50 protein-coding genes and 1 pseudogene (1 of these 51 only partly in view) are annotated in these 57671 nt (G+C 37.0%); 30 read left to right on the plus strand and 21 right to left on the minus strand.

What is annotated here, in order from left to right; translation table 11 throughout:
- On the minus strand, positions 1 to 174 hold the 5' end (the start) of the coding sequence (locus ANA_RS10780; RefSeq protein ID WP_041457959.1) for an alpha-amylase family glycosyl hydrolase. Its footprint begins 222 nt before the window's first position; 174 of the gene's 396 nt are visible here — the first part of the coding sequence; it begins with the start codon at positions 172 to 174; its stop codon lies beyond the left edge, outside the window.
- 217 nt (positions 175 to 391) lie between these two features.
- Here ANA_RS10780 and smc point away from each other — a divergent pair, with 217 nt between their 5' ends.
- Both smc and ANA_RS10790 read left to right on the plus strand, forming a co-directional pair.
- Positions 392 to 4210, plus strand: a complete 3819-nt coding sequence (gene smc / locus ANA_RS10785; protein WP_015080095.1) for a chromosome segregation protein SMC — start codon at positions 392 to 394, stop codon at positions 4208 to 4210.
- A 334-nt stretch (positions 4211 to 4544) separates the two neighbouring features.
- On the plus strand, positions 4545 to 4940 hold the full coding sequence (locus tag ANA_RS10790; protein ID WP_041457961.1) for a hypothetical protein: 396 nt from the start codon (positions 4545 to 4547) through the stop codon (positions 4938 to 4940).
- Positions 4941 to 5178: 238 nt separating this feature from the next.
- Here the strand turns inward: ANA_RS10790 and ANA_RS10795 are convergent, their stop codons facing one another.
- Together ANA_RS10795 and ANA_RS10800 are read right to left on the minus strand one after the other, a co-directional pair.
- Positions 5179 to 5583 carry a type II toxin-antitoxin system VapC family toxin gene (locus ANA_RS10795; RefSeq protein ID WP_015080096.1) on the minus strand — a complete coding sequence of 135 codons (405 nt, stop codon included), beginning with the start codon at positions 5581 to 5583 and terminating at the stop codon, positions 5179 to 5181.
- Between the two features lie 7 nt (positions 5584 to 5590).
- Complete coding sequence (locus ANA_RS10800) at positions 5591 to 5872, minus strand: hypothetical protein (protein ID WP_015080097.1); 282 nt, start codon at positions 5870 to 5872, stop codon at positions 5591 to 5593.
- Between the two features lie 961 nt (positions 5873 to 6833).
- On the opposite strand from ANA_RS10800, the gene ANA_RS10805 reads away from it, so the two are divergent.
- From ANA_RS10805 to ANA_RS10835, 8 genes are all read left to right on the plus strand, one after another.
- The gene (locus ANA_RS10805) at positions 6834 to 8042 is read left to right on the plus strand and encodes an AAA family ATPase (protein ID WP_015080098.1); all 1209 of its coding nucleotides are present in this window, start codon (positions 6834 to 6836) and stop codon (positions 8040 to 8042) included.
- Positions 8036 to 8671 (plus strand): DUF4276 family protein, encoded by a 636-nt coding sequence (locus ANA_RS10810; RefSeq protein WP_015080099.1) that lies wholly within the window; start codon positions 8036 to 8038, stop codon positions 8669 to 8671. The genes ANA_RS10805 and ANA_RS10810 overlap by 7 nt, the downstream gene beginning before the upstream one ends.
- 245 nt (positions 8672 to 8916) lie before the next feature.
- Positions 8917 to 9153 (plus strand): DUF433 domain-containing protein, encoded by a 237-nt coding sequence (locus ANA_RS10815; protein WP_015080100.1) that lies wholly within the window; start codon positions 8917 to 8919, stop codon positions 9151 to 9153.
- Between the two features lie 270 nt (positions 9154 to 9423).
- Entirely contained in the window at positions 9424 to 9654 is a 231-nt protein-coding gene (locus ANA_RS10820; RefSeq protein ID WP_235082031.1) for a DUF5615 family PIN-like protein, read from the plus strand.
- 324 nt (positions 9655 to 9978) lie between these two features.
- Positions 9979 to 10200 carry a hypothetical protein gene (locus ANA_RS10825; RefSeq protein WP_015080101.1) on the plus strand — a complete coding sequence of 74 codons (222 nt, stop codon included), beginning with the start codon at positions 9979 to 9981 and terminating at the stop codon, positions 10198 to 10200.
- Positions 10200 to 10610, plus strand: a complete 411-nt coding sequence (locus ANA_RS10830; RefSeq protein WP_015080102.1) for a type II toxin-antitoxin system tRNA(fMet)-specific endonuclease VapC — start codon at positions 10200 to 10202, stop codon at positions 10608 to 10610. Before ANA_RS10825 ends, ANA_RS10830 begins: the two co-directional genes overlap by 1 nt.
- 85 nt (positions 10611 to 10695) lie before the next feature.
- The gene (locus ANA_RS24530) at positions 10696 to 10851 is read left to right on the plus strand and encodes a type II toxin-antitoxin system PrlF family antitoxin (RefSeq protein WP_083881508.1); all 156 of its coding nucleotides are present in this window, start codon (positions 10696 to 10698) and stop codon (positions 10849 to 10851) included.
- 2 nt (positions 10852 to 10853) lie between these two features.
- Positions 10854 to 11351: a type II toxin-antitoxin system YhaV family toxin gene (locus ANA_RS10835; RefSeq protein WP_015080103.1), complete on the plus strand. Its 498-nt coding sequence runs from the start codon at positions 10854 to 10856 to the stop codon at positions 11349 to 11351.
- A 193-nt stretch (positions 11352 to 11544) separates the two neighbouring features.
- Here the strand turns inward: ANA_RS10835 and ANA_RS10840 are convergent, their stop codons facing one another.
- Entirely contained in the window at positions 11545 to 12411 is an 867-nt protein-coding gene (locus ANA_RS10840) for a DUF2382 domain-containing protein (protein WP_015080104.1), read from the minus strand.
- Positions 12412 to 12551: 140 nt separating this feature from the next.
- On the opposite strand from ANA_RS10840, the pseudogene ANA_RS28540 reads away from it, so the two are divergent.
- The 4 genes and pseudogenes from ANA_RS28540 to ANA_RS10855 all read left to right on the plus strand — a co-directional run.
- Positions 12552 to 12742: pseudogene (locus tag ANA_RS28540) on the plus strand (hypothetical protein); the annotation flags it as partial.
- Between the two features lie 162 nt (positions 12743 to 12904).
- Entirely contained in the window at positions 12905 to 13894 is a 990-nt protein-coding gene (locus ANA_RS10845; protein ID WP_015080105.1) for a PRC-barrel domain-containing protein, read from the plus strand.
- A 180-nt stretch (positions 13895 to 14074) separates the two neighbouring features.
- Positions 14075 to 15136, plus strand: a complete 1062-nt coding sequence (locus ANA_RS10850; protein WP_015080106.1) for a hypothetical protein — start codon at positions 14075 to 14077, stop codon at positions 15134 to 15136.
- Positions 15137 to 15215: 79 nt separating this feature from the next.
- A complete protein-coding gene (locus tag ANA_RS10855) occupies positions 15216 to 15701 on the plus strand; it encodes a hypothetical protein (protein ID WP_015080107.1) in 486 nt (161 codons plus the stop codon).
- Between the two features lie 434 nt (positions 15702 to 16135).
- On the opposite strand, the gene ANA_RS10865 is transcribed toward ANA_RS10855, so the two are convergent.
- Both ANA_RS10865 and ANA_RS10870 read right to left on the minus strand, forming a co-directional pair.
- Entirely contained in the window at positions 16136 to 16396 is a 261-nt protein-coding gene (locus ANA_RS10865) for a hypothetical protein (protein ID WP_041457967.1), read from the minus strand.
- Positions 16397 to 16480: 84 nt separating this feature from the next.
- Complete coding sequence (locus ANA_RS10870) at positions 16481 to 17791, minus strand: hemolysin family protein (protein ID WP_015080109.1); 1311 nt, start codon at positions 17789 to 17791, stop codon at positions 16481 to 16483.
- A gap of 281 nt (positions 17792 to 18072) precedes the next feature.
- On the opposite strand from ANA_RS10870, the gene mfd reads away from it, so the two are divergent.
- From mfd to ANA_RS10895, 5 genes are all read left to right on the plus strand, one after another.
- On the plus strand, positions 18073 to 21588 hold the full coding sequence (gene mfd, locus ANA_RS10875; RefSeq protein WP_015080110.1) for a transcription-repair coupling factor: 3516 nt from the start codon (positions 18073 to 18075) through the stop codon (positions 21586 to 21588).
- Positions 21589 to 21694: 106 nt separating this feature from the next.
- The gene (locus ANA_RS10880; RefSeq protein ID WP_015080111.1) at positions 21695 to 22963 is read left to right on the plus strand and encodes an AAA family ATPase; all 1269 of its coding nucleotides are present in this window, start codon (positions 21695 to 21697) and stop codon (positions 22961 to 22963) included.
- Between the two features lie 6 nt (positions 22964 to 22969).
- Positions 22970 to 23416: a hypothetical protein gene (locus ANA_RS10885; protein ID WP_015080112.1), complete on the plus strand. Its 447-nt coding sequence runs from the start codon at positions 22970 to 22972 to the stop codon at positions 23414 to 23416.
- Positions 23417 to 23497: 81 nt separating this feature from the next.
- Positions 23498 to 24055: a Uma2 family endonuclease gene (locus ANA_RS10890; RefSeq protein WP_015080113.1), complete on the plus strand. Its 558-nt coding sequence runs from the start codon at positions 23498 to 23500 to the stop codon at positions 24053 to 24055.
- Between the two features lie 57 nt (positions 24056 to 24112).
- Complete coding sequence (locus tag ANA_RS10895) at positions 24113 to 27946, plus strand: hypothetical protein (protein WP_015080114.1); 3834 nt, start codon at positions 24113 to 24115, stop codon at positions 27944 to 27946.
- 70 nt (positions 27947 to 28016) lie between these two features.
- On the opposite strand, the gene ANA_RS10900 is transcribed toward ANA_RS10895, so the two are convergent.
- From ANA_RS10900 to ANA_RS10915, 4 genes are all read right to left on the minus strand, one after another.
- The gene (locus ANA_RS10900; protein ID WP_371260404.1) at positions 28017 to 28847 is read right to left on the minus strand and encodes a Uma2 family endonuclease; all 831 of its coding nucleotides are present in this window, start codon (positions 28845 to 28847) and stop codon (positions 28017 to 28019) included.
- Positions 28848 to 29069: 222 nt separating this feature from the next.
- Entirely contained in the window at positions 29070 to 30161 is a 1092-nt protein-coding gene (locus ANA_RS10905) for a glycosyltransferase (protein WP_015080116.1), read from the minus strand.
- Between the two features lie 424 nt (positions 30162 to 30585).
- Positions 30586 to 31230 (minus strand): pyridoxamine 5'-phosphate oxidase, encoded by a 645-nt coding sequence (gene pdxH, locus ANA_RS10910; RefSeq protein WP_015080117.1) that lies wholly within the window; start codon positions 31228 to 31230, stop codon positions 30586 to 30588.
- 215 nt (positions 31231 to 31445) lie between these two features.
- On the minus strand, positions 31446 to 34799 hold the full coding sequence (locus tag ANA_RS10915) for a type ISP restriction/modification enzyme (protein ID WP_015080118.1): 3354 nt from the start codon (positions 34797 to 34799) through the stop codon (positions 31446 to 31448).
- Between the two features lie 379 nt (positions 34800 to 35178).
- On the opposite strand from ANA_RS10915, the gene ANA_RS10920 reads away from it, so the two are divergent.
- Complete coding sequence (locus tag ANA_RS10920) at positions 35179 to 36273, plus strand: AI-2E family transporter (RefSeq protein ID WP_015080119.1); 1095 nt, start codon at positions 35179 to 35181, stop codon at positions 36271 to 36273.
- Between the two features lie 120 nt (positions 36274 to 36393).
- The gene (locus ANA_RS10925) at positions 36394 to 37185 is read left to right on the plus strand and encodes a segregation/condensation protein A (protein ID WP_015080120.1); all 792 of its coding nucleotides are present in this window, start codon (positions 36394 to 36396) and stop codon (positions 37183 to 37185) included.
- On the opposite strand, the gene ANA_RS27635 is transcribed toward ANA_RS10925, so the two are convergent.
- Entirely contained in the window at positions 37182 to 37337 is a 156-nt protein-coding gene (locus ANA_RS27635) for a hypothetical protein (protein ID WP_235081805.1), read from the minus strand. The genes ANA_RS10925 and ANA_RS27635 overlap by 4 nt on opposite strands.
- Complete coding sequence (locus tag ANA_RS27640) at positions 37282 to 37482, minus strand: hypothetical protein (protein ID WP_041457972.1); 201 nt, start codon at positions 37480 to 37482, stop codon at positions 37282 to 37284. The genes ANA_RS27635 and ANA_RS27640 overlap by 56 nt, the downstream gene beginning before the upstream one ends.
- Before the next feature lie 116 nt (positions 37483 to 37598).
- On the opposite strand from ANA_RS27640, the gene ANA_RS10935 reads away from it, so the two are divergent.
- Both ANA_RS10935 and ANA_RS27070 read left to right on the plus strand, forming a co-directional pair.
- Positions 37599 to 38768: a sugar phosphate nucleotidyltransferase gene (locus ANA_RS10935; RefSeq protein WP_015080121.1), complete on the plus strand. Its 1170-nt coding sequence runs from the start codon at positions 37599 to 37601 to the stop codon at positions 38766 to 38768.
- 11 nt (positions 38769 to 38779) lie between these two features.
- A complete protein-coding gene (locus ANA_RS27070; protein ID WP_168653994.1) occupies positions 38780 to 38929 on the plus strand; it encodes a hypothetical protein in 150 nt (49 codons plus the stop codon).
- A gap of 17 nt (positions 38930 to 38946) precedes the next feature.
- On the opposite strand, the gene speA is transcribed toward ANA_RS27070, so the two are convergent.
- Complete coding sequence (speA, locus tag ANA_RS10940) at positions 38947 to 40959, minus strand: biosynthetic arginine decarboxylase (protein WP_015080122.1); 2013 nt, start codon at positions 40957 to 40959, stop codon at positions 38947 to 38949.
- Positions 40960 to 41486: 527 nt separating this feature from the next.
- Here speA and ndk point away from each other — a divergent pair.
- On the plus strand, positions 41487 to 41936 hold the full coding sequence (gene ndk / locus ANA_RS10945) for a nucleoside-diphosphate kinase (protein ID WP_015080124.1): 450 nt from the start codon (positions 41487 to 41489) through the stop codon (positions 41934 to 41936).
- 69 nt (positions 41937 to 42005) lie between these two features.
- Here the strand turns inward: ndk and ANA_RS10950 are convergent, their stop codons facing one another.
- Entirely contained in the window at positions 42006 to 42728 is a 723-nt protein-coding gene (locus ANA_RS10950; RefSeq protein ID WP_015080125.1) for a TerC family protein, read from the minus strand.
- A 663-nt stretch (positions 42729 to 43391) separates the two neighbouring features.
- Here ANA_RS10950 and ANA_RS10955 point away from each other — a divergent pair.
- Complete coding sequence (locus tag ANA_RS10955; protein WP_015080126.1) at positions 43392 to 43586, plus strand: DUF2811 domain-containing protein; 195 nt, start codon at positions 43392 to 43394, stop codon at positions 43584 to 43586.
- Between the two features lie 142 nt (positions 43587 to 43728).
- Here ANA_RS10955 and ANA_RS10960 read toward each other — a convergent pair whose 3' ends face one another.
- Positions 43729 to 44427 carry a response regulator transcription factor gene (locus tag ANA_RS10960; RefSeq protein WP_015080127.1) on the minus strand — a complete coding sequence of 233 codons (699 nt, stop codon included), beginning with the start codon at positions 44425 to 44427 and terminating at the stop codon, positions 43729 to 43731.
- A 189-nt stretch (positions 44428 to 44616) separates the two neighbouring features.
- Between ANA_RS10960 and ANA_RS28195 the strand changes: the two genes are divergently transcribed.
- Positions 44617 to 44739: a hypothetical protein gene (locus ANA_RS28195; RefSeq protein WP_256369498.1), complete on the plus strand. Its 123-nt coding sequence runs from the start codon at positions 44617 to 44619 to the stop codon at positions 44737 to 44739.
- Positions 44740 to 44865: 126 nt separating this feature from the next.
- Complete coding sequence (locus ANA_RS10965) at positions 44866 to 45489, plus strand: CPP1-like family protein (RefSeq protein WP_015080128.1); 624 nt, start codon at positions 44866 to 44868, stop codon at positions 45487 to 45489.
- A gap of 41 nt (positions 45490 to 45530) precedes the next feature.
- Here the strand turns inward: ANA_RS10965 and ANA_RS10970 are convergent, their stop codons facing one another.
- The 6 genes from ANA_RS10970 to ANA_RS10995 form a co-directional block, all read right to left on the minus strand.
- Positions 45531 to 46211, minus strand: a complete 681-nt coding sequence (locus ANA_RS10970; RefSeq protein WP_015080129.1) for an HAD family hydrolase — start codon at positions 46209 to 46211, stop codon at positions 45531 to 45533.
- 56 nt (positions 46212 to 46267) lie between these two features.
- Positions 46268 to 49294: an exonuclease subunit SbcC gene (gene sbcC, locus ANA_RS10975; protein WP_015080130.1), complete on the minus strand. Its 3027-nt coding sequence runs from the start codon at positions 49292 to 49294 to the stop codon at positions 46268 to 46270.
- A 245-nt stretch (positions 49295 to 49539) separates the two neighbouring features.
- Positions 49540 to 50094 (minus strand): hypothetical protein, encoded by a 555-nt coding sequence (locus tag ANA_RS10980; RefSeq protein WP_015080131.1) that lies wholly within the window; start codon positions 50092 to 50094, stop codon positions 49540 to 49542.
- A 15-nt stretch (positions 50095 to 50109) separates the two neighbouring features.
- Complete coding sequence (locus ANA_RS10985) at positions 50110 to 50487, minus strand: hypothetical protein (protein WP_015080132.1); 378 nt, start codon at positions 50485 to 50487, stop codon at positions 50110 to 50112.
- 117 nt (positions 50488 to 50604) lie between these two features.
- On the minus strand, positions 50605 to 53739 hold the full coding sequence (locus ANA_RS10990) for a helicase HerA domain-containing protein (RefSeq protein WP_015080133.1): 3135 nt from the start codon (positions 53737 to 53739) through the stop codon (positions 50605 to 50607).
- Positions 53740 to 53749: 10 nt separating this feature from the next.
- Positions 53750 to 55846, minus strand: a complete 2097-nt coding sequence (locus ANA_RS10995) for a hypothetical protein (protein ID WP_015080134.1) — start codon at positions 55844 to 55846, stop codon at positions 53750 to 53752.
- A gap of 240 nt (positions 55847 to 56086) precedes the next feature.
- Here ANA_RS10995 and ANA_RS11000 point away from each other — a divergent pair, with 240 nt between their 5' ends.
- The 3 genes from ANA_RS11000 (at position 56087) to ANA_RS11010 (ending at position 57261) form a co-directional block, all read left to right on the plus strand.
- Positions 56087 to 56317 (plus strand): type II toxin-antitoxin system Phd/YefM family antitoxin, encoded by a 231-nt coding sequence (locus tag ANA_RS11000; RefSeq protein ID WP_015080135.1) that lies wholly within the window; start codon positions 56087 to 56089, stop codon positions 56315 to 56317.
- 1 nt (position 56318) lies between these two features.
- A complete protein-coding gene (locus ANA_RS11005; protein WP_015080136.1) occupies positions 56319 to 56483 on the plus strand; it encodes a PIN domain-containing protein in 165 nt (54 codons plus the stop codon).
- 94 nt (positions 56484 to 56577) lie between these two features.
- A complete protein-coding gene (locus ANA_RS11010) occupies positions 56578 to 57261 on the plus strand; it encodes a hypothetical protein (protein ID WP_015080137.1) in 684 nt (227 codons plus the stop codon).
- Positions 57262 to 57671 lie beyond the last annotated feature (410 nt).

The raw sequence follows: 57671 nt of genomic DNA on the forward strand, positions 1-57671 counted from the left end.
CACACCCCACAAATCACCACCTTTATAGCCTTGGTATGTAGGTGGTGCATCCCAGACTTCTAAATTGCTATTATTTAAGAAGCTGTGACGGGAATGCTGACTTCTAGCAAATCTGTCGGGGAAGATTTGATAGAAAACCGCGTGTTTAACCCAATCTGGCGTTTGAATTTCCATAAATACATCTATGAGCAACTTAACATATAGCAATTTTAAACCAGATGTAAACAACCCCCTTGTATTTCCCTCTGTGTCCTCTGTGTCTCTGTGGTTCGTTTAAAATATATTGTTGCCATACATTTAGTTACCAAATTTCCCTTCTTTCTTGGTCACGAAATGATAAATAATTGGTACACTTAGTTATTTAACCCAGTTTACAGTTAACCAGTGCCTCATGGTATATGTCAAGCGCGTTGAACTTACCAATTTTAAATCCTTCGGTGGGACTACTGCTGTCCCTTTGTTACCGGGGTGTACCGTCATATCTGGTCCTAATGGTTCTGGGAAGTCAAATATTCTAGATGCTTTGTTGTTTTGTTTGGGACTGGCTAGTTCTAAGGGTATGCGGGCGGAACGTTTACCGGATTTGGTGAATAATGCTCAAAAACATAAGGGGCGTTCGGCGCTGGAAGCTAGTGTAACTGTGACTTTTGATATTTCGGATGTCTCTCGCAGAGGTGCGGAGGCGCGGAGGGAGGAAGTGGGGGAGGTAGGGGAAGTGGGGGAGGTAGGGGAAGTGGGGGAAGTGGGGGAAGTGGGGGAAGTGGGGGAAGTGGGGGAAGTGGGGGAAGTGGGGGAAGTGGGGGAAGTGGGGGAAGTGGGGGAAGTGGGGGAAGTGGGGGAAGTGGGGGAAGTGGGGGAAGTGGGGGAAGTGGGGGAAGTGGGGGAGGTAGGGGAGGTAGGGGAGGTAGGGGAAGTAGGGGAAAATCTAAAATCTAAAATCCAAAATCCAAAATCGTCTGAGTGGAGTGTTACTCGGCGGTTGCGGGTGTCTCAGCAGGGGGGGTATACGTCGAATTATTATATTAATGGTGTGGCTTGTACTTTGACTGAGTTACATGAGGATTTGGAGGAGTTACGGATTTATCCTGAAGGGTATAATGTAGTATTGCAAGGGGATGTTACCAGCATCATTTCCATGAATGCGCGGGAACGTCGGGAAATTATTGATGAGTTGGCTGGGGTGGCGACTTATGATCGGAAAATTGTCCAGGCTAGGTCTACTTTGGATGAGGTGAAGGATAAGGAGGATAGTTGTCGGATTATTCAGACTGAGTTAAGTATACAATGCGATCGCCTGTCTCAAGATAAGGCTAAGGCGGAAAAGTATCAATTATTGAAAGTTGAATTTATCCAAAAGCAGTCTTGGGAATCTGTATTATCTTGGCGTTCTCTCCAAGCACAGCAAGAAAAGCTAGTTGCACAAGTTCAAGAGGGCGATCGCAATTTCAGTGATTTTACTACTCAGTTAAATACAACTAATTCTCAAATTGATCAAAAAACTACTGAATTAGATCAACTCAATCTCCGGGTAAAGGCTTTGGGGGAAGAGGAACTTCTCTCTGTTCAATCAAATCTCGCTACTCAGGAAGCGGAACGGAAACAACTCCAACGTCAACAACGGGAGTTAGAAGCATCTATTCAAGAATCTACAAGACGGTTAAATCAAACTTATCAAGAAATTCAACAATATCAACTGGCTTTAGAGGAAGCTAAGAAAAAACAAAATATAGAAACGGTAAATGTAACGTCTCTACAAACAGAACGTGACACCGCCCAACAAAATTTAGAATCTTCTCGTCAAGCTGCTGCGGAAATTGCCTCAGCTTCGGAAGCTTGGGTACAACAACAAACAGCTTTAAATCGGCAAATGGAATCTTTGCTGCATACTCTTGAACCGCAACGCACTGAACAAGCGCAATTACAGGAACGGAATACTCAATTACAACAATTGATTTCTGAACAATCTCAGTTAATTGCGACTTTAGAACCCGAATTAGCCCAAAAACAAGCTGAATGTGCGCGTCTGGAAACGGAATTTAATGCTTCTACTCAACCTATTCAAAATTTAGCTGAAAATCTCGCTGCGACAGAACAAGAGTTACAAATTCAACAAGATACCCAAAAGCGACTTTTACAAGAACAACGAGATAAACAACGTCAATTAGATAAGTTAGAGGCACAAACTCAAGCGCAACAGGAAATACAAGGAACACAAGCAAGTAAGGTGATTTTACAGTCGGAAATGCCCGGTTTATGTGGTTTAGTGGTGCAGTTGGGTAAGGTAGATCCCAAATATCAAACAGCGTTGGAAATGGCTGCGGGTGGACGTTTGGGGCATATTGTGGTTGAAGATGATAGTGTGGCATCTGCGGGCATTGAACTGTTGAAACAAAAACGGGCAGGGAGGGCAACTTTTTTACCTTTAAATAAGATTAAAGTCCCGAAATTTACCCAGGATGCAACTCTGCGTTTAGCTGATGGTTTTGTTAATTATGCGGTAAATTTGGTAGAATGCGATCGCCGTTATCATGATGTATTTGCCTATGTTTTTGGGGCAACGGTAGTATTTGCGACTCTTGCCCAAGCTCGGAAAAACATGGGTCTATATCGCATAGTCACCTTACAAGGGGAATTATTAGAAACTAGCGGAGCCATGACTGGAGGTAGTAGCAGTCAACGTTCGTCTTTACGCTTTGATAACGGTGAAGCCGGGGAATCTCAGGAAGTCGCTAATTTGAAATCTCGCTTAATAGATATTGACCGGATTTTAGAACGTTGTGGAGAAGCAATTTCTCATTTAGGAACTCGCACTAAAACATTAACTTTAGAATTAACGGAAGCACGTCAAGTCCGCAGGGAACAACAACTATATTTAGAACAGTTAAAGAAAGAGATTAAGAGTTTAACAACGCAGTTAGAAAATACTCGTTCTCAACTTTCCCAAAATACCCAAAAATTCACCTCTGCACAATCACGGTTAGAAATTTTAGATCGGGAATTACCAGAACAAGAAACTCAATTACAACAATTGAGACATACTTTAGCTGAGTTGGAATCTTCCCAAACTCCCAGCGAATGGCAACAAATCCAAGCTATCATTAAAACCCAAGAACAGGAATTACAACAACGGGAAACAGCGTTAAGAGATGTTCAACAGCAATTAAAAAATCTCGAAAATCAACAACAACGATTACAAGAAAAAATAGAAGAATCCCAAACCAGAGTTATTCAATATCAACAAGAAGAAACGACAGGAAAACAGCAACAAGCAACAGTTAATAGTCAAGTTGAAGAATTGAATAATTTAATTACTGCAATTCAGGCTAAATTGGGTCAATTAGAAGAAAATTTAGGGGAAGAAAAGAAAAATCGAGATACAGCAGAAACCGAATTGCGATCGCTCTTATTGCGTCAACAACAATTACAATGGGAAATAGAGAAACTGCAAGAAACTCAACAAAAACGCCGGGAAGATTTAACAGCACTACAAAACCAATTGCGAGATTTAGGTGCAGAATTACCCAGTCCCCTCCCAGAAGTTCCCAATAAAGTTGATTTAGAAGACTTACAAAAAGAATTGCGGAGTTTAGGTAAACGTTTACAGGCAATGGAACCTGTGAATATGTTAGCTTTGGAAGAATTCGATAAAGTCCAAAGTCGTCTTCAAGAACTTACCGAAAAATTAGAGACTTTGGAAGGGGAACGGACAGAATTATTATTAAGAATTGAAAACTTTACCACCCTCCGTCAAAAAGCATTTAAAGAAGCTTTCGACGCAGTAAACGAAAATTTCCAATCAATCTTTGCTATTCTTTCCGATGGTGACGGTTATTTACAACTAGATAATCCCGAAGATCCTTTTAACAGTGGCTTAAACCTAGTCGCACACCCCAAAGGTAAACCCGTCCAACGGCTTGCTTCTATGTCAGGGGGAGAAAAATCCTTAACTGCATTAAGTTTTATTTTCTCCCTACAACGTTATCGTCCCTCTCCATTTTACGCCTTTGACGAAGTAGATATGTTTTTAGATGGGTCAAATGTGGAACGATTAGCGAGAATGATTAAACAACAGGCGGAACAGGCACAGTTCATTGTAGTGAGTTTGCGTCGGCCGATGATAGAATCAGCACAGCGTACAATTGGGGTGACTCAAGCTAGAGGTGCTTATACTCAGGTTTTGGGTATTAAATTACAATCATCTGACAATTAACATCTGAACTTTGGCATTTTACAGGAAAATTCTGGATATCAGCGAGAAATAAGCTCAAACTACTGTGGTTGCGTACAACTCAGATGAATAGTCCGAAAAATTCTGTATAACACGCCCATTTGGGTGGATAGCCCGAAAGATTCCGTATAATACCCGGATATTGACGATATCCAGAATTTTTCTTGCTATTACCTAGGCGTTATGGTAGGGTATAATTGATTATAACTATTTCATTTACTGAGTTAACATAACCAGGGTAAAATCTGGGTGTGTTATACAGAAAATTTCCATCTAATAACTACTAGTTAGACTTTCTTCGGAAATTACGAATACCATGATTAACCCCATTATTGATTTCATTGCGGAAGCTACCCTCGGTGCTGTTTCGTCAGATACTGTTGCTGGTGAGCTTAAGAAACGCGGAATATCAGGATTTCCCAAATGGATACTAACCGCTCTGGGAGGATCGGGATTAGTACTTGCCTTGAAGAAGCTTATTGATTTTGCTGGACATGACAATGAACTAGGACTTAATACTTTGAAGCCCGTAGAACTATTAATTCCTCCTCTTAAATCCCAATTCATTATCGAAAATACGTGGAAGAAATTTAACAACATGCCAAAGGCTCTGGGATGGCTAGAAAGTCTGCCAGATGAAGATAAGTCTACGTTATTCGCTTTCTTTTCAACGCAAACGAGTGTAGCGGACTACATCAGGCAGGCTAAATAATTTGATAGCTCTTTGGTAGCCGATCTTGTAGGGTGCGTTAATGAATGTAACGCACCTTATTTTTAATTGAACAAAAGTGCGATCGCTCATAGGTTAGATTGATAAAGTGCGATCGCTCGTAGCTTAGATTGATAAAGTGCGAGTTCGCCACTTACACCCTGACCAAATGCGAAAAACCCAATAACAGCTTAACCAAACCTACAGTTTTAAATACATCAGCCAAAAAATAATTTAATCATCATAATTCTACCCAATTCTCTAAACTTAAACCCTCAACTCTGGCCAAATCACTATCATTAGAAACCACAATTAAATCTTTAAGAATAGCAGTAGCAGCGATTAAAACATCTTCAGTTTGAATTGGTACACCCCTTAATCTCAAATTAGCATGAATTTGGGCAGCTTTTTCTAAAATTGCTAAATCATCTAAGAAAATAATCGGATATTCTTGACAAAATTCCTCAAATCTTGCTCTTTGTTTTGGTGCATCAACCGCTAAAAAACCTCGCCTAATTTCAAAATAGGTGATACAACTAATAAAAATCTTTTCTTCCTTAGACTCACTAATTGTAATCTTGTGAAGAATTTGGGAATTTTGTTTGAGTGCTAAAGAAACAATATTAGTATCTAATAAATAATTCATAAATTTTCTATTTTCTTTTAACTGCATCATCAAAAATTGCCATTTGTTCAGGAGTAAAATCCTCTCCTATTTTAGCCAAAAGGTGTAGAGCCATGATACCACTACAACGCTTTTTAAGACTTTCTTCTGATATCTGACTAAATTCTTCTAAAGAAAAGTTTTCTTTAAATACTTTTACTAAATCTTGAACCATTTTCGTATAATTTAGATCCTCTTTAAATAAAGGACGTTCTTCCATTAAAATAGCAACAACATTCTCAATTCTCTTAATTATTGATTCTTGTTTCATAAGAATACCCGGTAAGTGGGAAACTCAGAGTCTTTAGACCTGAGAGGGAAACGACACGAGCGGTTTTAACCGCTGTGGATATTAAAATTGAAACCAGATTTTTGATTGGAATCTGGAAACCAACTCCCATTTCTGGGGTAATGTTAGCCTCGACCTGTTATAAGAGCTTGCTTGAGCTTGCAACACTGTTCCAGTGACCTTAGAACTGTTTAATCACAAGCGACAGAGCAGGGAACTGGCAACGCATTCGGTGGGTGTCGTGACTCAAATAACGGCTACCATGAGAGTAGACTCAGGGTGGTCTGGTCAGTACGGCTTGCTTGATTATTCTTGCAAGCCCAGTCCCTTTAGGGCTGGGTTACTGACATCAGTTGATAACATAATTATTACCTCACTAAATAGTCTTTATGTCCATTATATCAAGTTTGTGAACTTTTGGGAATTATTTATACTAACACTTTTAAATCACCAATGAGTCCCCAAAAGTTTGTAGCGACTGTTTTGAATGTCAAGCGATAGCGAAGCGCGACCTAGGAATCGCTTGTAGGTTAGATGGATAAAGTGCGATAGCGAACGCATTGCGTCCCGGAGGGAACTAGCGCGACCTAGGAATCTCTCGTAGGTTGGATTGATAAAGTGCGATAGCGAAGCGCTCCGCAGGAATCGCTCGTAGGTTGGATTGATCAAGTGCGATAGCGAAGCGCGACCTAGGAATCGTTTGTAGGTTAGATTGATAAAGTGCGATCGTTTATAATATACTGAATAGACAACATATATTAGACAACCATTCAAGCATAGGAGCTATCTATGTTGTTACAAGAACTTAAAGAGCAGATATTCAAACTACCATTAAGCGAACTGACAAGTCAGCGCTTACGCTATCGCAAAACATAAATAATTGTGTATTCCTTACCCAAAATATTCGCAACAATATAGTTTTATTTAATATTAGGAGAAGTAAATGGAAGGTAAAAGATTTATTCATAAAATCAAATTACAAAACTTTCTTTCCTATGGAAATGCGGGGGAAGAAATAGAACTACAACCGCTAAATGTGTTAATTGGTGCTAATACATCTGGGAAATCTAATTTAATTGAAGCTATTGGAATTTTAAAAGCAACACCGACAGATTTACCTGTGCCTTTTCGTAAAAGTGGAGGTATTAATGAGTTTTTATGGAAAGGTAACAAAGATACTCCGATAGCAGAAATTAAAATTACTGTTGATTATCCTCAAAAATCAGAGTCACTTTTACTTGATTATACGCTTAGTTTTACCACATATAATCAAAGATTTGATTTAGTGGATGAATTTATCGAACCAGAAACGAGAAAAGAAGGTTTTCAATTTTATTATCTTAACAATTATAATGGATTTCGTTCTTTTACAGTAAGAGATAAAGATCCCTTATCAGGACAGGAAAGACGAAGTGAACAACTTTTGGAACTACATTCAATTAAATCAGATCAATCAGTTTTATCTCAAATAAAAGATCCAAATAGATATCCAGAACTTTCTTATTTAAGCACAGAATTTTCTAAAATAAGCTTATATCGTTACTGGCAAATGGGAAGAGATTCAGAACCAAGAAAGGCTCAACCTACTGATTTACCTCAACATCCTTTACTAGAAGATACGAGCAATTTAGGTTTATTTATAAAAGATTTACAACACAGAATAGGTATTAGGAAAGTCATTGAATGCCTCAAAAAATTTTATGAGCCAGCAGAAGAATTAGATGTCACAATATACGGTGGTACTGCACAAATATTTATTCGGGAAGAAGGTGTAATTCAACCAATTCCTGCAACTCGTTTATCTGATGGAACATTGCGATATTTGTTTTTAATGGCTTTACTTTTAGATCCTACTCCACCACCACTAATTTGTATTGAAGAACCCGAATTAGGTTTACATCCAGATATTTTACCAACTATTGCAGAATTGTTAATTGAAGCATCTCAGAGAACTCAATTAATTGTCACAACTCATTCTGATGCTTTGGTTTCTGCGTTGAGTGAATATCCTGAATCTGTAGTAGTTTGTGAAAGAGATGATACAGGAACTCATTTAAGGAGACTTAAACCAGATAAACTCAAAGACTGGTTAGAAAATTATACTTTAGGTGATTTGTGGCGGATGGGTGAAATAGGTGGAAACAGATGGTAAAAGAGATTAGAATTTATATAGAAGGTGGTGGAGATTCCAAAAATCAGAAATCTTCACTTAGAAAAGGATTTAGTAAGTTTTTTTTAAAATTAGTAAAGGAAGCAACAACCAAAAACATTAAATGGAATATCATTATGTGTGGTACTCGGAATAATGCTTTCCGTGATTTCAAAAATGCTTTAAAATCTCATCCTGATGCTTTTAATGTATTATTAGTTGATGCTGAAGCACCTGTAAATAAAAAATCTCCTTGGGAACATTTAAAATTTAGAGATAATTGGGATAAACCAACAGAAGTTGATGATGATAATTGTCATTTAATGGTACAAACAATGGAAGCTTGGTTTATTGCTGATTTTGCAACGCTGAAAAAATTTTATGGCCAAGGTTTTAAAGAAAATGCTATTCCCAAAAATGCTAATGTGGAAACTATTGCAAAAGATAATTTAGAACCTACTCTCAAAACTGCGACTGGTAGAACTACTAAGGGAGAATATCACAAAATAAAACACGCCTCTGAACTATTAGAATCATTAGATGTAACTCAGGTTCGTCAAGCTTCTCCTTATTGCGATCGCTTATTTAATACTCTAAGATCAAGAATTGGATATTTACAGGATGAATCATAACCTAGTAATTGCTCCTCTTGTGCGATAGCGAAGCGCGACCTAGGAATCGCTCGTATGTTAGATTGATAAAGTGCGATAGCGAAGCGCTCCGCAGGAATCGCTCGTATGTTAGATTGATAAAGTGCGATAGCGAAGCGCTCTGTAAGAGTCGCGCAACGGTGACTTTCAGTTCGCTTTTTTCTATTGTCATAGAACTCGAAAAATCAAGTACAATTAATTTAGTGCCAACATAAAATCTAAATATCATGAATAACCTTCTATTAAATAGAATAACAATTAACCATGATATTTGTCATGGTAAACCGTGTATTCGCGGATTGCGCTATCCGGTGGAAATGATCTTAGAACTTTTGAGTTCAGGCATGAATATTGATGATATTTTAGAAGATTATGATGATTTAGAATACGAAGACATTTTAGCAGTTCTCAGCTTTGCTACTCGACTCACTCAAGTTAAAAGTATTCTCCAATTAGTTTCATGAAATTCTTGATTGATGCTCAATTACCAATGCGAATTGCCAATTTATTAGAGAACTTAGGTTGTGATGTTAGAGGATGTTTGAAAAGTATCAGAATTAATCGAGATCCCCCCAACCCCCCTTACAAAGGGGGGCTAAATTCCTCAAAGTCCCCCTTTTTAAGGGGGATTTAGGGGGATCTGCGGGTGTCAGATCCCACACGAGAAAGTTTTCAAACATCCTCTTATACATACCAAAAATCTTCCTTTAAAAAATGCAACTCCAGATTCGGAAATCAACAAACTATCAATCCTGGAACAGAGAATTGTTATTACCAAAGATAAAGATTTTTTAGATTTTTTTTTAATCAAACAAGAGCCTTACAAACTACTACTAATAACCACAGGTAATATTAGTAATAAACAAATTGAACAACTTTTTCTACAAAATATTACTCAAATAATCGAATTGTTTTTGACCTATGATTTTTTAGAAATGACTAGAGATAGTTTGATTATTCATTAGTGCGAGTTCGCCTGTTGGGGAAGCGTAATCAGCGATCGCTCGTAGGTTAGATTGATAAGGTGTGATAGCGAAGCGCTCCGCAGGAATCGCTTGTAGATTGGATTGACCAAGTGCGATAGCGAAGCGCGACCTAGGAATCGCCTGTAGGTGGATTGATAAGGTGCGATAGCGAAGCGCGACCTAGGAATCGCTCAAATTAGACTTATAAAGCAAGATCGTTTATAATATACTGAATAGACAACATTAGACAACCATTCCAGCATAGGAGCTATCTATGTTGTTACAAGAACTTAAAGAACAGATATTCAAAAGAGGTAAATAGTTATGCAAAGTATGAGAGTGCGATCGCTAATTGGTAAAAATGGACTTTTACAAATTCAATTACCCGAAACAACAGAAGGAACGGAATTAGATATTATTCTTGTTTATGAATCAGCATCACCAACAAAAACAACAACAAAATTGAGTGATTTTTATGGTTGTATTCAAGATGAAACATTTATCAGACATCCACAGCCAGAACAAGCAGAAAGAGAGCTATTTTGATGATTTATCTGCTAGACACTAATGCCTGTATTATTTATCTCAAGGGCAAAAACTTTCATTTAAAACAAAAGCTGGATAATATCCCACTTTCAGAAATTGCTGTTTGTTCAGTTGTGAAGGGTGAATTATTTTACGGATCAATTCGTAGTGCTAACCCAGAGCGTAATCTGACGTTACAGCAAGGATTTTTGAGTCAATTTGTGTCTTTGCCTTTTGATGACCAGTCTGCTAGAATTTTTGGCAAAATTCGCGCCCAACTTGCTGCTAACGGAACACCTATTGGAGCTTACGATTTACAAATTGCGGCTATTGCTTTAGCGAATAATTTGATCTTAGTTACCCATAATACTAAAGAATTTTCACGCATTCCCCAACTACAATTGGAAGACTGGGAAATAGATATTTTGTAATCTTTTAACTGTAAGCATTACAGCTATCAATGCGATAGCGAAGCGCTCCGCAGGAATCGCTTGTAGTTTGGATTGATAAAGTGCGATAGCGAAGCGGTTTTTAAATTTTATTGCAAGAGATATCGAGAAGAATCCTCAGCACTTACAAGCCATTAGCTCTGATTTAGTCAGCCGTGTTCAGTCCTTGGTTGCTGAAGTCGATCTTGATCTTGATGCACCACTCTCTGATGAGGATGAATAAGTTTGTCTGTAAATCAACCGCTAGTGATTAATGAGTGGAACATATTTGCTCATCCTCTCTTCCTTAACCAGTTTGAAGAACTTCTGACCCAGGTTGAACATTTGCGTCAAAAGTATCCTCAAGAATACAAGAAAAAAAACGCCACAAAGCGTCTATCTGCCATAGCAAAGCTGGCATTTGATGTTATTCCTCAAGACCCAACACGTAGTGATTATCGCCAAGGCAATACGCTTGTTGACGATTACAAGCACTGGTTTAGAGCTAAATTTTTTCAGCAGTACCGACTGTTTTTTCGATATCATCAAGAGAGCAAAATAATTGTTTTCGCCTGGGTTAACGATGAGAACTCTAAGCGATCCTATGACAGTAACACAGACGCTTATAGAGTTTTTAAGAAAATGCTGGAAAGTGGTCATCCTCCAGATAATTGGAATGACTTACTCAAAGATGCAAAAGATGAAACTAATCGTTTAGAAAAAGCAGTCAAAGCAGAAATTTAACTGGCTAGAAATAAGACACATACACAGCCTAACGAATCATTGGAGCGGATAATATTGTGATATTTTGGTATTGAGTTGAGTGCGATGCCTGCGGCGAGCGAAGCTATCGCAAAATCAAGAAATTTATAGGCGATAGCGAAGCGCTCCGTGAGAGCCATTTTCCCAAGACGCAGAACTGCTGTTTCGAGGTTTCTTAGTTTCTTCTCTCAGTTACTCGTTGATCATTCCGAGTCACGTCTAATTCTTCACGACGAATAGTATCTTCCGCTTCAACTGTATCCTGTTCAACTATTTTCTTGATTTTTACTCCTCCTTCACCTAAATCAGCTTCAGTTAGTGATACATTTTTAACACCCGTTTCTGCATCAGTGTGTTCAATGACTATACGTTCTCTTTGCACAGGTACAGAAACTGTTACCATTTCAGTATATGATTGCTTACTAACAGTTACTTCTCCTGTCTTCACACGAGATTTATTAGCTACTAAACGTTCTTCATATAGTTTCAGGTTTTGGTGATCCTGCTCATTCACATTGTAAAGATTTGGTTCTTCCTCATACCTATATGTATTCCGTTCAACAGGAACAGCAGGAGTAACTATTGTGCGCTCATGAGAAACTAGTGGAGAATCTACAGCTATCGGTGACTCTAGCGGTGTTGATGACTCTAAAGGTTCTTGTGCTATTGGTGGACGATAAACACCCCGCACCCGTTCCTCATAGTCGTAATCAATTTCTTGCAAATCTTTAAAATCTGGTAAATTTTCTACCTGCTGCTTTGTCAGCTTATTCGCGTACACCCGACGTTTATCATAGTCAATTCGGGAACGTCCAATTGGTAACAATACTTGTCTACCAAAGAACCAAAAACCTGTGTCCACAACTAAATAACGCAACCGCCCTGAATCATCTACCAATATGTATTTAATAGTGCCAACTTTATCATCATCTATGTCTGAATAGACATCAAAATGCTTAATCTTTTCAACTTCACTGCCATCCAACCCTGGACTATCATAGTTAGAGTCAGGAGTAAAGTCTTCAATTTTGTATAAAGCCATATTCGTTTAGCTCCAAACAGCTATACTTATAATTTTAAAAATAAAATTTTTTACTTCTTCTTTCTCAAGGAAGATATTAATATCAATAAATCTTGCTGTTCTGGTGGAAATGTATTATCAGGATATCCAGCTACAATTACGAAGTTGATATGTTTTTAAATGGGACAAAGGTGGAATGATTAGCTAGAATGATCAAACAACAGGCGAAACAAGCTTTATAGTTGTGAGTTTGCGCCATCCGATGATAAAATCAGCCCAGCGCACAATTGGCGTAACTCAAGCCAGAGGCGCGGATACTCAAGTTTTGGGTATTAAGTTAGATAACAGGTGACAGGGAACAGGGAACAGGGAACAGGGAACAGGAAAAAAGTTTACCAATGACAACTGACAACTGACAACTGACCAATGACAAATTTCTGTTAAAAATAGTGATATACATAAACCGGATTCGAGATTGCCTACGGCACGCTACGCGAACAGGAAGAACTATAGAATGACTTCAGAACAAATAGTTAGACGTTCAGATATATTAAACACTCAGGTAATCACCCGCGACAACGGTAAGCGGTTAGGTATCGTGAGTCAAATCTGGGTTGATATTGATCAAAGAGAGGTTGTGGCACTTAGTCTGCGAGACAGCCTCATCTCTATTTCTAGTTTGCCTCGCAATATGTATCTCAACACCATTAACCAAATCGGTGATGTTATCTTAGTTGATAACGAGGATGTCATCGAAGATGTGGAAGTAGAGATTCTCAGTAACCTGATGAACTGGGAAGTCATCACCGAAACAGGTGAAGTCTTAGGCAAGGTGAGAGGCTTTAAATTTAATGGCGAAACGGGTAAAATATACTCCATAGTCATTGCCTCCTTGGGATTACCGCAAATTCCTGACCAGTTTTTGAGTACCTATGAACTGTCCATAGATGAAGTTGTCAGCACTGGTCCGAGTCGCTTAATTGTGTTTGAAGGTGCTGAAGAAAGAGTAAACCAATTAACCGTAGGCGTTTTAGAACGGCTGGGAATTGGTAAAGCCCCTTGGGAACGAGATGCAGAAGAGGAATTTGGCTATACGCCCCCCCGCACAGTTGCCCCCAGCAATCAATTACCTAGCGGTGTACCCCTCCAAGCACCCCGGCCAAAAGTTCGCATTCCTGAACCTATAGCCCAGGAAGAGGAATGGACGGAAGACTACGTAGAGGAAGAAAGACCCCAGCGGCAAGTCATGAAAGCCCGTTCCTACGAGTCAATTCAGTATGATGAAGATGAAGAAGATAACTGGAGTGACGAAACAGTCAGAGATAGTTATCAGGAAGCACCCAGAACCGCAGCCAAACCTGCTAAAAAGACCTACGCAGATCAGTATGATGACTATGATGATGATCTCGAAACTGATGCTTGGGATGATGCACCAAAGCCTGTGAATATTCCCAAAAAGGTCAAGGAACGACAGGTGGAATACGAAGAAGAAGGCGGATATTAAGTTTTGTAAACCCCCTCTACTATAAGTATGAGGGGGTTATTTTTTTGGAAGGGAAAATTGTAGTTGAATATTAATGCTCTTATGGCTGCTAAATTGTAAAGTTAATGGTTTACCTGATGATACAATATATTTAATTTTTATGAGTTATTCAAATGCCCAATTTTAGGTACAAATAACCCTATGCAAGTGAAAATCATTGGAAAAGCAAAAGATTTACGAACAAATACAGATATTCTTTATGCTCAATTATCTATACAAGACTATTTAGATTTAGTAGGCGATAACTTTGATGATTATGAACCTCAAAGAAAACGCGAGAAATATAAAGCATATGAACGCATGAAAATTGACATCATGGATGGTGCTTTGTTACCTTCCATAACTCTCGCAGTAAAACCAGAACTAGTGAGTGATATCTTACCCATTGTACAAAAAGATGACTGGCAAGAACTTGAAAGCGCGTTAAGTAAACCAGGACAAGTAAATATTTTAGATGGATTACAACGGACGTTTATTCTAAGCGACATAGCCAAAGATAAATTTAACTTTAATCCAGAACAGAAAGTTCTTGTGGAGTTCTGGCTTGAAGGTAACATCCGAAATCTTATTTACCGGATTATTGTCCTAAATGCAGGACAGAAACCTATGTCGATGAAACATCAGATTGGTCTTCTATTCATCACTCTAAATGACACACTGAAAGCCGAAATACCAGATATTGAAATTTTCAAAGAAAAAGAATCTGCACGCCGAACAAAGGCTAGGAAGTACCCTCTCGATAGAATTGCCACCGCATATCAAAGTTTTATAACCAAAAGCCCAGAAACACAGAGACAAAATGTTGTCGCACAGAAATTAGTGGAAGAAGAAATTTTAGATTCTACAGAAGAACAACTTGGAGATCAGTTTGATGCTTTCAAAAATTATCTAAGAATCTATGCTGATTTAGATGTTGAAGTATCTCGAATATATATAGGAAATGCTGATCAAGAAATACCAAATGGTATAAAATGGTTTGGAGAAGAAAGTGTGATAAACTCTTTTTTCGCTGCCCTTGCCCTTGTATCTAGCAATAATTCAGAGCGAGTACAAAAGGCTTTAGATACTCTTCTAAAATTACTTAGAGATACCAAAGAAGATGATGATCCTCTCGCATTAGAAAAATTACAGGAGTTAGAAAGTGGATTTAATGCGCGTAAGGTAAGTCTGGGCTTTGCAAAAATGCAAAAAGGAAACTTCTGACAAATGGATTCAAAGAATACTTTCGTGAAGCAGGAAAAGAAAGTTTTGTTAATTGTTGGATAACAGCAGCAGAGTAACTATGAAATATGACGATTATAAAAATAAATATATGGATTCTGCACCTATTTGGGGAGGATTTTTTCATTCAAATGCTGCATCTAGCTTACCAGAAGCATATCGTTTTACGCCTTCTAAATTGATTGCTAGACCTGGAATTGATATTCCAACTTCCTATCATAAAGAAAGTTGCATTCGTTCGGTAGTCCAACCCTATGCCTTTGAAAGATTTTTGAAGCTTTATCACCTTCTAGAACTGATTTTTGACTGGAACTTAGTTCAGCAAATAAAAAGTTTAAATGATGATTTACAAGGAATAGGACAATTACTCAATCAATATAGTAACAATAGGGAACTTGATTTATTAAAAAATCTACTCAAAAGTAAATGTGATGATAAGAAAAAAGTTGATAAAATTGCAGACTGTCTAAATAAAATTAACTCTTCAGACTATTTAGATAAGGGAATGAAGATTTTTTTCGATTATGGTAAAGACGGTAATCCTTAGAGGATGTTTGAAAACTTTCTCGTGTGGGATCTGACACCCGCAGATCCCCCTAAATCCCCCTTAAAAAGGGGGACTTTGAGGAATTTAGCCCCCCTTTGTAAGGGGGGTTGGGGGGATCTCGATTAATTCTGATACTTTTCAAACATCCTCTTACAACAAAATTAATAATATTACTCCATTTAAAGATTTGATGTCTGAAGGAGGTTTCATTGCAGCTAATAAAAGTAATACGAGGATCAAAGGCATATCAGAAAACAACTATGATGATTTGGTGATTAATTTTTCGGCTTATTGTATATATCGTGTGAGATGTTGTACTGCTCACAATCGCATAGGTGAGTACGTTATGTCCAATGATGACGAAGGATTCGTTGTTGAATTTGCTGAACCACTGCTTCGTGAGGTACTTTGTCAGATATTTACTGAGTGAAGATTCAGAAAGATAGATTTAAATCAAAGTTTTCTGGTAATTCAGCATCTACAACCAAAATCCCCTCTTTTCGATATACATTTGCTTGGTTAGAAGAAACTACATTAGTTGTTTGTAAGTTTGTTTCCGTATTTCCTTCAGCAAATAGATTAGTCAAAGCATCAATTTTTTCTGCAACTGCTTGCAAAATAAACTGTTCCGTTGAGATTCCCTGACTGCTTGCTAATTTTTCTATCTTTCGTTGTATTTGTAGAGGAAAGTTCATAAACATTAACGGCATTAAGTTTACATAAATTATAGCTAGAATCTAACTACTGATTTTGCCATTTTTGTTAAAGAATTGTAATTATTACCCATTACCCATTCCTTTGGGTACAACTAATACCTTATCAACCCGATTTCCGTCCATATCCATAACTTCAAACCGCATATTATCCCATTCAAAATGATCAGCGGCTGCGGGAATCCGTCCTAAATGGGTAATCACAAAACCGCCTAAAGTTTGATAATTTCCTCTTTCTTCAGTTTCTAATTCTTCCAGATCAAATAGTTCTAAAAACTCTTCTATTCCTAACATTCCATCTACTAACCAAGAACCATCTTCCCGTTGTACAGCTTGGGGTTCTTCTTGTCCTGGTTCTGCGGGAACATCACCGACGATTTCACTCATAATGTCGTTAAGAGTGACTAAGCCTTGAATTACGCCATATTCATCTACAACTAAAGCCATGTGTGTAACGGTTTGTTTGAATAATTCTAAAACTTTTAAACCGCGGGTGCTTTCCGGGACAAATACGGGTTGACGTAATCCTAGTGTTAAGTCAAAGGGTTCATTCCGTAAACTTCTCGCTAATAAGTCGGTGACAGGAATAATTCCCAGGACGTTATCTAATCCTTCTTGACAAATTGGATAGCGAGAATAGCCGTTTTCCACCATTTTGTGGCGATTTTCTTCAGGAGAGTCGTCTAAGTCTAACCAAACTATATCAGGACGGGGTGTCATAAAAGAGGTGACGGCGCGATCGCCTAACCGGAAAACTCTCTCTACCATGTCCTGTTCGGCTTCTTCAAATGTCCCCGCTTCTGTTCCTTGTTCTATGAGTATTTTAATTTCTTCCTCTGTAACCTGCGGTTCAGCAGAGGGTGTAATTCCCAAAATTCGCAATACCAAATCCGTAGAAGCACTCAAAATTTTAACTATAGGTGAAGCTATTTTTGCTAAAGTCCCCATGGGGATAGCTACTAAAGCCGCGATTTTTTCAGGGTTATTTAAAGCCAGACGTTTGGGGACGAGTTCACCGACAATCAGGGAAAAATAGGTAATTAGTAATACCACTATGCCAAAAGCGATCGCATTGCTATAATTCGCTAAAACTGGGACTAATTTCACATACTCTTCCAGTCTTTTGGCAATGGTAGCACCACCGAAGACACCATTAAGGATATTAATGAGTGTAATCCCTACTTGGACAATAGATAAAAAATGGTTGGGAGATTCTGCGAGTTTTAATGCAGCCCTTGCGTTGATATCTCCTTGATTGGCTAACTGCTGTAGTCTAACTTTCCGGGCTGAGACTACGGCCATTTCCGACATTGAAAATACACCATTAGCGAAAATTAGCACCAAAATCGTTAAAATTTCAAACGTGAAGGAAGACATTTTTAAAATTGCTGGTATAAAGAGTAAAAGTATACACAGGATGAGAAATCCAGTTTATTTAGACATTTTATTAGTATCCATTATTTTAGGTAATTCTCTGAATAATTTGACTATACACAAAGTAGTAGCTATATTTCTTCTATCTATTAGTAGTTAAGCTTGATTCTTTGGGAATCATCCTCTAGAGTGCCATGAAAACTTTTAAAATAGCTAATATAAACTGCTTTTAGATTTTGACATCAGCAGCGACTTCCTTTTTTAGCGTAAGATATTTGAAATATATGGCCTTTTCTTCTATTGTGCGTGCTTTGGCGCGATCGCCTCTTACCGCCGAACTAATTACCAAACTCAACAAACAACGGGAATTGCGGTTAAATGGGATTTCTCGTCTCCCCAAGGGACTGGTAGCTTCAGCATTAGCAAACTATGAAGATCAGGATTTGTGCGTCGTCTGTGCCACCCTAGAGGAAGCTGGCCGGGTTTTCGCCCAAATGGAAGCAATGGGCTGGAAAACTGTGCATTTTTACCCAACTTCTGAAGCTTCTCCCTATGAACCTTTTGACCCTGAAAATGAGTTAAGTTGGGGTCAAATGCAGGTTTTAGCGGATTTGGTAAATGGTCAGTTGCAAAAGCAAAAAACTGCCATAATTGCCACTGTGGGGGCATTACAGCCACATTTGCCACCTCCGGAAGCGTTTAAATCATTTTGTGTAACCTTAGAAAAAGGGATGGAATTTGATTTAGATGGGTTTGGGGAAAAAATCACTCTTTTGGGATATGAACGAGTTCCTCTGGTGGAAACTGAGGGGCAATGGAGTAGACGGGGGGATATTGTGGATGTGTTTCCGGTGTCCTCAGAGTTGCCTGTGCGCTTGGAATGGTTTGGCGACGAAATTGAACAAATTCGAGAATTTGACCCCGCTACCCAACGTTCTGCCTTGGATAAGGTGGAAAAAATTACTCTCACCCCGACAAGTTTTGCACCTATTATTTCAGATGCACTGAAAGATTTACCAAATGTAGAGACGTTCCAGGGAATTTCTTCAGAGTTAGGAACATTAGAAGGAAGTCGGCGGTTTTTGGGGTTGGCTTTTGCAAAACCCGCTTCATTATTAGATTATTTATCTGAAAATACTCTTGTCGCCATTGATGAACTAGAACAATGTTATGCTCATAGCGATCGCTGGGTGGAAAATGCTAATAGTCAGTGGTCAGTAGGGGAGAAGCATTTAGAAGACCATTTTTTGCAACCACCGATAATTTATCTTCCAAATGCTTCGCCAGTACAGTTGTCAGTTGCATTACCGAAAATTCATCGAAATTTTGATGAGTGTATAGCGGAAATTGGCAATTTTAGGAAGTTATATTTATCGGAATTATCAGAAGAAAATAGTGGACTGAATTTAGCTAGTAGACCTTTACCTGTTACACCTCATCAATTTGCAAAATTAGGGGAAACAATTAGAAAAGAACGCGAACGCAATTTTGCAGTTTGGATACTTTCGGCTCAACCTTCCCGTTCTGTTTCTCTTCTGCAAGAACATGATTGTCCCGCGCAGTTTATTCCCAATCCTCGTGATTATCAAGCTATTGATAAACTGCAAATTAATCATATTCCAATTGCCCTTAAATATTCCGGTTTAGCAGAATTAGAAGGTTGTATTTTACCTTCTTATCGGTTGGTTATTGTCACCGATAGAGAATTTTATGGACAACATTCCTTAGCTAATTTTGGCTATGTCCGCAAACGTCGTCAAGCGACATCTAAACAAGTTGATCCTAACAAATTACGTCAGGGAGATTATGTAGTTCATCGTAGTCATGGAATTGGTAAATTTGTCAAATTAGAAAGTCTGACAATTAATGATGAAACCCGTGATTATTTAGTTGTTCAATATGCAGATGGTTTGTTAAGAGTTGCGGCTGACCAAGTTGGTTCTTTATCTCGTTTCCGCACTGGTGGAGATCAAGCCCCAGAATTACACAAAATGAGCGGAAAAGCTTGGGAAAATACGAAGAGTAAAGTTCGCAAAGCCATTAAGAAATTAGCGGTAGATTTATTAAAATTGTATGCAGCCCGTTCTCAACAACAGGGTTTTTCCTATCCTCATGATATGCCTTGGCAAGAAGAAATGGAAGATTCTTTTCCTTACCAACCTACCACAGATCAACTCAAAGCGGTACAAGATGTGAAACGGGATATGGAAAGTGAAAGACCGATGGATAGGTTAGTATGTGGAGATGTGGGTTTTGGGAAAACAGAAGTAGCAATTCGGGCGATTTTTAAAGCTGTTACCGCAGGAAAGCAAGTTGCACTTTTAGCCCCAACAACAATTTTAACTCAACAACATTATCACACAATTAAAGAACGTTTTGCCCCTTATCCTATAAATGTAGGTTTATTGAATCGGTTTCGCAGTGCGGAAGAAAAACGTAATATTCAAAAACGACTGGCTACGGGAGAATTAGATATAGTTGTGGGGACGCATCAATTATTAGGTAAAAGTGTCCAATTTAAAGATCTAGGACTTTTAGTAATTGACGAAGAACAAAGATTTGGAGTTAATCAAAAGGAAAAAATCAAAAGCTTAAAAACTCAAGTTGATGTTTTAACTCTTTCTGCAACTCCCATTCCCAGAACCTTATATATGTCATTGTCGGGAATTCGGGAAATGAGTTTAATTACCACACCACCTCCCACCAGAAGACCAATTCAAACCCATCTTTCACCGCTCAACTCCGATGTTATTAGAAGTGCAATTCGACAAGAATTAGATCGAGGTGGACAAGTATTTTATGTAGTTCCCCGAGTAGACGGAATTGAAGAAACCACGACAAAATTGCGAGAAATGGTTCCTGGAGGCAGATTTGCGATCGCTCATGGTCAAATGGACGAAAGCGAGTTAGAATCAACTATGCTCACTTTTGGCAATAATGACGCTGATATTCTTGTTTGTACGACAATTATTGAATCTGGTTTAGATATTCCGCGAGTTAACACAATTTTAATTGAAGATGCTCACCGTTTTGGTTTATCTCAATTATATCAATTACGGGGTCGGGTAGGACGGGCAGGAATTCAAGCTCACGCATGGTTATTTTACCCCAAACAACGAGAATTATCTGATGCTGCTAGACAAAGATTAAGAGCAATTCAAGAATTTACTCAACTCGGTTCTGGATATCAATTAGCAATGCGAGATATGGAAATTCGCGGGGTGGGAAATTTGCTAGGTGCAGAACAATCTGGTCAAATGGATGTAATTGGCTTTGACTTATACATGGAAATGTTAGAAGAAGCAATTCGAGAAATTAGAGGTCAAGAAATACCCAAAGTTGAAGACACCCAAGTTGACCTTAATCTCACCGCATTTATTCCTGCAACCTACATTCCTGATCTTGATCAAAAAATGAGTGCTTATCGGGCTGTAGCTACAGTAAAATCAAAATATGAACTCAAACAAATTGCTGCTGAATGGACTGATAGATATGGGACTATTCCAGTTCCAGCTAGTCAGTTATTACGAGTTATGGAACTCAAACAATTAGCTAAAAATCTCGGATTTAGCCGCATTAAACCAGAGAATAAACAGCACATTGTTTTAGAAACACCAATGGAAGAACCAGCTTGGAATCTCTTAGCAGAAAACCTCACTCCCACAATGAAAGCAAGGTTTGTTTATTCTCCTGGGAAGGTAACAGCGAGAGGTTTAGGAGTGTTTAAAGCAGACCAACAATTGCAGACTTTAATAGATACTTTTGTAAAAATGCAAGGGGCAATTTCTGAAACTCCTTAAGTGTAGGGTGGGCAATGCCCACCATTTTTCATATATTCCTGAAATTATAGTGTAAAATCTTAAGATAACGAGCAAGGTAAAATAATGATATTTTTGGGAGGTTACGATGTTTAAACAAGTTACTTTAGAGAATTTTAGAACTCATAAATCAACAACTATAGAATTATATCCAGTAACTTTGTTAATTGGTAATAACAATTCTGGTAAAACAAATTTTTTAGCAGGAATACAACATTTTTGTAATCTTGTCAAAAAAGGAAACCCTGATAATAAATATAGAAATGTCACTGGAATAGATTTATATCCATATAAATACAGACTTGCTAAAGATGATGAACCAATGTCATTTTCCATTTTATGGAATAACAAGAGGGGAGAAATTAATTATAAAATAGAAATATGTGAAAGCTCTAATTTTAGATACAATGCTAGTTGTCAAGAAAAAATAACTATCCAATTAGCTAATAATCAAATATCTAAAGAGCTTGAAAGTGGTTATAATCAGCCTACAAATATACTAGAATTAAGCAAAAAAATACAATTAGATCCATCTTTAGAGGAAAATGAAAAAGCACTATGTGAGTTATTTTTTCTTTATTTTACTAATACATTTAATTATCATTTTCAACCTGCATTCCTCAAACAAAAAAACAATCAGGATATAGATGAAGAACAACACAATGAATTTAATAACAGTCTTGAAATAGAACAAAGGAGAATACCAGAATATTTAGGAGAAACAGGAAGTAACTTTCAGTCACTTCTACGCCATGTAAAAGAAAAAGAACAACGTATATTTTCATCATTTATTGCCAAAATGAGAACTGTTGATACAAGTTTTATTGGAGTTCGTTATGATCCAAATCGTTCCAGTTTAATCTGGGAATTCGATTTAGGACGTAAAGGTTCTGTAGAAGAATTTATGCCAGAAGTTGTATCAGACGGCTTTATGAAAATTGCTGCAATAAGTTTGCTTGCATCATTGAGAAGACCACCTGCTATTATTATGCTGGAAGAGATAGAAAATGGTATTAATCCAGGTAATATACAACAACTAATGAATTGGATTTGGCAAGCAACATCACCTAGTCAAGATGGTTTTGTAAAAACACAATTTATTTTAACTTCTCACAGCCCTTCAGTTTTGAGAGAATTTAATCAACATCCTGATCATGTTTATACAGTTCGTTTAGATAAACGTAGTCGTCAAAGCGATGTGAGAAACTTAAATACTGCACTTGATACCCTTGTAGGAATTGGAGCAATTAAAGATGATGAAGTAGAATATGAAATTGAAGAAAACACAAATAAAAAGTTAATAAAAATACCAAAATATCAGTTAGCAGAACTTTGGTACACAGGGACAATTGGGTAAAATATCATGAATACTATTAATGTGGGAATTGTTGGAGACGGGCTAACTGACTATAAAGTGTTTGGAAAAATTGTTGAATGTATTTTATTAGAAGAAATATCAGAAAATGTCAAATTTGATATTATTCTACTGATTAGAAAAAACATTTTTGATCATGTTCAAAAATACAAAAATGCCTGTCGCAAAAATCCTGAAGGGTATTACTTACCCAATAAAATAGCAGTAGAACTAAGAGATAGTATATGTGGTACAATTATCCAAGCTTTTGAGGAGTTTAAAGATAATGTAGATATTTCCTATAGTGATATTCTTTTAATAACTACTGATACGGAACATATTCTTAAAGATAAAAATCAATATTTTGATACTTGGGCAATTAGTTTATCGCATATTTTGAGAGAAGCAATTGAAATATCTCGTTTATACTGTATGTGGTATTTACATCACAGATAAAAAAGATCTAAAATAAATGTAGAATATTTAATAGATTCCCTAGTTTCACCCCTATTAATTAAAATTCCCATAGAGGCGACAATGGTTTTACAATTACTCAGACACCAATTTACAGTTAAGCAATTTCACCAAATGGCTGAATCTGGTATTTTGTCAGAAAATGAAAGATTAGAATTAATTCGCGGAGAAATGATTGATATGTCCCCTATTGGTACAAGACACTCAGGTTGTGTTTTATTTTTAAGTAACTTACTAGCGTTGCTATTAGGAGGTCTGGCCTTAATTAATGTCCAAAACCCAGTAGAATTAGATGAAACTTCTGAACCTCAACCAGATATAGCATTATTAAAACCCCGTGCAGATTTTTATAGAACTGCACACCCCCAACCAGAAGATATATTTTTGTTAATAGAAGTTGCCGACACAACGATAAAATATGACAGAGAAGTAAAAATTCCTTTATATGCAGAAGCAAATATTCCTGAACTTTGGTTAATAGATGTTAATCAGGAAGTTATAGAAGTATATCGAAATCCTCTCCAGGGAGTTTATCAAGATATACAGAAGTTAGTAAAAAATCAGACTTTATCAATTTTAGCTTTTCCTGATGTCAGTATTAATGTGACTGAAATATTTTAAATTATCCAGTCATCTTAAAAGGGCTATTTCTGATATACATTTACAGGGTTGCAGATTATGACATCACCTTTTGAACCATCCCAGAAAATTCCCGTTAAACTACCATCTAATCATCCTGACTTATTATTAGGATTAGATGATTTATTAAATCTCGGTTTAATATCTGATGATCAAGTTAAACAAATATCCCGTCAATATCTCACTTGCACTGTAGTATTTACACCTCAAACTGCATCAGAACCAGAGGAAATTTTCACCCCTAGCACACCCCCACGAAAACCATTAATTGCGACTTTACCTCCCATACCAACAGTACCTAAAAAACCCAGCTTTGTTAATTCGATGCTGCAATCTTTTGGTGAAGAATTAAGTGTGCGGTGGTTGCTGTTTTTGGGTATATTTTTAGTAGTGCTTTCCTCCGGTGTTCTCGCTGCAAGTCAATGGGAAAGATTCCCCGCAGTTGGACAGTATGGGGTTTTATTTGCGTATACTTTGAGTTTTTGTGGATTTACATTTTGGGCGGGTAAACAAAGCAATTTAAGGTTAACTGCACAGACATTATTAATAGTCACATTGTTATTAGTGCCTATCAACTTTTGGGCAATGGATAGCTTTAGTTTGTGGCAAAATCCATTGAATTTAATTGTGATAGGAATTGCATCTCTGACTCTCACATTTATTACTAATCAACTTTGTCAAAACCGCAATATTATTACTAATTTTCCCAGTGGTAAATTACCTTTAATCAATATTATCGGTTTGAGTTATTTACATTGGGGTTGGAAGTTATCAAATTTCCCCCTAATTGCTGTTTATTTAGCAATGATAGGCACAACTACTATTACTGTTTACAATCAATTAACCCAACCCCAAGAAAATACAAATATAGAAACTCCACAATGGGGAATTAGTTTATATTTTACTTTCCTGATTTACGCTTTATTAACTTTACTGACAAGGGCTATTTTTATAGCTGGAGTTAATATTACTCAATTAGGTTTAGCAATTGGGATTTGCGGTGGTTTAGTAATTTGGTTATCAGAAAAAAATTCTTCTACAAATCCTTCTATCCTTTGGGAAGAATTAGGAAGAAGTTTACTTTTATTAGGTTGGTTAGTTTCAGTCATAACAGAACCAGTCCAAGCTATAATAGTCAGCATTTTAAGTTTGTGGGTTTTTAGTCGTCGGTTACAAAGATATAATTTACAAAAAGATTTTTTAGCTATTTTCTTAATTGGGTTACAGACAATTTGGCTAGGTTGGAGATTAATTCCTAATGAATTAAAAACATTACTAATTAGCACCGCTACCCATTTAACCAATTCTCAAAATGAACCTTGGGTATTATTGAGTATTGCTTTATTTCCCTACATCATATTAATGTTATGGTTAACAGATAAATTACATGATCAAGAAAATCAAGAATTGGCAGATTTTGGAGAATATCTAACTTTATTTTTAGGGATTTGTTTAACAATAATTAGCTTAGTGAATCCGACATTAAGAACGGCTAATTTTTTATTATCTACTATTACTCTAGCCACATTTATCCAACGTCGTGCAGCTTTTTATCCTCCCTTGATATACTTAACTCATGGTATGGGAGTATTGACGCTAATTTCTAGCATTAATTGGTTTTTACCCAGTTTAAATCAAGAAATTTGGGCTGGTATCTTATTAGCTATCATGATAGCTGAATGGGGATTTAGTCTTGGTGAAGGCATAACGCGACGGAGTGCATGGTATATTGGTTTAGTATTGGCTGCAATCAGTTTTTCTCTATTATGGGTAAATGCTCAAAATTATTGGGCTGGTAATTGGCAAAATCAAAACTCTTTAGGCGTAATTTGGTTAATTACACCTTTAGCATTAACAGGTTTAGCTATTCGTAACACTGAACCAAATCGCACCAATAACAGGTTTTTAAGTGTCTTCGCTGTAGGGATTTCTCAATTATTAACTTTACCATTACCAGGAATAAGATTAATCGGTTTGGGTGTGGGTATAGCGGTAATGTTAGTCCATACTCGCTATTCAAGAAACCAAATATATGCAGGAATAATTATTGGTTTTGGATTAAGTTTCCTGACTGCATTATTAGGTGAAGGTGTATTTGGTTTAATCCAATTAAAAATATCAGGTTGGTTTGTCGTTACTGCATTAACAATACTGAGTTTATGGCTATGGCGTGGTGTACTTTTACGCAAAGGTACAGAATTGGCAATAATTTATGCAGCCGCAAGTGATAAATGGGCGATCGCATTATGTACAATAGAACTATCAGCCCTAACTTTGCACTCCAGCTTAATTTATCAAGGAACTATCAAAACCGAATATTTCTATATTATCACCACAGCCATAATTTTAGGGGCAATTGTCTATCGCAGTTGGGGACAATCTAAAGAAGCAGCATTTTATGGAATCGGTTGGTGTTTAGAATTATTAACAGCAGAAATCTTAGGATTTGGCGAACATTCAATCATTAGAATCGCCATAGCAAACATCATTCTCGGTTTAACAACTCAGCTATTTGGTGAATGGTGGCGACGCAAACATCAATTACAAACATTACCTAATAGTTTTCATATTCTCCCCCTTATTTATGGTGCATTTAGCGTCATTTTGCGATTAAATACCTTTGCCAATTTTACAGGTTTTTGTTCCCTGGGTGTAGCCTTAATTATGATTGGGGTAGGAAGACGCAGGGAAGCATTTAAACCCCTCCTTTATTTTGGTATTATCGGCCTATCAATTTCCGCCTACGAACTCCTATTTTATCAAATGTCCCTATCTAAAGGAGAGGCTTTAGGTGATGGTTTAATTGCCATGTCAGCCCTTGGTACTAGCATCATGTATGCTTACCGTATCCTCACACCCTGGCTGATTAGTTATCTGGGTTTAAATTCTCAAGAATTAAAAAATATTGCCCATCTTCATTGGGTTTGGAGTAGTATTTTATTCCTTTTTGCTATGACTTTACCTATCCAAATTAACTCGTCTATCGTATTAGGAACAGGATTATTTTTAGTTCGCTATGCGATTTGGCAAGGAAAAGAAAATTCCCAAGAAACAAATCAAGAAATCTGGGTTTATTTAGGTTTAATAGAAGTAGGAATTATTGGTATTTATTTACAAAATTTACCAATAGGGAGATTAATATCTGAGCAATTACTACCTTGGAATGGGGCGATATCCTGCCTATTTGCCTACTTCCTATATATCCTACCTTGGCAAAGATTAGGTTGGTCAAAAACGCCTTGGCAACGCACAGCATACATTCTCCCATTAATTATTGTAGGAACAACGGGACTAACAACCTATCCTATTACTTTAATTATCGTTGCTGCTTACTACGTCTTTTTAGCTAACGCTGCCACACAAATCCGGTTTACATATATCAGTTTAATATTAATTGATTGGGCATTATTTACTTGGTTTAATGATTTAAACTTCAGAGATTCTCTTTGGTACGTTATACCAATTGGTTTATCTTTACTATATATTGCCCAAATAGATGAACAACTAAAATTATCAACAACCAAACCTCTCCGTCACAGTTTGCGAATGTTAGGAAGTGGTTTAATTTGCGGTTGGACAATTTTGTTTTATCAAAATCTGCCTTTTATCCCTGGTGTTTTTAGTCTGATTACTATTTTCGCTGGCTTAGGTTTAAAAGTCCGCGCTTTTCTTTATGTTGGTACAGGTACTTTTTTAATTACTAGCATTTACCAATTAGTAATTTTCAGTCTGAGTTATTCTTTCTTAAAATGGATTGTTGGTTTATTAGTTGGTATTTTGTTAATTTACATTGCTGCTAACTTTGAAACCCGACGCACTCAAATCACTGCCCTACTTCGCAATATTAGTGATGAATTTGCCAATTGGGATTGATTAGACATCTGGTGAAAAAAGTAGAGACGTTCCATGAAACATCTCTACAACAATTTTAGAAAACGCACATTTAATCAATTGGATCAATACCCAGTGCGCGTAATTGTTCTGCCAATCTTTCAGCCCGTTGGCGTTCCTGTTCAGCCCGTTGACTTTCTTGTTCAGCCCGTTGGCGTTCCTGTTCAGCCCGTTGACTTTCCTGTTCAGCCCGTTGGCGTTCCTGTTCAGTCCGTTGCTGTTCTTGTTCTACCTTTTCGACTGCCCAGGGTAACAGATTACCTGCTTGATCCCACCATCTTAGCCAGTAACCTATACGCCCCTCTTTTTCTCCTTCCCACAATCCCAAAAATAATCCCATATCTGTAATCCAGTAGCGATTATTCTCGTCTGTTGGCTGTAATTTATACTGTCCTGACTCAATTTGATGAACTTCCAATTCAACCGTCAGGGGATCAAAAATTACATAGGTAGGGACTTGGAGAATTTGTTCATAAAAAAACCATTTTCCGGGGGGGAAGGCGCGTCTAGCTGAGTATTCTTTCCCGTCTGTATCTGAACAAAATTCCATGACAACGCGGGGAATTTCTCCTTCCAGATGAGGTGTATAACTGCGTCTATCTGTTGTCCCAGACAAGGGTAAAACCGTCTGCACAAAAAACCAATCTGGGGCTTTAACAACAAGTTTGTCATTCATTGTGGCACATATGCCTAAATTGGCAGCTATCAGCATGGTGGATTCAATATATCCACTTAGTTCCAGACTTTCTCGTAATGCCCCAGCAATTAATGGTTGTGCAGTGTTTTCCACAGGTTCTTCTTCTAGGATAAAATCTTCGGGTAATGCTTCCCAAGAGATTGCTATTGTTGATAGTTGTGGAGCAGTTGAGATTGGAGTAGCCACCATAACTCTAACTCCCTGTTGTGAGGATTTTTTCTAATTTATTATCGTCCCATTATAACTGAATCTTTAGATTCTTAATTTAACTGTTTGTGGAGTTGCTGAATTGGAAGATAAACTTGAAAAATCAGCAATTTCAAACTTCGTGTCTACCCTGCGGGATCTCTCTTAGAGATAGGACAAAACATAATTCATCTCCCTATTATCCAATGCCAAAAATTAGTATTAATCAGGTTGAGTAGAGGTCGAAAAACTTTCCTGAAAACTTAACTCCTCATATACAGCCAATGTTTCTTGGTGTACACGGGCAACATTTAACCATTCTAGATTTTCCTGCGATCGCTGTTTCCATTCCTGAAGTATATTTGCATCACTCAATAATTTTATTAATGCCTTAGCCAACTGATGACTATCCTGCGCTGGCACTAATATCCCCGCTTTACCATTATCTAACGCCTCTGGAATACCATCTACCTCAGTGGCCACAATCGCCAACCCTGCTTCCCTCGCTTCTGAAAGCACCAAGGGACAGGGATCACGGTGGGAAGCCAAGACAAAAATATCACAGGCTAGTAAATAACGTTGGGGTTCAGGCTGAAACCCTTCAAAGTGAATCCGATGACTAACAGCCGTTGCTTGGGCTTGAGACTCAAATATTTGTTTATCTGGGCCATTTCCGACCAAATATAAATGTACTGCGGGAAAATCCTGGGCAATTTCTTCAAAAGCCGCGATTAACTCAGTAATGCCTTTTCGTTTATACATTCCTGCTACGGTGGCTATCGCTGGACTTTGTAAACTTAAAGGTTGATAATCTGATATTTTCCGAGTTCGAGGACTACCCAATGTCCCATTACAAACTACCCGTAATTTCTGTTCAGGAATTCCCCGTTGCACCATCGAATTTTTGACAGCCTTACTAACAGCAATTACTCGATCTGCTAAACCCATCAATAAGCTACTCCGTTGAAATTCATTATGAACAGTAGCCACTAAAATATATCCATTCTCCCATCTCAAAGCCCGTGCTAACACCACACCAGTCATCATGTGAGCATGAACTATATCTGGTTGAAATTCTTGCACAATTGTTCGATAAGCGATCGCCGCCTTAATCATTGTTATTGGCTGACGATTTTGGTTAACTGCGTAATGTTTAACACCAAATTGATTTAATAATTTTTCGTATCCCCCTCCCGCTGAAATCACCGCCACATCATCGCCAGATTGGGATTGCAAACAAGCCATATCCACAGCTACATTGACAATACCATTACCGATTTCCTGGACATGATTTAATATATGTATGATTCGCATAAAGTTAAAAATGTGTATCAAAATTTAAATTGTCGGTCTTTTTTATAAGTCATGCTTACTATATACAAATTCATTATAATCTAACTGTACATTAAGAAACATATATCAAAGATAATTTGGGGTAGTTAACTTACGGCAGAATTTAGGAGTCACCAATTCATGAGTCACAGAGTAAAACTGGCTTTGTGTATAGGTCGCAATTTGGATTTTGTACCTCCTAACTACGCAACCTGTTGTATACTGAATTATTAATTAATAATCACTGTTTTCTAATCTAATCAGGATCTTCTTAATTAATTATCATTTAAACATTCAGTCCTCAGCTATCAGTTTTCAATACGGAAATACAGAATGTTAAATGTGTATAACTTTCTTCTTCTTCACCATTACTGCTGATAGCTGAATGCTGACATCAAATATTCAATCAAGGTGATAAACGCTCAATTTCCCAGCTGCCATCATCTACACGAGTATATAACAGGCGATCATGTAAACGACTCGATCTTCCTTGCCAAAACTCAATTTTTTGAGGAATCACCCGAAAACCACCCCAATGCGGAGGACGAGGAACTTCCTGATTTTCATATTTGCGCTGAAATTCTTGCAATTGTAACTCTAAGATTTCTCTGTTCGCAATTACTTCGCTTTGATTAGAAGCCCAAGCACCTAGCCGACTATATGCAGGACGGATTTCAAAATAGTTATCAGATTCTGCTGCGGAAATTTTTTCCACAGTTCCCACAATCCTCACTTGGCGTTCTAATTCCGCCCACCAAAAAACTAAAGCAGCATGGGGATTTACGGTCAGTTCCTGTCCTTTTTGGCTATTGTAATTAGTAAACAAGACAAACCCCCGTTCATCAAAATCTTTGAGTAATACCATTCTCGCTGAAGGTTGACCCTCGGATGTACAAGTAGCCAAAGTCATAGCATTAGGTTCAGGTAGCTGGGCTGCTAGGGATTGACCGAACCAAATTTTAAATTGTATAAATGGATTTGGATCAATTTGTTTCTCATTCAAATCCTGTAATGTGTAATCTTTGCGAAGATCAGCTATGTTAGTATCCATTTTTGTTATTTCCTCAAACTTTATCTAATGGCTTGCATTTTATTTCATTCTTTGTTTATGATTGTGTTTATAATACTTAATTAAGTATTTGAGTTCATAATGCGATACATTTACATTTGGTAAGTTTCGCTAACGCATTCATTCCACCGTTAACCAACAAACAGCGATAAACGATCGCTCTGCATTTTTGTTATTTTTAGGATAAAGTCAAGTATTTACTCATCTTCTTCATCTATTTCTTCCAAATTTAAAAGTGGTAACTCACTCTGAACTTCTAAAGAATTAAATTTTTCTAACTCTGTTGGTTGTGGAAACTCAGCAGATGTAAACAATTGACTTTTAATCACTTCATCGAATAAAGAAGATAAAGAGGGATATAAATCTACAGTCGCATCTAAAACCCAAAGTAAATCAAGTAATTCAAGATCAAATTGCCAAGTTTGAGGACGAATATCATCTAAAGGTGAAGACTTTTTACCAGCACCGTCTCTCATTCTATAAGCTAACCAAGATTTGACAACTTCTAAACCAGAAACACTAAAATTATAAACTTCTGGACGGACATTTTCAAATACACCTAGACCAACTTTTAATTCTTGTGTACCGACATCATAAGAAAATTCTGTGGGATAATCATTTACTGTATTGGGTATTCCTTTTTGACAACGAACTCTACCAACAGGAATTTTACCTGGTTTTTTACCACTGGGAACAAACCTTTCACAATGGGTATGTAACCAAACTAAAGTGCGTCCTATTTCTACTACTTTAATAAATAAATCCCTATTTTTGGTAATGGAAATCCTTGGACCAGGTGTTTCTAGTTCATTCCAAAATTCTTTTACATATTTGGGAGTTGCAAGTATTCCATAACAGTAAGCGAAAAAGTCCTCTGGGGAAATATTGTAATTGAATTTATTACTAAGAATTTCTAAAACTCCATTAGTAATATTAGGTTCAGTAGCTTCAGAATTTCTCCACAGAGGAATAATATGTTTAGCACCAAAAGAACCACGAAAATGATCTAAATCAGGAATTAATGAAGTAGCAACTGCTGATGGACCATTACCTAAAACATTAGTTAATAAACTTGTCATATAAACTTGCTTATCACTGTGATAACGCAGTAAGCCAGGTTTAGCATAATCACAGAGTCTATTATCTAATAAAGCCCACTGACGATCAAAACTACGATAAGCATAACGAATTGGTTCTAGAGAAGGACTTTTAGGTAATAAGTTCGTAATAGGGGGTAATAATGTTCCATCTTCTAATGATTTATATTGTTTAGTAATTTTGCGGTCACGGGTTTCTTTAAACAGTTTTTTCTGTATTCCTGGGGATTTACTAGCATTAATCAAAGTTTGCCAACGCTCATTTAAAACTTCCTTATTTTCACCAATTGTCCATGTTCGTTTAAATTGCACTCCACCACTTTGCCAAGGAAATAAATCAGTTAACTTTGCCCAATTTCCATAATCTGTATCACTAACAGGTAAAAATAAATCAGTCCAATTATTTGCACATTCTCGCCATTGTAAATCTTGAAAAGAATGAATATTCTCTAAACTTGCTAATTTTTCTTCAGTTGTACCATCAATTCTGGTAAAATGAACTTTAGCAGGAACTTCAGGTTGAGGTTTATTGTAACAAACACCAATAGCAATAGCCACAGGAGTTTGAATTGCAAATACATTTTCGGTTTTTCTTGCCCCTAAATTATCACCTTCTAAATCAATAATCCAAAGTTCATCAAATGTTTGACGCATGACTTTTCGCATTCCCGCAAATCCGGGTCCACGCAAATAGGAAGAAGCAGTAATAAAACTGATAATTCCGGCGCGATTTTCTGTATTAGCTTCAAATACTTTCCACAATGCCCATCGCCAAAAATAAACATAGTCATTATATAAATTTTTTGCATGAACACCATAACCCATTGCTGTTAATGGTTCAAGAAAATCCTCTAAAATAGGACGTTTTTTGATCAATTGCTCATTTTCATCAATCTTTTGTTCATCGTCTCCAAATCTTACCCATCCACCTTTTCTTTTCTGATTCATTAAATCATCTTCATCAATTGTTTGACGGTTATAAGGTGGATTTCCTAAACAAACCATCACTGGTGTATTTTGTTTAATTTTTTGAGCGCGTTTATATTCTTGCCCTAAAGATTTATAAAATAAAGGTAAATTACCACTTAATTTAGCATAGGGAGATTCTAAAGTATCACTTAAATAAACATGAACTCCATTTTCTGGTAAAGTACCACCTTCACTTAAAATCTGTTGAGTTAGACGTAAATGGGCAACAGCATAAGGACCTACTAAAATTTCAAAAGCGTGAATATTTGCTGCCGCATTTGTAGCAGCAGAAACTTTCATTCCTTTTCCTCTTAAATTACTAATTTGATCCAGTCCATGTTTAATAGCTGTTAAAATATAAGTACCTGTACCACAAGCGGGATCTAAGGTAATAACTTTATCATCTACAAAGGAAAATTCAGCATCAAAATGTTCTGCTAATAATTCAGCTACTAATCTAACTTGTGTTTTAATTACAGGAATGGGTGTATAATAAACACCTCTTTCTTTTCGCATTTTTGGATCATATTTAGCCAGAAAATCCTCATAAAAATATAACCAAGGATCTTCAGAACCATCTTTATTTAGTGCTGTAACATCAATAGCTGCAATTATTCTTTCTAATAAATTTACAGAAACTTCTATTTGTTCCCGTGCTGCTTCATCACCTAATATTTTTAAAGCATCAGCTAGTAAATTATGACCTGTTCTAATAGTTTTAACAGCTTGTGGTAAAGATAAATCATCTGCACCAGAAAATCTGGCTAATAAAAGTGCATAAGTTAAAGTTTGAGCATAAGCATCTGCAAATTGTTGATTATCTGCATCAGGAAATAAATAATGTCGCCAGTCTTTAGCTACTTGACTTAAATTAGATTCAGGATCTTCAAGAGCAGTTAAAACATCTTTTCTTAATAACCGACAAATAGGAGCAAGCATTTCTGCTAAAGCTTTAGGTGTAGAAGGAACAATAGGTTGCCAATTTAAAAAATCACGTAATAATATTAGTAAATCATTAGCATTTTGAGCAGTGATAGCTGATGCACCCTTAGCAGTAATATCTCCTGAAAATTTAATTGTTTTTCCTACTTTTTCACCTGTGCGATAAAGTCCCCAACTATTACCATCTGTGTAAATCACATTGGGGAGACTTTTAAACTTTTCCCATTGTTGTTTATCATCTCCTTTCAATTTATTGGGATCTGCGCCTTTTCCTGGTGCTTTTAGTTCAATATGTCCCATTAAAAGACCATTAATTGTTATTCCCATATCTGGCCTTCCTGAAAGTACCTTTTCTCGGACTTCCGTAACTACTACAATAGATAAATTTAAAATATTGGCCGCTGATTTTAATAAATTTTCAATAGGTGATTTTAGTTGGTCTTCCGCACCAAAAGAAACAGAAGAAAGTGAAAATTTAGTAGTTAAATCTTTTGCACAGTCTTGAAGATGGGATAAAAATTGAATTTCAGGATTACTAGACATATTACAAAAACCCTAATAATGATTGACGCAGGAATATATGTGTTTAATTATCTTAGTGTATATTTTTCAGGTTGATTTTATTGATACAGAGAACTATATTAAACTTAACAATTAATAGATAATTAGGTTAATAAAATAAAACCAAACTGTGTAAATAAAGGTAAAATTCCTGGAAACTTCTTCACTCTTGCCTTGCTATACTACAATTTTCAACCCCAACCTTATATCTTAGAAGTGGGCTTTCCCTCCTACATCCTGCTATATGATCAAAATCAGGAATTATTTACACAATAGATAAAGGAAGTGACAAAAGTATGGCAACACCATCCTCAATCATTCCTCTCTTACCCCTGAAGTCCTTGCTTATACATTAAATCAGATGCGCCGTTCCGCTTCTCTGCAAACTCTATTAATTTATGGACTCAGTGGACCAATTATCGCCCTCAATATCTGGCTACTGTCTGTATTATTTCGTTTTTTCCAGAATCCAATTACTATTCTCAGTATTGCGGCAATTCTGGCTTTTTTACTGAATTACCCGGTTAAGTTACTTGAGAAAGTCAGAATTACCCGCACTCAAGCGGTAATCATTGTTTTACTACTAACTTTAACTTTGTTTATTGTTTTGGGTGTTACTCTCGTACCCATGCTAATTGACCAAACCATTCAACTTTTAAATAAGATTCCGGATTGGTTGGCGACTAGTCAAGCTAATTTAGATCACTTAGAAAGTTTAGCAAAGCAGCGGCGCTTATCTATAGACTTAAAGCTGGTAACAAATCAAATAAATGCTAATATTCAAAATCTGGTACAGCAAATAGCTTCAGGGGTAGTAGGATTTGCAGGAACACTATTATCAGGAATACTGAATGTAGTCTTAGTCATCGTTTTAGCTTTTTATATGCTTATATATGGCGATCGCGTTTGGTCTGGTTTAGTTAATCTGCTACCCTCTAATATTGGTATTCCCTTTAGCCGATCATTGCAGTTAAATTTCCAAAACTTTTTCCTAAGCCAATTATTGCTGGGACTGTTCATGGTCATAGCCCTCACACCCATATTCTTATTTCTAAAAGTCCCATTTGCTCTCTTATTTGCCATTATAATTGGTATTTCTGGACTTATTCCCGTTGTTGGCGCAACTTTAGGCATTGGTTTAGTCACAATGTTAGTATTAATCCAAAATTGGTGGTTAGCCTTTCCGGTCGCTACAATGGCAGTTATCATGCAACAAATTAAAGATAATCTGTTAGCTCCAAAATTAATGGGTAATTTTATCGGACTCAACCCCCTGTGGATTTTTATCGCCATTTTAATGGGATTTGAAATTGCCGGATTATTAGGAACACTCGTTGCTGTGCCAATTGCTGGGACTATCAAAGGCACTTTTGATGCCATCAAAAGCAGTAACCATAGCGATTTTGTCTCAAATTTTCGAGTTAATTATGGCTCAGAATTTCAAGAAGATAAATAAGTTGGGCATGGGGCATGGGGCATTGAGAAAATTCTTCCTTCTTCTGACTCGTGAACTCCTGATAGCGAAGCGTGGCGTTAGCCATACTCCTGAACTCCTGGTATATTAAATTTTAAATTAATGGATGCAGCCGAATTATTAGAAAAAATTACACACCTGATTGAGCAAGCTGAAAAAGGGGAAATTGACCCTTGGGACGTGCGAGTTATTGAGGTGATTGATCATTACTTGGAATTAATGTCCCCAGAAGCAAAAACCATCAGAGGCTACGAAAGTGACTTATCTCAATCTGGACAGGCTTTTTTATCAGCATCAATGCTCGTATTATTTAAAGCTAATACATTAGTTCAGTTATCAACAGTATATAATACTCCAGAAAAAGTTTTAGATGATACACTATTAGGAATGGAAGACGGCTTGTTATATCCGGCCCATCGTTTGCACCTAGAGCAACACTTGCGTCGTCGTCCGGCCGCTATGCCACCGCCAAAACGTCGGGTGACTTTGCAAGAGTTAATAGACCAGTTGCAAATTATGGCCAGCCAGCTAAAACTGGTAGAAAAAGTTGATAAACCTAGGCGGCTTAAAGGTCGGCCTAGTGTGCAGACCATGCGAGAAGCTCTAGAGTTAGCGCACCAAGAAAATTTAACCCAAGTCGCGTTAGAAATAGAGCAGGTGTTATATGGTGCTGCTAAAGAGCAAAATTCAGAGGAACAATATTGGAATCTAGAAGAACTGATAGATTTATGGATACAGACAAAACAACCAGAGAAAAATGGGGAGCATCATGAATCAGAACACGGTAACTTAGTTAGCGTTTTTTGGGCTTTACTACTGCTATCGGCTCAATCTAAGGTAGAACTATTTCAAAAAGAATTTTACCAGGAAATTCAAATCCGCTTACCTAGCTAAAAGCAGGGGCAGGGGGAGAATAAATTTCTATCTATTCCAACTGACAACTGTACGGGCGAAGCATTTGGAGAACTATTTTTGGCAATGACCGATAATTTATTTTCCAAATGCTTCGCCCCTACTAACAACTGACAACTGTACGGGCGAAGCATTTGGAGAACTATTTTTGGCAATGACCGATAATTTATCTTCCAAATGCTTCGCCCCTACTAACAACTGTACGGGCGAAGCATTTGGAGAACTATTTTTGGCAATGACCGATAATTCATCTTCCAAATGCTTCGCCCCTACTAACAACTAACAACTGTACGGGCGAAGCATTTGGAGAACTATTTTTGGCAATGAGCGATAATTTATCTTCCAAATGCTTCGCCCCTACTAACAACTGACAACTGACTAAGGAATAAAATTTTATGAAAGCGATGATTCTTGCAGCGGGAAAGGGTACTCGTATCCGTCCCATCACATATACAATTCCCAAACCCATGATTCCTATTCTGCAAAAGCCAGTTATGGAATTTTTACTGGAGTTATTACGTCAACATGGATTTGACGAAATTATGGTCAATGTTAGCCATTTGGCGGAAGAAATAGAAAGTTATTTCCGTGATGGTCAGCGGTTTGGAGTGCAGATTGCCTATTCTTTTGAAGGTAAAATTGATGATGATGGTAAACTCGTCGGCGAAGCTATCGGTTCAGCCGGGGGTATGCGGCGGATTCAAGACTTCTCACCATTTTTTGATGACACATTTGTAGTGTTATGTGGTGATGCTTTAATTGATTTAGATTTAACTGCGGCGGTAAAGTGGCATAAATCCAAAGGGGCGATCGCTACTATCATCACCAAATCAGTTCCCAAAGAAGAGGTTTCTAGCTACGGTGTGGTGGTTACTGACGAAAATAATCGCGTTCAAGCTTTCCAAGAAAAACCTTCAACAGAAGAAGCCCTTAGCACTAATATCAATACAGGTATTTATATTTTCGAGCCAGAAGTGTTTAAATATATACCCTCTGGAGTGGAATATGACATTGGTAGCCAGTTATTCCCCCAACTTGTAGCAGATAACGCCTCTTTTTATGCTATTCCCATGGATTTTGAATGGGTAGATATTGGTAAAGTTCCCGATTATTGGCGAGCAATTCGTGGTGTTTTATCAGGAGAAATTAAAAATGTCCAAATCCCCGGACATGAAGTTGCTCCCGGTATTTTTACTGGGTTAAATGTATCTGTAAATTGGGATAAAGTTGATATCACTGGACCTGTTTATATTGGGGGAATGACCAAAATCGAAGATGGGGCAAAAATTATTGGACCAGCAATGATTGGTCCAAATTGCTGGATTTGTAGTGGGGCTACTGTAGACAACAGTGTAATTTTTGAATGGTCGCGTTTAGCTCCAGGAGTCCGCTTAGTAGATAAGCTGGTGTTTGGGCGTTACTGTGTAGATAAGACGGGAGCATCTATTGATGTGCAAGCTGCGGCTTTAGATTGGCTAATTACTGATGCTCGGCAAACTCGACCTTCAGAAATACCTTTAGAACACCAAGCGATCGCTGAATTATTAGGAGCAAATGTTAATTAGTTAGTTGTCAGTTGTTCGTTGTCAGTTATTCGTTGTCAGTAGGGGCGAAGCATTTGGAAGATAAATTATCGGTCATTGCCAAAAATAGTTCTCCAAATGCTTCGCCCCTACAGTTGTCAGTTGTCAGTTGTCCGTTATCCGTTGTTTTTTTTGACCACTGACAACTGACAACTGACTATTAACTATTCAAGTAAGTATACCGTTGTAAACTTTGCTCATAAGTTTGTAGTAGTCGCTGAGATTCTGTTATAGTAATGTGCTGTTCTTCTAAAGCTCGCTCACACCGTTGGCGAATATTTTCTATCATGTCCTCAGCATCATACTGGACGTAGCTCAGAACTTCACTCATGGTATCGCCCTTGACAACGTGTTCAATTTGATAACCTTTGGGTGTTAAATTAATGTGAACAGCGTTAGTGTCACCAAAAAGATTATGTAAATTCCCCATAATTTCCTGGTACGCTCCATTCAGGAACATTCCCAGATAATAAGGTTTCCCCGGCTCAAATTCGTGCAGTTCTAACACTGATTTGACATCTCGCAAATCTATGAAGCGGTCTATTTTCCCATCACTATCACAGGTTAGATCCGCTAAAATTCCTCTCCGGGTTGGTTCTTCATCCAGCCGATGTATAGGCATAATGGGAAATAGTTGATCTATCGCCCAACAGTCCGGTGCTGATTGAAACACGGAAAGATTGATATAATAAATGGAAGCCATGATTTTTTCTAGGTCTTCCAACTCATCAGGTACGTATTCTTCCTGACGGATGAGAGTTAAAACTTTTTGACAACAAGCCCAGTAAAGACGCTCGGCTTTAGCGCGTTCCTTGAGGCGCAAAATTCCTAAGTTAAAACGACTGATGGCTTCCTCTTTGAATTGAGCCGCATCGTGATAGAACTCTTGGTAATTTTCTTTGTTGATGGATTGGTAGGTTTCCCAGAGATATTTAATGATTGGGGATTCTCCCTCTTGGTGAGGAGAAGGGGGATTAAGGGGGACATCGCTGGTGCTGAGAACATCAAAGATTAAAACCGATTGGTGGGAAGAAATCGCCCGGCCACTTTCACTCACTAATGTTGGTACGGGAATATGCTTTTCATCACAGGTATCTTTTAACTCTGCCACGATGTCGTTAGCATAGTTTTGCATATTGTAGTTTTTCGAGGTGTAGAAGTTGGTTTGAGAGCCGTCGTAATCTACACCCAAGCCACCACCAACGTCTAAATATTTCATATCTGCCCCCAGCATGGCCAACTCCACATAAATGCGGCTGGCTTCTTGGATGGCATCTTTAATGACATTGATAGCAGAGATTTGAGAACCAATGTGAAAGTGTAATAACTGCAAAGAACCGAGTAAGTCGGCTGCACCTAATTTTTCCACAGCTTCCATAATTTCGGGAATTGTCAGGCCAAACTTAGCGCGATCGCCTGTGGAAGTTCCCCAACGCCCCATTCCCTGGGTACTTAATTTCGCTCTTACTCCCAAGATGGGTTTAATGCCTAATTGACGGCTGACCGCAATGGCCAAATCTACCTCTTCAATTTGCTCTAGGACGATCACTGGTGTTTGTCCTAGTTTCTGGGCTAACATCGCTGTTTCGATGTATTCCTGGTCTTTGTAGCCGTTGCAAATTAACAATGCGCCTGGCGTATCCAACAAGGCTAGAGCAATCATTAATTCTGGTTTAGAACCTGCTTCTAAACCAAATTGATGGGGTTTACCAAATCTCACTAAATCTTCGATCAGGTGGCGTTGTTGATTGCACTTAACGGGAAATACTCCCCGATATACCCCAGGATAGTTATAGCGAGCGATCGCTTTGGCAAAACAAGCATTTAATCGCTCAATTCGGTCTTCCAAAATATCGGAAAACCGGATTAACATGGGTAGCCCCAAATTACGCTGCTTTAAAGCATTTACCAACTCGAACAAGTCTAATGACCCACCACGTTCACCCTTGGGGGAGACAGTCACATGACCAGCCGCATTAATCGAAAAATAAGGCTTTCCCCAACCTTCAATCCGGTACAGGTCTTCACTGTTCTCAATTTTCCAAGGTAGAGGTAAATCTCCCGTAATTGGACTAGGGACTAGTAGTTGCTTCTGTTTTTGGCGTTTCAATTCAGCTTTATGCCCATTAGACGGCATTTTCACAATTTCATCAGCGGTTGACTCGACACCCATTTCTTCCTGACCTCTGTGGTTGCCTACGAAAATAATAATTTAACAAAATAGTCTGGTAAGGGATATACAACTAGAAATAATTTCTGATTAAGAATTAGTAATTAGGGGCTGCTGAATAAACCTAGAACTGAGATATATCAAGAGTTTGAAGGTAAAAAAGGTGAATCAGGTGCAAGGAATAAGGGTTGAAATCAGCAAAAACCTATCACTTGACCAGATTCAATACTATTCTTCTCTTCTTCTAATTCTTCCTCCTGACTCCTGACTCCTGACTCCTGACTCCTAGCCCTCACAGACAACTTTTTCAGCACCCCCTAATTATAAATATCGTCATTACCATGCTGCGCTACCCGTAGAGGGGTAACTAAGCCTTGCTGCGTCTTTACTAGCCAGAAAAGAAGACAATTTTTTTCTTGTTCCCTTATCTCTGCAATTTTTAGGGAATATTCACAAGACTACTAGACAAAAGACATCAATACAACTGACAATTAACCCATCAAAATTTGATTATGTTTTTGGAGACAGATTTGGAACGCACATTTTTAGCAATTAAACCTGACGGTGTACAACGCGGCTTGGTGGGTGAAATTATCCGCCGATTTGAAACTAAGGGCTTTACCCTAGTGGGCTTAAAGTTTATGAAGGTTAGTAAAGAATTAGCGGAAAAACATTATGATGTTCACCGTGAAAGACCTTTTTTCCCTGGTTTAGTGGAATTTATCATTTCTAGTCCAGTGGTAGCCATGGTTTGGGAAGGCGAGGGCGTTGTGGTAGCAGCCAGAAAAATTATTGGCGCAACCAACCCTTTAACAGCAGAACCAGGCACAATTCGCGGCGATTTTGGCGTTAATGTCGGTCGCAACCTCATTCATGGTTCTGATGCTCAAGAAACCGCCCAAACAGAAATTGCGCTGTGGTTTAAGGAAGAGGAATTAGTTGCTTGGCAACCTCATTCCACACCTTGGTTAAATGAGTAATTAGGGATGGGTAATGGGTAATGGGTAATGGGTAATAAAACTGTTACCTGTTACCTGTTCCCTACCTAATTACTTCAAGACTTCGGCTTTTTCCTTTTCTTCTGGAACTAACTCCACAACGGTGCGTTTAGAGAAGCCCCAGGCTAAGATGATACCAATAGCTGTCACCATGAGCCATTGTGGTGGGACTAAATCATCGTTGATGACTTTTAATAACAGACGTAAACCTACAAACGCTACAGTGATGTAACCTGCGTCTTCTAAGTTTGCATATTCATCTAACCAGCGGATAAATAATCCAGCCATGAATCGGAGGGTGACAATACCGATGGTTGTACCAGTGATTACTAACCATGTTTCTTGAGAAACGGCGATCGCTGTGGTTACACTATCCAAGGAAAAGGCTAAATCGGTAAAGGCAATCACGGGTATAGCTTGCCACAGAGATTTAAAACGTGGTCCGTGATGGTGATTGGATTCGTCTTCTTGAGAGCTAAAGTGTTGGAATACTAGCCATAAGAGATAACCAGCGCCCAATAGTTCAAATTGCCAAAATTTTTGTACCCAAGTAGCTGTTAACAATAGGGTGATTCGGAGGACATAAGCAAATACTAAACCAATGTTTAGGGCTTGACCTTCTAGTTTTTTGTCTTCTAGTCCTTGGGCGATCGCAGCGAGGGCGATCGCATTATCAGCCGATAGCACTGCCTCTAAAAACACTAAGATTAGGAGGACTATAGAAGCTTCGACGCTGAAATGAAAATCTAGGTAATTAAATATTTGGTCTAACATTCCAATTTCTCAGGCAAAAATCAATAATTTACAGAATTAGAGCTTAAAAGTTTTTCTTGTAGAAAGCACAACAAATTACTACTTTCATCTATTTTAACTTGCATTTAGCCTAGTTTTAATGAGTAATTTCCGTCACCACTCTAAACTAGATAACTAAAAGTTAGCATACTTATATTCATAAATTGACTTTATCATCTTATTTACCTGATATGTCATATCTTCCTGACATTTTGGTAATTCTTATTATTAACTATTATTTTCCTCATTCATTCCACAGGATTTCCACAGGTAATTTTGTAGTTTTCCACAGATGTTTGACGAGTTAATCAGCTATTGCTGACTTATTGGGGATTGTGAATTTTTCACTACTAACAGGCTTGATAACCGAGTTTTCATGAAGTTATGTAACAAAAATATAGTTATAAGCCTGATTAATTCGTCAAGATTTATTTTTGACTGCTAATTGTTAACATTTCGCAGCATTGACAAATCCACCTGTTGTGAGCGCAAAATGATGAGTCTTAGTTTGATTCCCTTAGGCATCTGCATTTTGTATTTTGGTTTATTTTAATTTCCTTCCCTACTTTCCTCACAGGGGATGAATCAGCCCTCAGTCAAACTGAACACAAGTAACTTCTCTTGATTAATCTACAGGAAAATTTTATGAACACAACAGTTCCTCTCTTTACCGAAATTCCCGAAACATTACAGGAATCCATGAACAACTATCTGCAAAACCATCCTGATTGGGATCAAACCCGCGTATTAACAGCGGCTTTATCGCTATTTTTGCTGCAAAATGGCGAAAGCGATCGCCGAGCGGCTCGTGTTTACTTAGAAACTTTATTTCATCAATAATCCAGATAAATACTGGATTAAATTAATAAACCAACTCTGTTTCTGTTCACAACATTTTGCGTTGATAGCATAAATTTTGCAGCCCTGCTCCCACGCCTTGAAGGCTTGGGAGCGGCGGAAGTTTAGAGATAGTAGTCAAGTTTTAGTTAGAAGTAGCGCATTCAAATTTGTACCCTACACCACGGATAGTGTGAATTAATGTTGATTGAGTCGGATCGATTTCAATTTTCTTACGAATTTGACCAATATGGACATCTACAACCCGTTGATCCCCAACATATTCATAGTCCCAAACTTTTTGGATCAGTTCAGATCGTCGCCAAACTCTAGCTGGATGACTAGCTAAAAAATATAATAAGTCAAATTCCAGAGCAGTTAAGAGAATGGGTTCGCTATTAAGCATTACTTCCCGTCCTATGGAATCAATAGTTAGTTTGTCAAAGATAAGACGTTGCTGTTCTGCATTAGTTACAACCCGCTGCCGCCTTAAAATTGCTGCTACTCTAACTTCTAACTCTCCTAAACCAAATGGCTTAGTGAGATAGTCATCAGCACCTTTAGAAAAACCGCGAATTTTATCCGCTTCGTCTGTCCTGCTAGTCAGTAGTAGCACAAATACACCACTACGGCTCTGCATTTCTTGACAGAGGTTAAAACCAATCACATCCGGCAAATTAACATCTAGAATTACTAAATCAGGGTTAAATTGCTCAAACATACTTAGACCAGTCTTACCATCTTCGGCAGACTCAACTTGATAATTTTGTTTCAGTAAAAAGCGTTGGATTAAATTCCGAACCGCAGGATCGTCGTCAATTACAAGAATCTTGGCAGCAGCCATGGCTATTATTTTTTACAGAAGTACATAGAATTAACAAAGATGATTGCGTAAAAACGCAGGTTTTACTTTGGCAGTAATTCAAAATTTACGGGGGATAGGGATGATTATCCTGATTATTTCTATAAACTGTAATTTTTATTGTGAATATTGAAGAGGTAAATCTGCTGGTATAGCAGGAGTTAGGGGAGGATGAAAGTAGTTTCCCGACTTCAGCCCACAGTCCTGAGTATTCAAATTTTCAACAATCTTAAAACCACAATTTTCTTATGTGCGGTTGCCCCGACTCATGCTATTATTGTAGTAGATGGATAAAATTGCCTACTTTCTCTAATGCAGGTAGCTACTTGTCTAATTGTTGTCTTTATTTCTATAAAATCTAAAGTTGTTTTTCTGTAAAATAAAAAGTGCCGCTGATTAAGGCTAAAGTAATAACCTCCCATGAGTGATCAAAGTCCCTACGAGAAACTTGGGGTATCAGAAGATGCAAGCTTCGATGAAATTCAGGATGTTCGGAATCGCCTGTTAGAACGACATGGTGGTGATGGCAATGTCCGAGAAGTTATTGAAGCTGCTTATGATGCGATTCTAATGGAGCGCCTGCGGATGCGCCAAGAAGGTAAAATTAAAGTGCCTGAACGCATCCGGTTTCCAGAAAAGCGAGTTCCATCTTCTCCCCAAACAAGTCAAACCCTTGGTCAGCAGTCTCCTGCATGGCTACAGCGGAGTATAGATCAGCCTACTTTAACTGATGTACTGCTACCAGGAGCTTGGTATCTGGGTTTAAGTGCAACTAGTGTGTTATATCCCGGTGGTAGCGGACAGGTTTTACAACTGTCCTTGGTAGTTGGGGTAGCTATTGGTGTTTACTTCCTCAATCGCAAGGAAGGAAAATTTGGTAGAGCGGTTTTATTCACGTTAGTTAGTTTAATTGCTGGCTTAATCGCTGGCGGTCTAATTGCTGGCTTGATATTACCATCACCATTAATAACTTTGACAGCGAATCAGTTTTCGACGCTGTTGACTTTTATATTGATGTGGTTAGTAAGTAGCTTTTTACGTTAGGTAATGGGTAATTGGTTAATGACCGATTACCCATAATTTTTTTATTGTTTGAGGATAAAATCTACAGCCGTTTTTAAATCGGTCACAATCATATCAGGTTGATAAAATGCTAGTTGACTGTGATCTCGGATACCCGACTCAACTGCAATAATTTTGATATCGTGTTTTTTGGCAGCAGCAATGTCGGCTTCTGTGTCTCCCACCATCCAAGTATCAGCCGCAGGGGGGAGTTCAGCTAAGGCTCTAGCCATTAATAATGGTTTATCTTCGATATCACGAGTTTTTAGATAGTCGTTACTTAGGCAATAACGGCGATTTTCTGGGAAAAACTGGCTCAAATTATATTGATTAAAAGCATAATCTAATTCTCGTACCCGTCGCATTGTCATCACGGCTAAATCAACACCGGCTGCTTGAACTTTGGTGAGTGTTTCTAATGCAGTGGGAACAAGGACATCATACTGGAAATAGGGGAGGGTGTGGACTATTTGTTTACGGATTTGGGAAAATTCTTGCCCTTGTTGGGCATCTAAACCTGATTGTAGAGCAATTTGGAGTTCGGGAGTGTGCGATCGCTTGAGTTGCCAAAATTCGGCTTTAGAAAGTTCTGTAATTGTTTGTTGAGGATATCGGGTTTTCTCTAGACACAATTGATAAACACGGTAGTAGCGTTCCGAAACATCCATGATTGGCCCGTCAAAGTCAGTAATTAATCTCAGCATGAGTAGATAATTGGATATAGATCCCCGACTTCTCAAAGAAGTCGGGGATCTGGGTATTACATCAATAATTGTAACTGTGAACCTTGCTGATTTTTACTCACTTCAATTCTGGCTTGGAAGGCTTCTTTGAGGTGGGGCATATGGGTTACAGTGAGGATACAGGCAAAATCAGAGGATATGGCGTTAATTGCCGCAATTAAGCGATCGCATCCTTCCCCATCTTGAGTCCCAAAACCTTCATCTATTACTAATAATTGTAATGAGGCTCCTGCCCTTTGTGCCAATAATTTTGCCAAAGCTAAACGAATCGCAAAGTTAATTCTAAAAGCTTCTCCTCCTGAATAAGTTTCATAGGATCTCGTTCCTCTGGAATCAGCAATTAAAATATCTAATGTATCTATTAATTTAGCATTTTTCTTACTTGATTTGCCACTGCGTCCCGCTTTTTGGGTGATAAATTGGACGTGAAATTGATTCGCACTCAATCGAGAAAGTAATTGATTAGCTTCTGCTTCCAGTTGGGGTAAAATATTTTCAATCATTAAAGCTTGAATCCCATTTTTGCCAAAAGCTTGAGCTAATTCTTGATAAACACGCTGTTGTTGTTTACAAATTTGCACCTGTTGGATATCTTGTTCATATTGATTTTGCAAAGTTTCTAATTGCAGAGACATTTGTTTTAATTGTCCCAACTGAGATATTTTATGATCTAGTTCCCGTCTCCGGTTTGCTAATTGTTGTTCTAAAGCATTAATTTGGGCTGTTGGGTTCGCACTGTCGGTTAATTGTTTAACCATATTATCAATTTGTTGAGTTAATATTTCTCGTTCTTTGAATATTCTTTGCAATGAATCTTCCAAATCTTGACTTTTATTACTTAATTGAGGATATTGTGCTTGTGCTGATAATAATTGTTGATGACGTAATTGCCAACCTTGCCCTTGTCGCACACCTTGACGCAGATAATTATGCTGTTCTGAACTATAGCCAATTTCGGCAATTTGCTGTTCTAAATTAGCGATTTCTTTCGCACAATCAGAATCAGTTTGTCCTTGTTGCAGTTGGAATTGTAATTGAGCAATATTCGCTGTTAATTCTGGTTTTCTAGCTATTAGTTGTCCTTGACGTTTTAAGGCATCCTTAATTTGTCCTTGTTTAATTTCTGCCCAACGTAATTTATCCACATCACTACGGGCAAGAACGTGGTCTTGTTCACTATAATTAAGTTGCTGGAGATATTGATCTAATTGCTGAATTTCTATTTGTTTTTCTGGTGCATAATCACCGGTTTCTAAGGAATTTTCTAAATGTTGTTTTTCAGAAATAATTTGCAGTAACTGTTGTTGAACATCACTTGTAGCTTCTAACTGTGCTGCTAATTGTCCCCGTTTTTCTCGCAATGAATCATAACCTGATAACTTTTGGTCTATTTCTCGATATTCTTGTCTGAGTACCTGAATTTCCCGATCTGAAACCGCTATTTGTTCCCGCACTACCCAAAATTGTCCTTGGGTATCTTCATATTCTAATTGAGTTTTTTCGATAACTTTACTCCAATGATGTTCGTCTAGAGGACGTTCACATAAAGGACAACTAGCATCGGGATTTTGTAACATTTGCAATTTTTGTTCTAGTTCCCCCAATAACCTTTCATAATCTCCTTGATGAGCTTGTAAACGCTCCAGAAAATGTCGTCTTTCCTGTCCTTTTTCCTTGACTCTTTGGAGATAAACTCGCTTTTTATCTAATTCTTCAATTTGCGTTCCTATCTCTATTACTGCTTGTTGTAATTGGGGTTGACGATGGTGTTGATTTTGTAATTGTTTTTCTGTGGCTTGCATTTGCTCCAATCGCGCTACTAGACTAGCATGAGTGCGATCTAATTGACTTTGCAAACTGGCTCTTTGTTGTAATAATGGTGTTACCTGCATTTGCAATTGATCTAAGTTAGTCAAATGCTGACGAGCGGTATTTAATTGTAATATAGCTGTTTCGATATCCCCAGATTTACTCAAGGTTTGGGAAATTTCTTGTTCTTGTTGTTCTAAAGCTGCTAATTGAGCTTCAGCTTGTTGTAATTGACGTTCTAAATCTTGAGTTTGTTTATATAGCTGTTGTTGTTTTTGTTGTTTTAAATTGGTAGCGCGGGTATGTTGTTCAAATTTAGCTGCAAAAATTTCTTCTTGAGATTGCAGACTTTGATATTGAGCATAACCAGCTTGAATATCAACTTGTTGATTGATAATCTTTTCTAAATCTGTTAATTGGGATTTTACGGATATTTGTTCTTGTTGTAAGCGATCGCTATCTTGGTTCAGATTATCATATCGTTGCCGCACAAAATTTAATTGTTGTTCCCAACTTTGTCTTTGATGTTGGATAACTTGTAAACTTTGTAATTGAATATTTTCAAAAGCTTGCACTTGTTGTAAATTATTCAATTGCGCTTCTAACTCAGCGCGTTGAGTTTCCGTTGTTTCCCGTTGTTGGAGTTGAATTTTAATATTCGCTAAAGAATTTTCTAAATCTTCTCCTCGGATTCTATAAAGTTTAGATTTATCCTTAGCGCGTTCTTCTAACTCATCATACTGATTTAGTTTTAATAACTCCGCCAAAATTTCCTTGCGTTCAGCAGGACGTTTGAGCATAAATTCATCGGCTTTCCCCTGACGCAAATAAGCTGAATTAATAAAAGTCTCATAATCTAGCTTAATATGTTCGAGAATGACATCCTGAGTGGCTTTTAATCCCTTACCCGTCAAAGGACGAAACCCAGCAGGAGTTTCAATTTGAAATTCCAAAATACTAGTTCCACCTCTTACCCGGTTGCGAATTACCCGATAAGTTTGCAAACCACTCTGGAAAGTGAAATCAATTCGGACTTCTTGTGCGCCAGAATGAATCACATCATCCTCAATAGTAGCACGGCTTTCACCCCAAATTGCCCAAGTGATAGCTTCTAAAAGGGAAGATTTCCCCGCACCATTAGAACCACAAATACACGCCGTATGCAAGCCGCTAAAATCTAAAGCTGCGTCACGGTAACTAAGAAAGTTTTTGATGATAAGTTGGACTGGAATCATTCAGGCTATAGCGCCACATTTACAATTTTAAAAGTTAACAGTACAGATGCACTTAGTTTTTAGTTTAGCTATCTAATTAGCAAGTTTCTAGTTCTAAAGACATCAACTTTACAAAAATTTACAATAGGAAGATGATTTTTTAAATGTAATGTGATTTTCTGATTCTGAAGATGTAATTTTTGTTACATTTATTTAGAAGCGTTGCACAAGTGCTGACTTATTGGTTTTATATTTGATGTTATGATTTATTTCAATATCCCTATTGATTGCAAAGTGCTAAGTAACTGAGAAATGCCTTGTGCAGCTAATCCAACACCAGCAGCTAAAGTACCTGCTACTTCGATGATTTTTAGAAAACTTACAGACTTATCTTTTGCATCATCTAAATCATCTTTTCCAATTTGAATTTCAAATTGAATAGTATTAGGTATATGATCATTTTTATGCTTAAGAGAATCAACTGCATTCTCCATTTCTTCAATACGTTGTTCTTGTGCATTCATACCTTTTTTGAGATTCTCTAACTTACCATCCATTTGTGTTTTAATTTCACCAATGTTTTGTTGACACTCCTCTACATTAGTTTCACGAGTTTGAACTGCTCTTTCTACAGTAGCAATCATTTTATGATCCGAATTTGCGTAGACTCCTTTTGTACTTTTTAACATCTTCAGTCTTTCCTGTAGACTTTCTATGTCTTCCTGATACTCTTTTTGTGATTCTCCTAGAGTTTCAATTTGTTTACCATAGTCTTTCACTTCTCTTTCTAAATCCTGGCGATCATTATATTCTTGTGACATGATTCTTAACCTCTTTTATTTCTTAATTTTGACAAACATATCTTGTAAATCTGCCAAATCTATGCTATTTACAAAATCTATCATAATTTGGCAATCATCGGCAATATTTTTCAATTGTTCCGCTTCAGGATTGATGATAAAATGTAACTGTGCTTTAGCAATGAATTTTGATAAATCCTGAAATTTACATACAATTATCTTTTGTTCTTGCTGCATTGAAGCAATAGTTTTGAATAGTGAACTTCCAGATTTTTCTAATTCAGCAAACCAGTCAGGTGCTAAAATTAGTTCTTCATATATTTTCAGTAATTGCAAATAAGCATGATTGAACTTTATAGCTTGATTTGCTAAAGTTTCGTAAGATAAAACCAGATTTTTAACTGCTATATCCAAAATAATTTTCTCCTATTTATTGGAGCTTGGGTTGAGGAACGAAACCCAACATTTACGAATGTAACGTATACACAATGTTGGGTTTCCTTGCGTCAACCCAACCTACAGTTATTGTACTCATATTTGTAAATCATGTTTAACTTTATTAATTTTCGCTTGCTGAATAGCTAAACTCAACACCTCCGTTAACTTATCTTGTAATTCTTGTTTTTCATTTTGCAGACGTTTTAAAGTGTCTTTTAAAGATGATTCCTCAACATCAGTAATGCGTCTTTGTTCATAAGCAAGATTATCTGCTAATTTTTGAATATCCGCAACCTGTGATTCTCTATTTAAAACCTGCGCTAAATTTATTATCTGTTGCTGAGTATTTTTCATCTGACGAGATAATTTTTGCCAAAGTTGTTGATAATGACTACGACGAATCTGATTATTTTTATCCAACACCTTTTGATAGAATTGATCAAATATTCCCAATTTAACATTTACCAAAGATTGTAACTCTACCAAATCCGTTAAAGTTAAATTAGCAGCAAGTTGTAAATACTTCAAACTGCGGATATTATTAGCATCAATGCGTCTATCTATTTGTAGTGATAATTCATCAGGAACAGGGTTTAAATCAAAACGTAACTCTCCAGCTAAACGATGAAAGATTTCCTGTTTTATATTTGATAACAAAATTTGTAATTCTGTACAATCTTGAGAAACTTGTTTTAACTCCTCCCGAATATCAGTTAAACTTTGATTGTGTTCTTTATACAAACGTTGATATTCTTGTAAAGCAGTGGATAGTAAAGTTTGCTGACCTTGAATATACCAAGGACGGGATTTAATCACATCTTTAATTTTATCATTAGTAATCGAACTTTCTACCCCTAACTTTTCCTTAGCACTATTTTCATAAGGAATTTTTACCGGGTGGGGACGATACCAACCTTCCATATATAAGAAAGATTCACCAGGTTGTAAACGCGCAATTTCTTCCATTTGTGATTGGTCTAAAAGCATCCCTTGACCTATATCTTTTCTATCATCTGCTGACACCAAACGATGAGCAATTTTCACATTTGTATTTTTGACAACCTCTGCTGCTACTCCTGTTGGTAATTGGTCAGCAATAATAATAGATTCTCTCAAAGCCCGCATTTCTGCTAACATTCTAGTGACATAATTTGCGGCTTCTTGTTTTGTATTTGCATCTTCACCAGAGGAAGTACCTAAATTTCTCCCGACTAAATTATGTGCTTCTTCTAATAATAAAATATGTTCAGGATTTCCGGCTTTTTCTGTCCGTTGACGCTTGATGTATTCCCGAATTTTCGTTAATAACAAGAACGTCATCAAATTTGCTTGGTCTTGGTTCAAATAATCTAATTCTAAAATTGTGGGATATTTTAATAAATCAGCAATTGTGGGACTACTGCGTTGAGTATTTAACATCGCACCCACACCACGTTTTAATAAACTCCCAATTCGCACTTCTAAAGCTGTTTTTAGGTTAGATTTTACCTCACCTGCGTAATCTTTGGTTTCAAATAAAGCGGTGATTTTTTTATATAAATCCCGCATGGTGGGAATTTGTAAATTTTCGGGTGTTCCTTCTTCGTTTCCTGTCCATTCTCGGTCATAATATATTTCTTCCAATGCTTCGGAAAGCAAAGCGGGTAAAGGACCAGAAAGAGGTAACGCACCCCGAAAAGATGCTTCTAAATTAGAAATATGTTCATAAAAAGGAACACCTTGGGAAACTTCAAAGGGATTAAATCGAAAAGGAGAAATTAAATCATTTCCTAAAGTGTAAACTCGTAATTGTTGGGTGAGGATTTTTAAAGATTTGAGAAATTCGATATCAGCGCGAGTAAATTTACTCAGATTAGGATTGATAGCCAAAAGTGAACGATATTCAGTTTTCGCAGGTTCAAATACTAAAAATGGGATTCCATGACTCCACAACTGAGTTAGTAAATTAAAAGCTGTGGTGGTTTTTCCACTTCCAGGAACACCACAAATAAAAGCGTGTTTATTCAGTTGTTTTAATTCTATTTGTATTTTGTTTTCTTCACCTCGGTTAATTTCATAACCACCAAAATCAATCCATTGTTTATCTTTATCTAAACTGGTAATATCATTTTCTTGACTAATTCCCGCTACAGGTGCATCAATGGGTACAACTATGCGAAATAAACCACTAATTTCATTTAATGTTGCGTAGCGGTGTAAAGGTTTTAAATCTAAGACGCGCACACTACCTTTACCTGTGATTGAATCACCTCCAAATTCTGCTTCTCCTAATCCTTTATCCCATTCTTCCCAGTGGGTAGCGGTGGAAAGTTTTCCTGATTGAGTAGCTGCGAGACTGTCTGTAAATGTGGGATGATTGGGAGTGAGAATAATAGTCCGGTAGCGGCTTTTTTTAGTTCCACTTAATAATAATGTTCCCAAGACGCTGCGAACTGCTAACTCATTTTTTCCCAAAACTTTGAAGCTATAACGAAATAAGCTTTCTGTGAGATAGGAAGATTGATATTTTTCGTAAATCCGAGAGACTAATTGTGCATTTCTGTCTCCTTCTTTAGCGGAACTTAAACTAGAACCACTACTAGCTTGTCTGAGTTGAGATAACATTTGATCTAAGGCGTTTATCCAATTAGATTTTTCTTGTAATGTGGTGGTATCTGGTTGAAAAGTTATTTCCAACATCAGGGGACTATTGAAGCGAGAAATAACTTGACAAACTACTAACATATCGTTAGCTTCATCTGCTTCTAATTGCAGTGGTACATAATAATTTGGTAATCCTTTTGTTTTCAAAGACGCTAAGGAATCTTTAGGACGAGTGCTGATAATTTCTTCATGTTTTATTGCTTCACCAATACAATTTACCCAACTGAGATTTTGAATTTGGGGAACTTCTGTTTGTAATTCAATTTTATAAAATTGGTTGAGAAATCCATCTGTGATGATTTTTTTAATATCTTCAGCTATTTGAGTTTCGGTATCAGGTGAAATAGGTTGTGATTGACTGACGACTAAATAAATACCCAGTCGTTTATCGAAGGGTAAACCAGGTGTATAGCAATAGCGTATGGAAAAGGTGAGGTTATAAACTCTACCAATATCGCTGAGGAGAAGTAAGAAGTCTTTTTGACTGCTGAGAACTTTTTGACGTACTCCTTGTCCATATTGGGAGGTGTATTTTTGGGATTTTAGATCGGGGAGTTGGGGTATTTGGAATATGAGGGGTAACATGGTGAAATAATTAAATTGATAATAGATTTAATATCTTTTGTTCTTCATCATTAAGTCTGTAGAGTTCATCTGCTTTTTGATTTTCTGCTTCTTTAATATTTTTCTTAGCAAGTTTTACTTCTCCTTCAAATATTACAATGGCTATGATTGTAAGTATAGCAGTAGGTACAAGTGAAGAGGATATAGCTTTATTAATATTAAAATTTTGTATAACAAATAATACTAAGCAAACAATGATAAATGAAGCAAAAGGAGATATTATTTTTGCTAACTTAGCTTTTTTAAGACTTGCTTTTCCTTCTGCAATATCGATATTTATAATAGTTAATGGATTTTTTTCACCGAATTTAGCCAATTCAGATGCTGTACGATATCTATATTCTAAGTCATTTAGTTCTATTGATAATTGTCTTTTTGTGTCATCTTCATAAAATTTAGTTACTTCACCTTTTAATCGTGATAATTCATCACGTAAAAACTGTACATAATTATTTAATATTAAATCATATTGATCATTTTTTTCTATGTTTTCTATAAAATTTATCCTTTCTATATCCTCAGTGGAAAAAGTTAGGGAATCATAAGTTAAGTTTTTTAAGAAAATCTGTGTGAATATATCATCTATTCTAATTCTATATCTCCAACTATCATTTATATGTCGAATATCCTTAATTTTATTATTTGAAATCACTTTTCTATACACCTCAAAATTAATAGATTTGATTTGTTCTAGTTGTTCATCAAGTTTAAATTTTAAATCTACTATTTTCTGAAAGCTACTATCATAAAACTTAGTTACTTCATCATTTAAATGTGATAATTCCTCATTTAAAGACTGTAAATAATCATTTACAATTAAACGATATTCATCATTTTCTTCTATATTTATATAGGGAATATCCTTAAATTTATTATTTGCAATTACGCTATAATATACCTGGGAATTAGTAGATCGGATTTGCTCTAGTTTTTCATCAAGTCTAGATTTTAAATATCGTATTTCTTTGCATTTAATATCACATAATTCTTTCCTTTCTTTCATTTCATTCTTTATATTATCTACAAAACGCTGACAATCATTTTTTACACCTTTTCTAAGCAATATTGGCAACAAAGTGATCACACAATTAGCTATATTTTTCAATTTATTATAAGAATGATCTTTATAATAATGAGAATAATAATTATAAAGATGATGTTCATTATTTACATTATATTCTTCTTTAAGTAAAGAGATAGCTGTTAATAAAATTGGCTGATAACACTGACTAAATTCATCCAACAATGAACTATCTATTTCATATATTTTATCAAGATTAACAGCAGCCATATTTCTAATCTCTCGATTCCTACTTTGTAAACAATGAATTTGACTAGCTATTAACTCATCATTGAGAACTTGATTTTTTATTTGCTTCATTGCTTCTTGACAAGCAGCTAATTCAAACAATTCATTTTCATCAACGTCTAATGCAGAAATTCCCATAGATTCTGCTCTTTCTAAACCTTCGTTTACATCTTTAATAGCTCTTAAACCTAAAGCACTAAATATTTTAGAAATCACTTGTTCACATTGAGGATTGTGTCTATATATAATAGATGCTGTTTTAATTTTTAGCTTGGTTAAATTACCATATATCCAAAAATTCAAATATTCATCAAAATCATTGCTTGATAGCAAACTTTTATCATCAAGCATTTTCAGTTTAGCTCGCATTATCCTATCAGCAATATTTTTAGGTTCTACCATCAAATGTTGAGAAAAAGCAATAAAATTAAATCCCAAATTTACAATATTAGTCGCAGCAGACCAACGAATTAAATCTGTTTGTCCTGACTTTGCTTGCTCACTTAAAATGGTCAACAAATCATCACTTTGCTTCAATCTTTCCCTAATATCTGCATCTGTAATCTTGCCAAAAGCCTGAATAGTTAAAGATATTAATGCTTCTAATTTAACATTTATTAATATTTCTACAAAAGCCTCAACAGGTGGTTCATGACTTGTCGCTAAAGCTTCAAATAAATCAATTTGTTCACCTGCATTTTGACATTTATGAAAAGCGGTAATGATTTCAGAAGCAGTTTTGAGACTTGAGTAATCCATACTGGTGGTAGATGTGATGAGTAACTAGCATTTAGAATAGCACAGGAATAAACGTGAGTATACAGTGCTTATACTTAATTAACAATTGTCCAGATCCCCGACTTCTCCAAGAAGTCGGGGATCTAATTTCACTGTCTGAATCAGGATGTCCAGGATTTAAGGATTTACAGGATTAACTGTTATCTAATATTCAGAATAGAATGAAATATATACGCCCAATTTTCATCCCCACAACCCACTATGACACAAATCACCATTTCCGAACTCCCCCAAACCCTTCAGACTCTAATTAACGAAGCTAAAAAAACAGGTGAACCCCTGACAATTACAGAAAATGGTATTCCTCTGGCGATTATTTCTCCTATTAAGAAAAAATCCCTTCTCGAAGTCTTTGCTAACCTTGAGGATATTGATGAAGAATTTCCCAATGTTGACGAAGGGTTATTACCACTAGATGAAATAGAGCTTTAAAATGTCTTACTCTTACTTACTCGATACCAATACATTATCGGACTTTATTAAACATCCAACAGGTAAAATCTTTTCTAAAATTCAAGAAGTTGGAGAAGAAAAAATTTGTACCAGTATCATTGTTGCTTGTGAATTACGATTGGGGGCAGAAAAAAAGAAAACGTAAGTAAGCAGCGCTTATGCTTAATTAACAATTGTCCAGAAACTATCCTAGCCAACCCACGTCACCATACATATCACATATTATGGGCAATCTTATCATGAGTCGTTCTACCCGTTGGCAATCTCGCACCGCTGCACTCATGGCCATAGCCATTACCACAGGTGCAGCTACCCCGTTATTATCTTTTAGTCCTGTTCTGGCCCAAGGATACAATCTCAATCAATCGCGGACAATTAGTATTCCCGCTAACGTAACTTTACCTGTTACCTACGACAAGGAAAAAGTTATTGTCAAACCGGGTGAAACATTAGCCCTAACTCTGAAAATAGCTGACAATGTTACTGATAGCAACAGAAATATTTTAATTCCTGCCAATACTGAAGTGATTGGTGAATTACAACCAGTAAGATTAAATACTCGATCTTCTGGGAATAATCAGCAAGGTGTTCGTTTTGTAGCCAGAGAATTAGTATTTCCTTCTGGACAACGACAACAGATTTTTGCTAATTCCCGAACCATAACCAAAACAGAAACAATCTCCAAGGGATCAAGCACTGGACAAGTATTAACTGATGCTGCTATTGGTGCCGGTGCAGCTAGTGTGATTTCCCTAATTACAGGTAACAAGAAAATTGAAGTTTTAGAGCCTGTGGGTGGTGCAGCAGCGGGTGCTTTAGCTAGTGTACTATTGCGGAAACAAAAAGCTGATGTTTTTGTCCTCAGACCAGAACAAGATTTAGCTATTACCCTGACTTCAAATTTGGTGATCACTCGTCAATAGAGTTAATAGCATTAGTTAAGTTGTGAATTTAATCATATAAATAAAGCGATTGTTTCCCTGAATTATGGTGAAATGTCGCTTTATTTTTATTTTTATGTAAAAACTATTTTTATTCTCTAAGAGGATGTTTGAAAAGTGGTATTCCGTAATTTTCATCACATTGCTACCCCCCTTTCCCCTTGTAAAGGGGGGAAACAATAAAAATCCAGTTCCCTCCCCTTTACAAGGGGAGGGTTAGGGTGGGGTAAAAAATATTTGATACATCAACCATAACTTTCCAAACACCCTCTAAGAGGATGTTTGAAAAGTGGTATTCCGTAATTTTCATCACATTGCTACCCCCCTTTCCCCTTGTAAAGGGGGGAAACAATAAAAATCCAGTTCCCTCCCCTTTACAAGGGGAGGGTTAG

Source organism: Anabaena sp. 90 (genome assembly GCF_000312705.1).
GTDB classification, from domain to species: Bacteria; Cyanobacteriota; Cyanobacteriia; order Cyanobacteriales; family Nostocaceae; genus Dolichospermum; species Dolichospermum lemmermannii.

What these genes read in the sequence shown, in the direction of transcription:
- ANA_RS10885 (WP_015080112.1), top strand. Translation starts at nt 22,970, where the DNA reads ATGAATACTATTAATGTGGGAATTGTTGGAGACGGGCTAACTGACTAT.
- ANA_RS11000 (WP_015080135.1), top strand. Translation starts at nt 56,087, where the DNA reads ATGACACAAATCACCATTTCCGAACTCCCCCAAACCCTTCAGACTCTA.
- ANA_RS11010 (WP_015080137.1), top strand. Translation starts at nt 56,578, where the DNA reads ATGAGTCGTTCTACCCGTTGGCAATCTCGCACCGCTGCACTCATGGCC.
- ANA_RS10895 (WP_015080114.1), top strand. Translation starts at nt 24,113, where the DNA reads ATGACATCACCTTTTGAACCATCCCAGAAAATTCCCGTTAAACTACCA.
- ANA_RS10795 (WP_015080096.1), bottom strand. Translation starts at nt 5,583, where the DNA reads ATGAATTATTTATTAGATACTAATATTGTTTCTTTAGCACTCAAACAA.
- ANA_RS10995 (WP_015080134.1), bottom strand. Translation starts at nt 55,846, where the DNA reads ATGGATTACTCAAGTCTCAAAACTGCTTCTGAAATCATTACCGCTTTT.
- ANA_RS10915 (WP_015080118.1), bottom strand. Translation starts at nt 34,799, where the DNA reads ATGTCTAGTAATCCTGAAATTCAATTTTTATCCCATCTTCAAGACTGT.
- ANA_RS10920 (WP_015080119.1), top strand. Translation starts at nt 35,179, where the DNA reads ATGCGCCGTTCCGCTTCTCTGCAAACTCTATTAATTTATGGACTCAGT.
- ANA_RS10840 (WP_015080104.1), bottom strand. Translation starts at nt 12,411, where the DNA reads ATGGCTTTATACAAAATTGAAGACTTTACTCCTGACTCTAACTATGAT.
- ANA_RS10825 (WP_015080101.1), top strand. Translation starts at nt 9,979, where the DNA reads ATGCAAAGTATGAGAGTGCGATCGCTAATTGGTAAAAATGGACTTTTA.
- smc (WP_015080095.1), top strand. Translation starts at nt 392, where the DNA reads ATGGTATATGTCAAGCGCGTTGAACTTACCAATTTTAAATCCTTCGGT.
- ANA_RS10805 (WP_015080098.1), top strand. Translation starts at nt 6,834, where the DNA reads ATGGAAGGTAAAAGATTTATTCATAAAATCAAATTACAAAACTTTCTT.
- pdxH (WP_015080117.1), bottom strand. Translation starts at nt 31,230, where the DNA reads ATGGATACTAACATAGCTGATCTTCGCAAAGATTACACATTACAGGAT.
- ANA_RS10935 (WP_015080121.1), top strand. Translation starts at nt 37,599, where the DNA reads ATGAAAGCGATGATTCTTGCAGCGGGAAAGGGTACTCGTATCCGTCCC.
- ANA_RS10925 (WP_015080120.1), top strand. Translation starts at nt 36,394, where the DNA reads ATGGATGCAGCCGAATTATTAGAAAAAATTACACACCTGATTGAGCAA.
- ANA_RS10810 (WP_015080099.1), top strand. Translation starts at nt 8,036, where the DNA reads ATGGTAAAAGAGATTAGAATTTATATAGAAGGTGGTGGAGATTCCAAA.
- ANA_RS10955 (WP_015080126.1), top strand. Translation starts at nt 43,392, where the DNA reads ATGAACACAACAGTTCCTCTCTTTACCGAAATTCCCGAAACATTACAG.
- ANA_RS10965 (WP_015080128.1), top strand. Translation starts at nt 44,866, where the DNA reads ATGAGTGATCAAAGTCCCTACGAGAAACTTGGGGTATCAGAAGATGCA.
- ANA_RS10905 (WP_015080116.1), bottom strand. Translation starts at nt 30,161, where the DNA reads ATGCGAATCATACATATATTAAATCATGTCCAGGAAATCGGTAATGGT.
- ANA_RS10845 (WP_015080105.1), top strand. Translation starts at nt 12,905, where the DNA reads ATGACTTCAGAACAAATAGTTAGACGTTCAGATATATTAAACACTCAG.
- mfd (WP_015080110.1), top strand. Translation starts at nt 18,073, where the DNA reads ATGGCCTTTTCTTCTATTGTGCGTGCTTTGGCGCGATCGCCTCTTACC.
- ANA_RS27635 (WP_235081805.1), bottom strand. Translation starts at nt 37,337, where the DNA reads ATGCTTCGCCCGTACAGTTGTCAGTTGTTAGTAGGGGCGAAGCATTTG.
- ANA_RS10980 (WP_015080131.1), bottom strand. Translation starts at nt 50,094, where the DNA reads ATGTCACAAGAATATAATGATCGCCAGGATTTAGAAAGAGAAGTGAAA.
- ANA_RS10830 (WP_015080102.1), top strand. Translation starts at nt 10,200, where the DNA reads ATGATTTATCTGCTAGACACTAATGCCTGTATTATTTATCTCAAGGGC.
- speA (WP_015080122.1), bottom strand. Translation starts at nt 40,959, where the DNA reads ATGGGTGTCGAGTCAACCGCTGATGAAATTGTGAAAATGCCGTCTAAT.
- ANA_RS10790 (WP_041457961.1), top strand. Translation starts at nt 4,545, where the DNA reads ATGATTAACCCCATTATTGATTTCATTGCGGAAGCTACCCTCGGTGCT.
- ANA_RS10855 (WP_015080107.1), top strand. Translation starts at nt 15,216, where the DNA reads ATGAAATATGACGATTATAAAAATAAATATATGGATTCTGCACCTATT.
- ANA_RS10865 (WP_041457967.1), bottom strand. Translation starts at nt 16,396, where the DNA reads ATGAACTTTCCTCTACAAATACAACGAAAGATAGAAAAATTAGCAAGC.
- ANA_RS10960 (WP_015080127.1), bottom strand. Translation starts at nt 44,427, where the DNA reads ATGGCTGCTGCCAAGATTCTTGTAATTGACGACGATCCTGCGGTTCGG.
- ANA_RS10990 (WP_015080133.1), bottom strand. Translation starts at nt 53,739, where the DNA reads ATGTTACCCCTCATATTCCAAATACCCCAACTCCCCGATCTAAAATCC.
- ANA_RS10950 (WP_015080125.1), bottom strand. Translation starts at nt 42,728, where the DNA reads ATGTTAGACCAAATATTTAATTACCTAGATTTTCATTTCAGCGTCGAA.
- ANA_RS10870 (WP_015080109.1), bottom strand. Translation starts at nt 17,791, where the DNA reads ATGTCTTCCTTCACGTTTGAAATTTTAACGATTTTGGTGCTAATTTTC.
- ANA_RS28195 (WP_256369498.1), top strand. Translation starts at nt 44,617, where the DNA reads ATGAAAGTAGTTTCCCGACTTCAGCCCACAGTCCTGAGTATTCAAATT.
- ANA_RS10815 (WP_015080100.1), top strand. Translation starts at nt 8,917, where the DNA reads ATGAATAACCTTCTATTAAATAGAATAACAATTAACCATGATATTTGT.
- ANA_RS10800 (WP_015080097.1), bottom strand. Translation starts at nt 5,872, where the DNA reads ATGAAACAAGAATCAATAATTAAGAGAATTGAGAATGTTGTTGCTATT.
- ANA_RS10880 (WP_015080111.1), top strand. Translation starts at nt 21,695, where the DNA reads ATGTTTAAACAAGTTACTTTAGAGAATTTTAGAACTCATAAATCAACA.
- ANA_RS10890 (WP_015080113.1), top strand. Translation starts at nt 23,498, where the DNA reads ATGGTTTTACAATTACTCAGACACCAATTTACAGTTAAGCAATTTCAC.
- sbcC (WP_015080130.1), bottom strand. Translation starts at nt 49,294, where the DNA reads ATGATTCCAGTCCAACTTATCATCAAAAACTTTCTTAGTTACCGTGAC.
- ANA_RS10850 (WP_015080106.1), top strand. Translation starts at nt 14,075, where the DNA reads ATGCAAGTGAAAATCATTGGAAAAGCAAAAGATTTACGAACAAATACA.
- ANA_RS10970 (WP_015080129.1), bottom strand. Translation starts at nt 46,211, where the DNA reads ATGCTGAGATTAATTACTGACTTTGACGGGCCAATCATGGATGTTTCG.
- ANA_RS11005 (WP_015080136.1), top strand. Translation starts at nt 56,319, where the DNA reads ATGTCTTACTCTTACTTACTCGATACCAATACATTATCGGACTTTATT.